This window comes from Bradyrhizobium sp. 147 (genome assembly GCF_023073935.1).
Taxonomy (GTDB): Bacteria; Pseudomonadota; Alphaproteobacteria; order Rhizobiales; family Xanthobacteraceae; genus Bradyrhizobium.
This window is the reverse complement of the sequence record NZ_JADPKL010000109.1, coordinates 56,493-112,050: the sequence shown is the minus strand read 5'-3', so window position 1 is coordinate 112,050 and position 55,558 is coordinate 56,493. Positions and strand designations below refer to the sequence as shown.

Below are 55,558 nucleotides of genomic sequence, written 5' to 3'. Positions count from 1 at the left end.
CCGCTGAAGGGTTGACGGCGCACGGGGCCGTCCCGCGCGGTGGAGTTGTTTAGGCCAGAGTTGGCACCCGAGACAAGGTCACTCCGCCGCCGCAGGCGCCGTCAGGGAATCATTGACCGGCGGCGGCTCCCGGTTGGGCGCCTCGCTACTGTCGGCCATCTTGGCCAGTTTCTCCCGCGCCGCCTCGGCCTCGCGCTGCCTGTTCCACATGCTGGCATAGAGGCCGCCCTGTGCGAGCAGCTTTGCGTGGGTGCCGCGCTCGGCGATACGGCCCTGATCCAGCACGATGATCTCGTCGGCGCCGACGATAGTCGAGAGCCGGTGCGCGATCACCAGCGAAGTGCGGTTCTTGGCCACGCGGTCAAGCGCGCCCTGGATCTCGTGCTCGGTGTGGGTGTCGAGCGCCGAGGTAGCCTCGTCGAGCACCAGGATAGGCGGCGCCTTCAACACTGTGCGCGCGATCGCGACGCGCTGTTTCTCGCCGCCGGAGAGCTTCAGGCCACGCTCGCCGACCTGGGTCTCGTAGCCCATCGGCGCCAAGCGGATGAAATGGTCGATCTGTGCCAGCCGCGCCGCCTCCTCGACCTCGACATCGCTGGCGTCCCAGCGGCCGTAGCGGATGTTGTAGCGGATGGTGTCGTTGAACAGCACGGTGTCCTGCGGCACCATGCCGATGGACGCGCGCAGCGAAGCCTGCGTGACGTCGCGGAGATCCTGGCCGTCGATCAGGATCTTTCCGCCGGAGACGTCATAGAGACGGAATAGCAGCCGCGAGATCGTCGATTTGCCCGCACCCGAGGGGCCGACGATCGCGACCGTCTTGCCGGCCGGCACCTCGAAGCTGATGCCCTTCAGGATCGGCCGCGTCGGCTCATAGGCAAAGCGCACGTCGTCGAAGCGCACCGTGCCGGCAGAGACGACCAGCGGCTGCGCATCGGGCGCGTCCTTGATCTCGGCCTCGCGGCCCAGCACACCAAACATCTTCTCAATGTCGATGATCGCCTGCTTGATCTCACGATAGACCATGCCCATGAAGTTCAGGGGCTGGTAGAGCTGGATCATCATGGCGTTGACCAGCACGAAATCGCCGACCGTGTTGGTGCCGTTGCGCACGCCGATCGCACACATCAGCATGGTCGCGGTCAGGCCGAGCGTGAAGATCACGGCCTGGCCGGTATTGAGCACCGCGAGTGAAGTATACGTGCGGACGCTCGCCTCCTCGTAACGCGCCACCGACCTGTCATAGCGCTGGGCCTCGCGCGCCTCCGCGCTGAAATATTTGACGGTCTCGTAGTTGAGCAGCGAGTCGATTGCCTTGGTGTTCGCCTCGGTGTCGGAATCATTCATCTTGCGGCGGATGCCGATCCGCCACTCGGTCGCGATGTAGGTGTAATACATGTAGAGCGCGACCGTGATCAGAGTGGCGACCACGTATCGCCAATCGAACTGCCAGAGCAGCACGGCCATCAGCAGCGAGACCTCGACGATGGTCGGGATCAGCTGCAGGATCACCATGCGCACGATGACCTCGATGCCCTCGCGGCCGCGCTCGAGCACCCGCGTCAGGCCGCCGGTCTTGCGCTCGAGATGGAAGCGCAGCGACAACTCGTGCATGTGAATGAAGGTGATGGTCGCAAGCTTGCGCACCGCATGCATGGCGACGCGGGCGAAGATGCCGTCGCGCCATTGCGTCAGCACGGCCATCAGGATGCGCATCGCGCCGTAGCTCGCGGTCAGCAGTAGCGGCGGGGCGATCACCCAGAGCTGCCAATTGTCCGCCTGCACCGGCGCCGTGTTGGCGCCGGTCAGCGCGTCCGTCGCCCATTTGAAGCTGAACGGCACCGCAAGCGTGATCAGCTTCGCGGCGAGCAGCAGCACCAGCGACCAGACCACCCGCATCTTCAGGTCGAAGCGGTCGCCCGGCCAGATATAGGGCCACAGATGCGCCAGCGTGCCCATCAGCGTGGCCCGCTCCAGCCGTTCCCCCGCGGGAGGATCAGGAACGTCGGCTCCGTCGAACGATTGAGGTTGGTCCATCAAAAAGCCTGAAAGCCCGCCGGATGCGGGCGGCGTTACGATTTTCGATTTTCGCCCGTCATATAGAGCCTTCCCGATGCCAGCGCACCCCGCCAGATGGCGAATCTTCGATTGTTTGTCGCTATTTGCCGGTAGATTTGCGGGAGTCCCGAATCACCGATTGGACTTGACGCCTCTTCGCTGCAATGCATCATGGCACCAATGAGCACAATCAAAACCGTCTGTGTCTATTGCGGCTCCGGCCCCGGAACCAATCCCAACTTTACCGAAGGTGCCAAGGCATTCGGCAAGGCGCTCGCCGAGAACAACATCCGCCTGGTCTATGGCGGCGGCTCGCTTGGCCTGATGGGCGCGGTCGCGACCTCCGTGCTGGATCACGGCGGCACCGTCACCGGCATCATCCCCGACTTCCTGCGGCTGCGCGAGAACGCGCTGACGCGAGTGCAGGAGATGATCGTCACCCCCGACATGCATGAGCGCAAGCGGCTGATGTTCGAACGCTCCGATGCCTTCGTGGCGCTGCCGGGCGGCGTCGGCACGCTGGAGGAGCTGGTCGAGCAGATGACCTGGAAGCAGCTCGGTCGTCACGCCAAGCCGGTGCTGCTCGCCAACATCGACAATTTCTGGGAGCCGCTGTTCTCGCTCTTGTCGCATATGCGCCAGACCGAGTTCATCCGCGCCGGCCTGTCGATCGACATCCTCAAAGCCGATCGCGTCGAGGATATTCTACCGAAGCTGAAGGCAGCCGCCGCCCAGGTCGCCGAGGCGGAAAAGCAGATGGCTCCGGAAGTGGCACGCCGGCTGTAAGGATTACGCGCTCGGAAACGTCACCGCCTCGATGCGATTGCCGTCGGGATCGCTCACGAACGCCGCATAATAGCGCACGCGATCGTGGGGGCGAAAGCCCGGCGCGCCATCGGAGGCACCGCCGGCGGACAGCGCGGCGGCGTGAAACGCATCGACCTCATCAGTCGTCTTCGCCCGCAGGCAGATGTGCACGCCGCTCTCCGGCGGGACGTGCGGCATGCCCTCGCGCAAGTTGATCCAGAACTCCGGATAGGCCTTGCCGAAGCCGACCGTCCGCGGCCGCGTCACGAGGCGCGTGAGGCCGAGCGCGGATAGCGCGGCCTCGTAGAATTTTGCGGCGCGATCGAGATCGCTGACGCCGACGGAAATGTGGTCAATCATTGGTCGCTCCCCCTCTCCGCTATCATTCCGGGCACGCGAAGCGTGAACCCGGAATCTCGAGATTCTCAGGTGCGCAATTGCGCACCTTAGTTCGGCCCTGCGGACCGCCCCGGAATGACTCCCTGATAGCTACGCCGGCGCCCCCGACTTCACCAGCTTGTAGATCACCGAATCCATCAGCGCCTGGAACGAAGCGTCAATGATGTTCGGAGACACGCCGACCGTAGTCCAGCTATCGCCGTTCTCGTCCTCGCTTTCGATCAGGACGCGCGTGACCGCACCGGTGCCGCCGTTCAGGATACGCACGCGATAGTCGATCAGTTTCAAGCCCTCGATGTAGGTCTGGTACTTGCCGAGATCCTTTCGCAAGGCGACGTCGAGGGCGTTGACGGGACCGTTACCCTCGGCGGCTGAAATCAGGCGCTCGCCGGCGACGTCGACCTTGACCACAGCCAAAGCGACGGTGACGCGCTCGCCATGCGAATTGTAGCGCTGCTCGACATTGACGTCGAACTGCTCGACTTCGAAATAGTGCGGCACCTTCCCGAGCGTCCGGCGCGCCAGGAGCTCGAACGAGGCGTTTGCGGATTCGTAGGCGTAGCCCGCCGCCTCGCGCGCCTTCAATTCCTCGACCAGGCGCGTCAGCTTCGGATCGCTCTTCTCGTAAGGAATGCCGGCGCGGTCGAGCTCGGCAATGACGTTGGAGCGTCCGGCCTGGTCGGAGACCAGCACCTTGCGGTGGTTGCCGACCAATTCCGGCAGGACGTGCTCGTAAGTCTGTGGATCCTTCAGCACGGCGGAGGCGTGAATGCCGGTCTTGGTGACGAAGGCGCTCTCGCCGACATAGGCCGCATGCCGGTTCGGCACGCGATTGAGCATGTCGTCGAGCGTGCGCGAGACCTTGACCAGCGTTGCCAGCTTCTCGGCTGTGACGCCGATCTCGAAGGCGTCGGCAAAGCCCTTCTTCAACCTCAGCGTCGGGATTAGCGAGCAGAGATTGGCGTTGCCGCAGCGCTCGCCAAGGCCATTCAGCGTGCCCTGGATCTGCCGTGCGCCGGCGCGCACCGCAGCGAGCGAGTTGGCCACCGCCTGCTCGGTGTCGTTATGGGCATGGATGCCGACGTGATCGCCGGGGATGTGCTTCGTCACTTCGGTGACGATGTCCTCGACCTCGTCAGGCATGGTTCCGCCATTGGTGTCGCACAGCACCACCCAGCGCGCGCCGGCCTCATAGGCGGCCTTGGCGCAGGCGAGCGCGAACGCCGCGTCTTCCTTGTAGCCGTCGAAGAAGTGCTCGCAGTCGAGCATCACCTCGCGGCCGGCGGCATTCGCGGCCGCGACGCTGTCGCGAATCGAGGCGAGGTTTTCCTCCTTCGTCGTCTCCAGCGCAACGCGCACCTGATAGGCCGATGACTTCGCCACGAAGCAGATCGCGTCGGCCTTTGCTTCCAGCAGCCCGGCCACACCAGGGTCGTTGGAGATCGAGCGCCCGGCCCGCCGCGTCATGCCGAAGGCGGTAAAGCGCGCATGATTAAGCTTGGGCTTGGTCGCAAAGAATTCGCTATCGAGCGGATTGGCGCCGGGATAGCCGCCCTCGACATAATCGATGCCGAGATCATCGAGCATCGCCGCGATGACTTGCTTGTCGGCCAGCGTGAAATCGACGCCGTTGGTCTGCGCGCCGTCGCGCAGCGTGGTGTCGAACAGATAGAGACGCTCCTTGCTCATTGCGGCGCTCCGAGCGTCTTCTTCATGGTGGTGTTGGCGAGCCACTCGTCATTGATGGCGACGCTGTTGCGCTGCTGGGCGGTGTAGCCGCGCTTGGCGAAGAAGCCCTGTGCGGTGTCGCTGGCATCGACCGAGAGGCTCGTCGCACCGCGACCGCCGGCAAGCTTCTCCAGCGCATCGACCAGCATGGTCGCAACGCCCTGCCCGCTCACTCCGGGATGCACATAGAGCATGCGGATATGATCGTTGCCGCGCAGCGAGGCGAAACCGATGGGCGAGCCTTCCAGCGTCGCGACCAGGGTCAGGTCGGCGGCGAGCCCCTTGCCGAACTCTTCGCTTTCCGCCGTCTCCATCCAGGCCTGCTGCTGCGCCTCGCTATAATCGTCGCCGGTCAGCTCCTCGATGCTGGCGGTGAAGATCGCGGCGAGCACCGGCACATCATCAGGCAGGAAGGGCCTAAGTGCGGGCTTTGGCAAAGTCTGTCCCATCGTCCTCACCACATCCCATAGAGTTTCAGCACGATCGCCACGGCCGCGCCGAGCAGTGCGATCTTCAGCGCGATGTAGTAGAGCCAGTGCCGCGGAAAAGGCGTGTCGGGCCGCTTCATCGCTTAAGCTTCCAGGTAGTCGTGCCGTCTTTGTGATCCACGAGTTCGATTCCCATCGCGGCAAGCTCATTTCGAATACGATCGGACTCCCCAAAGTCCTTACGGCGACGGGCGGCCGTCCGTTCCGCGATGAGGCGTTCGACTTCCTTCGCATCGATGCCGCTCGCCTGTTGCTTGCGGCCTTCCCATTGCGCAGCGCTCTCGGAGAGAAAACCGAGCAGCCGCAACGATCCCGCCAAGCCGTTCACGTCGCTGCCGCGCAAGCCGTGCAGCGCCGCGATCGCAAGGGACGTGTTGAGGTCGTCCAGCAGCGGCTCGACCACGGATGCTGCCGGCCTGCCGGGTTCGACGTCGGCCGCAACGCGATACCAGTCGTCGAGCGTCTTGGCGCTCTCCTCCAGCGACTTCATGGTCCAGTCGATCGGCGAGCGGTAATGCGTCTTCAGCATGTTCAGACGCAGCACCTCACCCGGCCAATCCGCCAGCAGCTCATGGATGGTGATGAAGTTGCCGAGACTCTTCGACATCTTCTCACTCTCGACCTGCAGGAAGCCGTTATGCATCCAGTAGTTCGCCATGCGCTGCTGGTGGAAGGCGCAGCAGGTCTGCGCGACCTCGTTCTCGTGATGCGGGAACACGAGATCGATACCGCCGCCATGGATGTCGAAATGCTCGCCGAGATGCTTCCAGGCCATTGCCGAGCACTCGATGTGCCAGCCCGGGCGTCCCTGCGCGGCGATGCCCGCCGGCGATGGCCATGACGGCTCGCCCGGCTTTGACGGCTTCCACAGCACGAAGTCGGTGTTGCCCTTCTTGTAGGGCGCGACATCGACGCGGGCGCCGGCGACCATCTCGTCCAGCGAGCGATTGGACAGCGCGCCGTAGCGCGGCAGGCCGGCATTGGCCGCGTTCATTGCCTGCGGCGAGAACAGCACATGATCCTCAGCGACATAGGCAAAGCCGCCGGCGACGAGCTTTTCGATGATCTCGCGCATCTCGCCGATATGCTCGGTCGCGCGCGGCTCGACGCTCGGTCGAAGCGCGCCCAGCGCATCGACGTCGGCATGAAACTGCCGGCCCGTCTCCTCAGTGACCTTGCGGATCGCCTCGTTCAGCGGCAGGCCGGGAAAATCCCGCGCGGCGCGGTCGTTGATCTTGTCGTCGACGTCGGTGATGTTGCGGACATATTTGACATGCGCCTCGCCATAGAGATGGCGCAGCAGCCGAAACAGCACGTCGAACACGATCACGGGTCGCGCATTGCCGATATGGGCGAAGTCATAGACGGTCGGTCCGCAGACATACATGCGCACGTTGTTCGCATCGAGCGGTACAAAGGTCCGCTTTTCCCGGCTCAGCGTATCGTAGAGGCGCAATTCCATATGGATACCCGTCGGCTGTTGGCCGGGCGTCCAAGGCTCTCAATGTTTTTGAGAAAAGACGGCTCCAGCCAGCGAATCGCTAGCTCGTAATCTCGCGGCAAATGGCGCAAATGGCGAGGAGACCGTTCATGCGGCCACATATGGGCTATGAGGCGGCTCCGCGTCAAGAGAGCCGCGAAAACGCCGCTTTATCTCCGCAAAGCGCGCGCCTCGCCCTGCTGGTTCATGATCCTTAACCACTTGAGCCCATTCTGGAACTGGCGGTTCCATTTTTCTCACGGGTATTTTCATGCGATCCTTGCTCGCGCTGATTTTGTGCGCCGCCACCCTTACGGCAGCCAGCGCTTACGCCGAGACGCGCGTCTTCATCATTGTCAACCAGGCGGACGGCTATGGGATCGCGCGCACCTATTGCCAGTCACGGGATTTTGCCCAGGCCTCGGCCTATCGCCGGGTCGATCCCGACGAAATTACCGGCTCCGTCCCAAATCCGGCGCAAACTGCTCCCATGGCCGTTGCGACGAATATGTCGCAATCACCTGCCAGCGCTGAATTCGCTCGGAACTGGCGGGCCTTAGGCCCAATCTTTGGCCCCTGAAACGACGTGACGATGCCGCAGGAAGCGGCTATGGGAGGGCGCGCTTCGGCCCTCAAGTCACTTCGGTTTCCCAAGTCACATTGGGCCGTGACCTCGCTAGAATGGCGGATATGCCTGAATTGTTGTCCCTGCCCCGTGCCCGCTTCCTCCTTGTCTGCACCGTGCTCTTGAGCACGGTCGTGCTCGCCACCGGCGCTTTCGCGCAGGTCGGCCCTCCGGGACCGCCGCCTCAGCCCGGCCAGAACGGGCTCGGCTCTAATCCGATGTGCGTGCGGCTGGAAGGCCAGCTCGCCGCACTCGACCGCGGCGGCGGTGGTGACCCCGCGCGCGAAGAGCAGATCCGCCGCTACCAGGATTCCCAGACCCGCCAGCAGGCCGAGCTCGATCGCGTCACCATGCAGGCCAAGCGCATGGGCTGCGATTCCTCCGGCTTCTTCTCCCTGTTCAGCGGCCAATCCGCGCAATGCGGCCCGGTCAACACCCAGATCCAGCAGATGCGCGCCAATCTGGATCAGATCACTGGCAATCTCGAGCGCCTGCGCGGCGGTGGCCCGGGAGGCTTCAGCCCCGAGCGCGACAATCAGCGCCGCTCGGTGCTGGCGGCGCTGGCGCAGAACAATTGCGGCCCGCAATATGCCAACGCGGCGCAGTCGCAAGGCGGCGGCAACTTCCTCAGCAATCTGTTTGGCGGCAATAACGCGGGCAATCCGCAAGCCGTTCCGCCCGCCGATCTCGGCCCGCAATCCGGCACCTTTCGCACCGTGTGCGTGCGCACTTGCGACGGCGCCTATTTCCCGATCTCGTTTGCGACCGTGCCGGCGCGCTTTCCCGACGACGAGAAAACCTGCAAGGCGCTGTGCCCGGCCGCGGAAGCCGTGCTCTACACCCATCGCAATCCCGGCGAAGACATGAACTCGGCGGTCTCGATCGGCGGCCAGCCCTACACGGCGCTGCCGACAGCGTTCAAGTTCCGCAGCGAGTTCAACCCATCCTGCTCCTGCAAGGCCGCAGGCCAGACCTGGGCGGACGCGTTGAAATCGGCGGACGACAAGGCCGCAGTCGAGCAGCAGGGCGACATCATCGTCACCGAAGAGAGCGCCAGGAAGATGCAGCAGCAGCGGCTCAACAAGGGCACGCCCGCGAATGCCAAGAAGGGCGCAGCTTCGGCGCCGACGACGGCCAATACGCCGGCCACGACGCCGCCGGCAGATACCCCCACCACCGCTAACTCCGAGAACAAGCCGATCCGTTCAGTCGGCCCGACCTTCCTGCCGCAGCAGCAGAAGTAGTCACAAACTCAACTGTCATGCATCCGCCTTCGCGGATGATAACAGCGTGTTATGTGGGGAGAGCGTTCGTCCATCCGGCCGAGCTAGGTTCCTACCCCTCGAACGCGTCGATAGACGCCTTGCTGCCGCGCGTCACCAGCGCCTCATCTGCCGCCGGCAACGGCTCGCCCTTGTCGCGGAATCTGTTCGTGATGGGATAACGGCGATCGCGGCCGAAATACCGGGCCGTCACCTTCACGCCGGGCGCGGCCTGGCGGCGCTTGTATTCGGCGACGTTGAGAAGATGGTCGATGCGGGTGACCGTCTCGCGGTCAAAGCCGGCTGCGATGATGTGATCAAGTGGCTCCTCGCGTTCGACCAGACGTTCCAGGACGGCATCGAGCACATCGTAGGGCGGCAGCGAGTCCTCATCACGCTGGTTCTCGCGCAATTCCGCGGTCGGCGGGCGCGTGATGATATCCGGCGGAATGACCTCCCCGGCCGGTCCGAGCGCGCCCTCCGGCTTCCAGGAATTGCGCAGTGTCGCCAGCCGAAACACCTGCGTCTTATAGATGTCCTTGATCGGATTGAAGCCGCCGTTCATGTCGCCATAGAGCGTGGCGTAGCCGACCGACATTTCCGACTTGTTGCCTGTCGTCACCACCATCAAGCCGGTTTTGTTGGAGATCGCCATCAAGAGCGTGCCGCGGGTGCGGGCCTGAAGATTTTCCTCGGTGATATCTGGCGGCAGATTCTTGAAGAGGCCGGACAGGATGGTCTCGAACCCGTTCACCGCTTCGGCGATCGGCAAAACCTCGTAGCGGATGCCGAGATGGCCCGCGAGCTCGCCGGCATCCGCAATCGAGTGTGGTGCCGTGTAGCGATAAGGCAGCATCACGCCATGCACCTGATCGGCGCCGAGCGCATCGACCGCGATCGCCGCACACAGCGCGGAATCGATGCCGCCGGAAATGCCGAGCAGCACGCCCGGAAAGCCGTTCTTGGCGACGTAATCGCGGAGGCCCAGCACGCAGGCGGCATAATCGGCCTTGTCGCCCTCGGGCTGCTCGGCGATCGGCCCGGTGCAGCGCCAGTCGTCACCATTCCTGGTGAAGCGCAGCGTGACCATGCTCTCCTCGAACGCCGGTAATTGCGCCGCAAGCGAGAGGTCGCCATTGAGCGCGAAGGACGCTCCGTCGAACACGAGCTCGTCCTGCCCGCAGATCTGATTCAGATAGACCAGCGGCAGGCCGCTTTCGGTGACGCGCGCCACGGCGACCGACAGGCGAACGTCATTCTTGTCGCGGGCGTAAGGCGAGCCGTTCGGCACCAGGATGATCTCGGCGCCAGTCTCCGCCAGCGTCTCGACCAGGTTTTCGTAGTCCTCGGACTCTTCCAGCCAGATGTCCTCGCAGATCGGCACCCCGATGCGCACGCCACGCACGGTCACGGGTCCTGCTGCGGGTCCCCGCGCAAACAGTCGCTTCTCATCGAACACGCCGTAGTTCGGCAGATTGCACTTGAAGCGTAAGCCGGAGACACGGCCGCCATCGAGCAGCGCACAGGCATTGTAAAGCCTGCCCTCCTCGACCCAGGGCGTGCCGACCAGCATCGCCGGACCACCGTCCGCGGTCTCGCGCGCGAGGCTTTCGATCGCGGCGCGGCAGGCGGCCTGGAACGCCGGCTTCTGCACCAGGTCCTCCGGAGGATAGCCGGCGATGAACAATTCCGGAAACAGCACGAGGTCGGCACCGTCGGCGGCGGCTCGCGCGCGCGCCGAGCGTGCCTTCGCAGCATTGCCCTCGATGTCGCCCACGGTCGGATTGAGCTGGGCGAGCGTGACCGCGAATGCGTTGAGACGTTCGGTCATGGACCGCCCTTGTTCGATCGTCGCTAGACGAAACCCAATCGCTCGATGAGCGCAAAGATCCAGAACGCGCCGGCCATCAGCAGCGCAACGCCGACGGCGGCCGAGCCCATGTCCTTGACCCGGCCGATCTGCTTGTCGTGGTCCATGGTCAGGCGGTCGGCGAGTTTTTCGATTGCGGTGTTGAGCAGCTCGACGACCAGCACGAAGGCGACTGCACAGACCAGCTCGACCGCGCGCATCGCGGTCGCGCCGATGAACCAGGCCAGCGGCAGCGACAGGAGGAGCACAAAGATCTCCTCGCGGACGGCCTGCTCCGAGCGGAACGCAAAGGCCAGACCGTTCCGGGAATTGATCGTCGCCTTCCAAATTCGCAGCAAGGTTCTAGAGCCCCGCTGCGGCGGGCATCGGCCTGGCTTTGCCGGCGCGTTCCTGCTTCAGCAGCTCGGCAATCAGGAAAGCCATGTCGATGGATTGCTCAGCATTGAGACGTGGATCGCAGACCGTGTGGTAGCGGTCGTTGAGATCCTCGTCGGTGATGGCGCGGGCGCCGCCGAGGCATTCGGTGACGTCCTGGCCCGTCATCTCCAGGTGCACGCCGCCGGCATGGGTGCCTTCCGCGGCGTGGACCGCAAAGAACGACTTCACCTCGGATAGGATGCGGTCGAACGGGCGGGTCTTGTAGCCCGACGTCGAGGTGATGGTGTTGCCGTGCATGGGATCGCAGGACCAGACCACCACCCTGCCCTCGCGTTGCACGGCGCGGATCATGTTGGGCAGATGCTCGCCGATCTTGTCGGAGCCGAAGCGGCCGATCAGCGTCAGCCGGCCCGGCTCGTTGTCGGGGTTGAGCACGTCGATCAGCTTCAGCAGTTCGTCGGGCTTGAGTGACGGGCCGCATTTGAGCCCGATCGGGTTCTTGATGCCGCGGAAATACTCGATATGCCCGTGATCGAGCTGGCGGGTGCGGTCACCAATCCAGATCATGTGGCCCGAGGTCGCGTACCAGTCGCCGGTGGTGGAATCGACGCGGGTCAGGGCCTGCTCGTAGCCGAGCAGCAGCGCCTCGTGGCTGGTGTAGAAATCCGTGGCGCGCAGCTCGGGATGGCTTTCGAGATCGAGGCCGCAGGCGCGCATAAAGTTGAGCGCGTCCGAGATGCGGTCGGCCAATTCCTTGTAGCGGCGGGACTGCGGGCTATCCTTGAGGAAGCCGAGCATCCATTGATGCACGCTGCCGAGATTGGCGAATCCGCCGGTGGCGAAGGCGCGGAGCAGGTTCAGCGTCGCGGCCGACTGGCGGTAGGCCATCAGCTGGCGCTGCGGGTCCGGCACGCGCGCTTCCTTGGTGAAGGCGATGTCGTTGACGATGTCGCCGCGATAGCTCGGGAGCTCGACGCCGTTCACCTTTTCCGTCGGCGACGACCGCGGCTTGGCGAACTGGCCGGCGATGCGGCCGACCTTCACCACGGGGACGGCGCCGGCGTAAGTCAGCACCACCGCCATCTGGAGCAGCACGCGGAAAAAGTCGCGGATGTTGTTGGCGCCGTGCTCGGCAAAGCTCTCAGCGCAGTCGCCGCCCTGGAGCAGGAAGGCCTCGCCGGCCGCAACCCGTGCCAACGCCTTCTTCAGATTGCGCGCTTCGCCGGCAAATACCAGCGGCGGAAAGGTCGCAAGCTGCGCCTCGACGTCGGCCAAGGCCTTGGCGTCAGGATAGTCGGGCACCTGTAGCACCGGCTTGCTGCGCCAGGACTCGGGCGTCCACCGCTCGGACATCGCAATCTCTCCGTGAAGCAAAAAGCGCAACCTGATCTGTGGGTTGCGAGGGCCGCCTTATACACAGGCTGGTCTCGTCCCGCCAGTTGTAAATCCATTCCGCATTGCAAACCCTTGCGGGCAAAGTCGAATTCGCAATTGCTAGGAAACGGTCGGCGATCAAACCGGAGGTGTTGACGGTCAAGCCATTCGACGTCGGCGCCACCGCCCCGATCACCGCGATAAGGTGTGGGGCGGCGTCGCGGACTGGACCCAGACCCAGGGGGAATGACGTCAGCGAATGATCGTCGTCAGAGACGAGTAACGCCTGTTCAGCCTGGCTTCGCCCGGCGCGAATTGCGCAAATGCGTCGCTAACACGCACCGCCGGCGGCGTATCGCTAGAAAAGCGAAATTCCTTCGGCCGCGGCGCGTAGAAACTGGTGCGGAAATAGGCGTCGTCGAAGCGTGCCTCGCCGACCCCGAACAATGCGTCGCAGAGAAGCAGGAGCGCGTACACTCCTGCCGCTGCGGCGACGATCTCCCTGAGAATAGACATGCGGATGCCCTGCCCTTTTGCCGGGGAGGATGCACGCTGGTTCCAAAGTCGAGGTTTAAAGCCGCGCGCTTCTTGTTCGCAGGGTTTGCCGCTGCTGTGCGGATTGCAGGCAATTTTATCGATCCGGAAAAGGGAGCCCGCCCGGGCAAGCGACCAGGCGGGCCCAAGCTTGGCCGCTCGGGAGGTATCGGACGGCCGGATTCCTCAGCCGTGGCTTGCCTCCTTGCGATGGCCGCTCTCGCTGAGGCGATCGACCCAGGCGATGCCGATCGCCGAGATGATGAAAGTCAGGTGGATCAGCACCTGCCACATCACGCCGCTTTCGGTGAAATTGCTGCGCGTCGTGCCGAGATTGCCCGCCTCGATGAAGGTCCTGAGCAGAGAAATCGAGGAGATGCCGATGATCGCCATCGCCAGCTTGATCTTGAGCACGCTGGCATTGACGTGACTGAGCCATTCCGGCTCGTCGGGATGCCCAGTCAGGTTCAGGCGGGAGACGAAGGTCTCGTAGCCGCCGACGATCACCATCACCAGCAGATTCGAGATCATCACGACGTCGATCAGCCCGAGCACGACCAGCATGATCTGTTGCTCGCTGGCGTCGAACGAGTGCAGGACCAGGTGCCAGAGCTCTTTGAGGAACAGCAGCACATAAACGCCCTGCGCGATGATCAGGCCGACATAGAGCGGCACTTGCAACCAGCGCGAACCAAAGATGAGCTGCGCAAACGGGCCGATCTGCGGCCCCTCCGCGGCATGCGCCGAAGCTGCTTTCGGTTCAGACGTCATTGATCACTCCGGATTGCAAATGGGAACGCGCCTCACAGACTCGCGATGACAGGCGCGAGCTCGAGCGAGCCCCGATAGATCATCTCGAAGGCGACGTAAACGATGATGGCGAGACCGACATAGGCGATCCAGCGCTGCTTCTGCAGCACGCGGCCGAGCAGGTCGGCGGCAACGCCCATCATCGCCACCGACAATAATAGGCCGAAGGCAAGGATGTAGGGGTGCTCGCGCGCGGCGCCCGCAACCGCGAGCACGTTGTCGAGCGACATCGAGACGTCGGCGGCGACGATCTGCAAGGCCGCCTGGCCGAAGGTCTTATGCGGCGCAGGTGCTCCGGCGCCGCCGCCATGCTCGAACGCGAGCTGGCGCGAATGCGCGGACTGCTCGCGCAGCTCGCGCCACATCTTCCAGCAGACCCACAGCAACAGCACGCCGCCGGCGAGCAGGAGGCCGATCACCTGCAGGAGCTGGGTCGCAACGCCGGCGAAGACGATGCGGAGCGCCGTGGCGGCGACAATGCCGACGACGATGGCGCGCCGGCGCTGTTCGGCCGGCAGTCCCGCCGCGGCAAGACCGATGACGACGGCGTTGTCTCCGGCCAGCACGAGGTCGATCAGGATGACCTGAAACAGCGCGGTCAGAGCATCGGCGGTGATGAATTCTGTCATGATCGATCGTTTTTCGGTACAGACGGATCGAGCCAGTGCGGTTTCTTGCGTTCAACCCAATCCAGGACCTTGGCGCGCGAGGAGCGCAGCAGCGGCACGTCTTCCGCCAGCAATGCAAGACCGAGCGGCAGCATCCAGACGCCGAGCACCGGCAGAAAGGAGAGCACGCCGCCGACAATGAGCAGCAGGCCCGAGGGAATCCTGATCCAGCGGCTGGACGGCTTGAGCAGATAGGTGACGGCGTCGCCCATGCGCGGCGGCAAGCGATGGACGAGCTTGTCGAGGCGCGGGTCGCCGCCGGCCAACTGGCTGGCGGGGCCCGTGGCCCCATTCGTAGGCTCGTCCGAAGCTGCGCTCATGCTCACTCCTCTGCCGCCACGGGCTGTTGAGCGCGCGCAGCACCCGATGCGACCTGCTTTGCACGCGGCAGGGCCAGCGTCAGCAGGCGCAACAGTTTGATCGCCTGCACCTCATGCGGATGCACGTCCTCGTCGGCAGCGGCGACCCGCTCCGACAACTCCATCAGATGCGACGACAGCGGCATGTCCGAGACCGGCCGCAGCGTATCGATCACGACGTTTGCAAAATCCGGCTCCTCGAGTCGCTCCGCGAGTGTGTCGAACATCGCAAATAGCCTTTCATCCTCGATATGAGGTGCCAATCCGCGATCGCGAATGAAGCGAATCACCTCGTCGCGCTCGACCGGCGAAACGCGCCGGTCGGCCACGGCGACGAGCGCGCCGGCAATGACCAGCGCCGCCGCAGCCTGCTCGTTCAGGCTGGACGGATCGGCGATCTCGATCGGATTTGAATGCTTGGCGTCAGACATCGTTGCTCCCTAAGCTTGCGAAATGGCCGCACGGAGCTGCGATGGAACGACTGGTCGGAGAGAACCGAAGAAGGCCCGACGATCGGCCGATCCATCGCATTCGCGCGGGACAGGTCATCCGACATCACGAGGTTTGCCGACATGGTCGGCGTCCTCGCCAGAGGGGCCCGGATTCTTGTTCCTCTCAGACATAAAGACGGGGCTGTCGGAATCAAGGCGATACGGCTGCGACCAGCCGCCGCATTGGGTTCCATATGGCCATGGAAGCGGGCTGGAGTCGATCTTTCGTGGCTCGCCAAGTGATGCAATGCGCTACGCGGTCACACACCTCAGGGCGACGGTGTCGGGTTGGCGCTCGTTGCATAGCGAGCCAGCATGAATGGATGCACCTGGCGAAGTGCTCTTCATCCTACCCGCTCGACGAGATGCGCACGCGAGGGCGACGGCTCGAACCTGTCACCAAAATACTGCGTTTCGTGCGCCACCAGGCCTTCGCGGAATTCCATGATACTCACGACGTAGGATGGCACCCCATCATAGCTCAGGACGAATTCGCTCACCCAGAAATCGCCTCCACCGGCAATCCGCCGGACCGTGAATCGCTTCCTGTTCGGCTGCGCGAATCGACTCTCCTGAATGTTCCTACGACCGCGGATGCGCTCGCCGGACTGCGGATAGTCGAGCACGGCATCCTCGCAGTAAATGTCATGCTCCGCCTCGAAATCGCTCGCGTCCGAAGCATCCCAATGGCGCTTGAGCGCGGCTAGCTTGGCTCGATCATTCATCTCGATCTCCATCGATTTTCTCGCATCCTAGCAACGAAGCCGGCCTTCGTCGCGCTCCCGACATCACCGGGAACCATGAGGGAGTCAGAGCTGTTGGTGCAGCTCAAGACATATCCCCGAGAGGATCCCTCATGTGCCGCTGGATCGCATACCGGGGCGAGACCACGTCCTTCGAGCCCTACGTCACCGAGCCCGAGCATTCGCTGGTCGCGCAGAGCATCCGCTCACTTCAGTCGACGGCGGGCTCGAACGGTGACGGCTTTGGCCTCGGCTGGTACGGCGAGCATCCGGAGCCAGGTCTTTATCGCGAGACGCGCCCGGCCTGGTCGGACGAGAACCTGCGCTATCTCTGCCGCCATCTGCGCTCGCATTTGTTCTTCGCGCATGTGCGCGCGGCCACCGGCACGGCCGTGACGCGGCAGAATTGCCATCCCTTCGCCTGCGGCCAATGGATGTTCATACACAATGGATTCGTCGGGAGCTGGAATCGGCTGCGGCGCAAGGTCGAGGCATTGATTCCCGATGCATATTACCCATCGCGGCTGGGCACGACCGACTCGGAAGCCGTATTCCTCGCCATGATGGGCGCGGGTCTGGATAGCGATCCGCTCGGCGCAACTCACCGCGTGCTGCAAGCTCTCGTCAGTCTCGTCAACGAAGGCCACCTGCGCGAACGGCTGCGCTTCACCAGCGCGATCGCCAACGGCCACGATCTCTACGCGTTCCGGGTTGCGGTCAACGACGCCGCGAACACGCTGTATTTCCGCGAGGCCGGCGGCCAGGTCGTCGTCGTGTCGGAGCCGTTCGACAAGGATGAGGATTGGGCCGAAGTGCCGCCGAATCACACGCTGATCGCGCGCGCGTCCGAAAGCGTGAAGATTGTTCCGTTCACTCTTGCAATTACGGGTGAGTGCGAGGCGGAACCCGTCCCGTCCAGAAGGATTGTTGCCGGCAGGTAATACCTCGGCCGGGTGGGATGATGACATTTGCTTCAGACGTTTTGAAACTGCTGCGGCTCGATCCGTCCGACGACAGGCAGCACTTCGTCATTCGCTCCGCCGGCGGAGGCGGCAAGGCGGCGGAATATTCGTTCGGCATCGAGGAGGAATATTTCCTCGCCGATCGTCGCAGCCTGGAGGTCGCGATCGAGACTCCCAACGAGCTGTTCGAATCGGCGAATTGGTCGACCGGCGGCCAGGCGATGCGGGAAATGCTGCAATCCCAACTCGAGGTCGCGACCAACATTCACGTCGAGGTCAATGACGCGCGCGAAGAGCTCCGCTTCCTGCGCCGCGAGGTCGCAAACGTCGCCGCGCAATACGGCTTCGTGATCATGGCCTGCGGCACGCATCCGACCGCGGTCTGGCGCATGTCGCAGCCAAGTCCGAAGCCACGCTACGAGGAGATGATCGAGGATTTGCGCAGCATCGGCCACCGCAACATGATGTGCGGCATGCATGTGCACGTCCAGCTGCCAGATCCCGAGAAGCGCATGGCGGTGATGCGGGCGATGCTGCCGCATCTGCCGCTGTTCATCGCGCTCTCCGCCTCGTCGCCATTCTGGAATTCGCACAAGACTGGACTAAAGGGCTACCGGCTCGCCGCCTACTCCGAGCTGCCGCGCACCGGCCTGCCCGAACTGTTCGAAAGCAAGCAGGACTTCGACGACTATGTCGGCGCGTTGCAGCGCTCTGGCGTGATTCCCGACGAGAGCCACATCTGGTGGGCGATGCGACCCGCGATGCGGCACCCGACCCTCGAGCTGCGCGCGCCCGACACCTGCACCTTCATCGACGACGCCGTCGCAATCGCCTCGCTCTATCGCTGCCTGACGCGGCACCTCTACCTGCGGCCCCACCTGTCGAAGGAGGTCACCGCGGTCGAACGCGCGATTGCGGTCGAAAACAAATGGCGCGCCCAGCGCTACGGCACCGATTGCATCTTCGCCTCCAAGGACGGGCCCGTTACGATCTCGGAGCTGCTCTCCCGCGTGATCGACGACATCGCCGGGGACGCAGCGGCACTGAACTGCGCCGCGGAGGTCGAGCACTGTCGGACCATCGTTGCGCGCGGCAGCTCCGCAGAATTCCAGCTTCGCGCCTATCGCGAACATGCCGAGGACATCGGGGCAGTCTCGCGCTGGATCGCAGCCTCGACCATCTCAGGTACGAGCGCTCCGATTGGCAGCGTTCCTGCTCCGTCATAACGCCCGCGCAAGCTTCGGCAACGAAATGTCGTCCTGAATTCGGGCATCGTGGAGGAACCTCATGAAACGCATCACGTCTTGCTCCGGCTGCGGCCATGGACTTGTCCCGATGCTTTCGGCCAAGGGCCGCGCGGAATTCAGCTGCCTCTGGTGCGAAGGCATCGACATGCGAACGATGGACATGGCGAAGTGGGCGGACAGCCCGTCCGGCAAGCCTGAGCGGGCTGCCCGTCAGTCGCTCGAATGAGCGGTCGCCCCGTTCCGGTCAGATCCTCGCCGCCACGCGTTGCGGCGGAATATTGCCGGCTCCGGGAGGCGATCAGCCGATGATTTTCGCGGCTGCCGGCGCCGCCGGAGATAGAGGCAGTTGACGAGGATCGGCTCGTCATCGCCGAGCGTTGCACGCTCCTTGACGAGCAGGCTCATGACCGAACGCATCTTGAGGATTTCCTGCGCGATGAAGCTGCAGTCCTCGTCCCGATCGACCTGCTCACGCATGATGGACTCGGCCTCGAGCATGCTGACCCGCAGCGCTCGAATGGTTCTGCGGATTTCGTTGACACGGTTGTCCATCGCTGCCTCCCTGACGGTCGCAGCATAAGAACAAAACGTGAACAGACCGTCAAGGCCTCACAGGCCGAGACCTCACAGTCGAAAGGCTACTCCGCCGCCTGGCGCACGTGGCGTGCGGTCGGCGTGCGCATGGTAACGAGCTCTTCGGCCGCGGTCGGGTGCAGCGCGATCGTCGCATCGAAATCGGCCTTGGTCGCCTTCATCTTCACAGCGATCGCGACCGCCTGGATGATCTCGGCGGCGGCATCGCCGACGATGTGGCAGCCCAGCACGCGCTCGGTCGCCCCGTCGACGACGAGCTTCATCAGCACGCGGGTGTCGCGGCCCGACATCGTCGCCTTGATGGGGCGGAACGTCGTCTTGTAGATGTCGACGTGGCTGTACTGCGCCCGTGCCTCCGTCTCGGTGAGGCCGACGGTGCCGACCTCTGGCTGCGAGAACACGGCGGTCGGGATATTGGCATGATCGACCCTGACCTCGCGCTTGCCGAACACGGTGTCGGCAAAGGCGTGGCCCTCGCGGATCGCTACCGGCGTCAGGTTGAAGCGGTGGGTAACGTCGCCGATCGCATAGATGCTGTTGACCGAGCTCTTCGAGAAACCATCCACCGCTATGCCGCCATTGTTCGGATTGATGGCGACGCCGGCGTTCTCAAGACCGAGATTGGCCACCGCAGGATGGCGGCCGATCGCGAACATGACCTGATCGGAGGCGAGGCTCGACCCGTTCGACAGATGCGTGGTGAACTCCTCGCCGTGCCGATCGACCTTGGCCACGGTGCAGCCGGTGAGGATGGTGATGCCCTGCTTCTCCATCTCGGCGCGAACGTGGGTCCGAACATCCTCGTCAAAACCGCGAAGGATGTTGTCGCCGCGATAGATCACCGTGACGTCCGAGCCGAAGCCGGCGAAGATCCCGGCGAATTCCAGCGCGATGTAGCCGCCGCCCTGAATCACGATCCGCTTCGGCAACTTTTTCAGATGGAACGCCTCGTTGGAGGAGATCACGTGCTCGATGCCGGGTATCGTCGCGCCATGGTTTGGCGCCCCGCCGGTGGCGATCAGGATGTACTTCGCCGTGATCTTGCGGTCGTTCTCGAGCAGGCGGACAGTGTGCTCATCCTCGATCACCGCCCGGCTCTTGACGATCTGCGCACCCGACTTCTCGACATTGGCCGTGTAGGCCGCCTCGAGCCGCGCAATCTCCTTGTCCTTGTTGGCGATCAGCGTCGGCCAGTCGAAGGTGGCTGGCGGGACTGTCCAGCCGAAGCCGGCGGCGTCCTCGAGCTCGTGACGAAAATGCGAGCCGATCACGAACAGCTTCTTCGGCACGCAGCCGCGGATCACGCAGGTGCCGCCCATGCGGTACTCTTCGGCGATCATCACTCGGGCGCCGTAACCAGCCGCGATGCGGGCGGCCCGCACGCCGCCCGAGCCGCCACCGATGACAAAGAGGTCGACGTCGAATTCAGCCATTGTCCACTCCGACCTCTTTCAGAGCATGTTCCGGAAAAGTGTGGAGCGGTTTTCCGAAAAGATCTTGCTCAAATAACAACCTGGAGCGCGATGACGCGCTTTAGGACTCCTATCAGATAGGTGCGCTCAGATCTCCTTGCCACGCTTGCGCATCTCGGCGCGGAAGGCTCCCATCACTGTCTCGGAGAAGTTCTGGGCCCAGGAATTCATGAAGGCCATGCTGAGGCCGATGGCGCGCGGCTCGGCCTCGATCAGCTTCTTGCCGAGCGGCGACCTGTAGAAGGTGACGAGGTCCTTGAGCTCCTGCTCGGTGAACTCGCTGGCATAGATCTGCGCCATGCCTTCGCCGATTTCGTTCTGGCGGCCGTTGAGCTGCTGGGCGACGATCGGCGCGACCTCGTTGAGGTCCTTCTGGTAGTTGAGATTCTGCTGGATCAGCGCGATCTTGGTCTTCTCGACGAGGCCGGGCACGGCGCCGCTGTACATCGCAGTCGCGTTCTTGATCTGCAAAATCTCCTTGGCCGCCGCAATCGCCGCAGGCGAGGCTTTCGGCTGGGCCGGCGCGGCGGCCTTTGGCGCAGCCTGCTGGGCCATTGCCGGGGCGCCTGAAAGGGCCAGTCCCACGGCCAGGGTCGCAGCCGGCAAGAATTTCAACACGATCTTCATTCCTAGTCTCCTTTCGGCTTGCGCCGTTCAATCACGCGGATTCCCTCGCCGCCCGCCAAAACGGCCGAGCGGGCCAAGCCGATGAACAACCCATGTTCGACCACGCCCGGAATCGCGCTCAACGCTTTGGCGAGACCGGATGGATCCATAATACGTCCGAGCTGGGCATCGACGATCCAGTGGCCGCCATCGGTGACGAAAACGTGGCCGTCTTTGGCCTTGCGGACCGCCATCTGCCCGGAAACGCCGCATTCGGAAAACGCCGTCTCGATCGCGCGACGCGTTGCCCCAAGCCCGAACGGGATGACCTCGACCGGCAGCGGAAAGCGGCCGAGCGTCGGCACCCATTTGCTCTCGTCGGCAATCACGATCATGCGATCCGACGCAGCCGCCACGATCTTCTCCCGCAGCAGCGCCCCGCCGCCGCCCTTGATGAGGTTGAGCTCGGGATCGATCTCGTCGGCGCCGTCGACGGTGATGTCGAGATGGTCGATCTCGTCGAGCGTGGTCAGCGGCACGCCGCAACGCTCGGCGTCCGAGCGCGTCGCTTCCGAGGTCGGTACGCCGATCACCTTGAGCCCGGCGGCGACGCGCTCGCCGAGCAGCTCGACGAAATGTTTTGCGGTCGAGCCGGTGCCGAGCCCGAGCTGCATGCCGTCACGCACCTCCTCGAGGGCGCGCGCGGCCGCCTGCCGCTTTAACTGGTCCATGTTCACGTTTGCGCCCGCCTTGGATCGAGAATGTGCCGCCGGGTGTGGCCGGTTGCGGCGGCCTATGTAGCCTCGTTTTTTCCCGGAGAACAGGGTCTGGGATCGGGTCTATAAGCGGATCTTATGGTCCCGCCCCTTGCTTCGGTACGACCGGGCCGGTAGCGCTTCGCTCATGACCTACCCTCACACCATCGTCTTCGATCTCGACGGCACGCTTGTGGATACGGCGCCCGACCTGATCACAGCGCTGAATCACGTCCTCGACCGCGAAGGGCTGCCGCCGGTGCCGATGGCCTCGGCCCGCAACATGATCGGCGCCGGGGCCCGCAAGCTGATCGAGCGGGGCCTCGAGGCCGAGGGGCGCACTGTCACCACCGCCGACATGGACCGAATGACGGCGGATTTCATCGCCTATTACGCCGACCATATCGCGGTGGAATCCCGCCCCTTCGAGGGACTCGAGGCCGCGCTCGACCATTTTGCCGCCCAAGGCCACCGCCTCGCGGTCTGCACCAACAAGCTGGAATGGCTGTCGAAGCGGCTTTTGGACCAGCTCGACCTCAGCCGCCGCTTCGCGGCGATCTGCGGCGCGGACACGTTCGGCGTCCAGAAGCCGGACCCGACCATTTTCCGCGAGACCGTGGCGCGCGCCGGCGGGGAGGTCAAAGCCTCCATCATGGTCGGTGATGCCGGAACCGACGTTGGCGTGGCCCGGCGGGCCGGGGTGCCCGTGATCGGGGTCAGCTTCGGCTATACGGACGTGCCGATCGCCGAACTGAAGCCGGACCGGCTGATCCATCACATGCGCGACCTGCCCGCCGCAGCGCGCAGCCTGATGACCGCCAAGGCTCCAGCAAACCAATGATTAATCTCAGTTATTCCCGATAACCCTATGTGATCGACGCGCAGTCCGCGGTTGCCTGCCCAAGCGGCACTCGTTAGGTCCGGCTGGGCGATATAGCGGTTCCATCACCGCGCCAAATCCGGGGTTTGCAGAGCTTCAGCCGGCCACTCCGCCCAAACCGGGTCCGTAAGCCGCAGCGGCCGAAGAAGCCGAAACCGGCGGCAGCCGCAGCCCGGCGGATGCCGCACGGGCCGCGTCCCCCCGAGCCAAGCGCGGGAGGCGCTGACCTATCGAACCCGATTGTCCTTTGCCTCTCCGATGCTTAGATTGCTTCAGAGCACCGCTGAAGCGTCGGTGCGCGAGTTGCCCGAAGTACAAGGCCTCCCGTATGAACGGATCTTCCGCCAGTCCCGCCGCCACAGCGAGCCCCCTCGCCGCGCTGTCGAGCCCCATGACCGATCCGTTCGGGCGGACTATCAGCTATTTGCGCGTGTCCGTGACCGACCGTTGCGATTTGCGCTGCTTCTATTGCATGTCAGAGGACATGACGTTCCTGCCCAAGGCTGACCTGCTGACGCTGGAGGAACTCGACCGGCTCTGTTCGGCCTTCATCGCCAAGGGCGTGAAGAAGCTGCGGCTCACCGGCGGCGAGCCCTTGGTCCGCCGCAACGTGATGATGCTGGTGCGCTCGTTGTCGCGGCATCTTTCCAGCGGCGCCTTGAATGAGCTGACGCTGACCACCAACGGCACCCAGCTTGCGAAGCATGCGCGGGAGCTCGCCGATTGCGGCGTCCGCCGCATCAACGTCTCGCTCGACACGCTCGATCCCCGGAAGTTTCGCGAGATCACCCGTTGGGGCGAGATCGACAAGGTTCTGGAAGGCATCGAAGCCGCCCGCGCCGCAGGGCTCAGCGTGAAGATCAACGCGGTGGCCCTGAAGAACCTCAACGAGGACGAGCTCCCCGATCTGATGCGCTGGGCCCATGGCAAGGGCATGGGCCTGACGCTGATCGAGGTCATGCCGATGGGCGAGATCGGCTCGGGCCGGATCGACCAATATCTGCCGCTGTCCCTGGTGCGCGCGCGTCTCGCCCAGCAATTCACACTGACAGACCTAGCCGAGAGCACGGGCGGACCCGCGCGCTATGTCAGCGTCGCCGAGACCGGCGGCAAGCTCGGCTTCATCACACCAATGACCCATAATTTCTGCGAATCCTGCAACCGGGTGCGCATCACCTGCACCGGAACGCTGCACACCTGCCTCGGCCACGAGGATGCTTCCGATTTGCGCAAACCTCTGCGTGCATCGAACGAGGATGTGCTGCTTGCGGATGCGATCGATCGTGCCATCGGGCTCAAGCCCAAGGGCCACGATTTCATCATCGACCGTCGCCACAACCGTCCCAGTGTCTCCAGGCATATGAGCGTCACCGGCGGGTAGTCCTTAACCTGCCGCGGGTGTTATTCCCCTTAACTATCAACAAACTTCCAATTGACTGGCGGCACGCCCGCTGGTTTGGTGCGGCTGCCTCATGCCTGCGCGGCGAGACAAGCCACGCGCCAACTCGGCGCAGTCAAGACGGCCGGGGCACAATCGGGGGAGGACCTATCGTTGCAAGCGCTCCTAAAGTTGAGCAGCAGGATTGACGCGTTCACGCGCTGGACGGGCAAGCGCCTGGCATGGCTGATCGTGCTCGCCGTCATCATCTCGGCGGTCAACGCCGTCATCCGCAAGACCTTCGATACGTCCTCCAATTCGTGGCTCGAGCTGCAATGGGTGCTGTTCAGCATCGTCTTCCTGCTCTGCTCGTCATGGACGCTGCTCGACAACGAGCACATCCGCATCGATATCGTGAACAACGCATTGCCGAAGACGGCCCGCAACGTGATCGACGTGATCGGTCACTTGTTCTTCCTCATTCCGCTGTGCATCGTGATGATCATCACCGGCGTGCCGTTCTTCCAGCGCTCCTTCCACATCAACGAGCAATCCGGCAATGCCGGCGGCCTGCCGCAATGGCCCGCCAAAGCCCTGATCATGATCGGGTTCGCTCTCCTGCTCGTGCAAGGCATCTCCGAGCTGATCAAGCGGATTGCGGTGATGCGCGGACTGATGCCCGATCCGCATGAATCCCAGGTGTCGGCGCTCGAGGCGGAAGTCGAGCATCTCGTCGAAGCGATCGAGAAGAAGTAGCCGTTGGCGACGGTTTAGGGGGAATCATGACCGCGTTTATCATCGCCAATATGGCGCCTATCATGTTCGCGTCGCTGGTCGTCGTGCTGCTGCTCGGCTATCCCGCGGCATTCTCGCTCGGCGCCGTCGGCCTGTTCTACGCCATTATCGGCGTGCAGCTCGGCCAATTCCACCCCGACTTCCTCCAGGCCCTGCCGGAGCGGGTCTACGGCGTGATGAACAACGACACGCTGCTCGCCATTCCGTTCTTCACCTTCATGGGCCTGGTGCTGGAGCGGTCGGGCATGGCCGAGGACCTGCTCGACACCATCGGCCAATTGTTCGGCACCATCCGCGGCGGACTTGCCTACGCGGTGGTATTCGTCGGCGCGCTTTTGGCCGCGACGACCGGCGTGGTCGCCGCCTCGGTGATTTCGATGGGGCTGATTTCGCTGCCGATCATGCTGCGCTACGGCTATGACCGCCGGGTAGCGACCGGCGTCATCGCCGCGTCAGGCACGCTCGCCCAGATCATTCCGCCCTCGCTCGTCCTGATCGTGATGGCCGACCAGCTCGGCAAGTCCGTCGGCGACATGTACGAAGGCGCCTTCATCCCGGGCCTCGTGCTCGCCGCTCTCTACGCCGGTTATGCCTTCCTCGTCAGCATGATCTTCCCGAAGGCCGTGCCGGGCCTGCCGAAGGAGGCCATCGGCTTCCGCGAGGAGGACGGCAGCCGCGGCCTGGTCTCGCTCGGCATGCTGTTCCTCGCGAGCTGTGTGTTCGGATGGTTCATGATGCGCAATTCGAGCACGCATGGCGCCGACTACGTCGTGCTGAGCATGTTCTACGGTATCATCTTCGCCTTCGCCGTCGCCGTGCTGAACTGGGTCATCGACAAGCTCACCGGCTTCCGTTTCCTCTCGAAGATGGCGCAGCAGACCACCTTCGTCATGGTGCCGCCCCTGTTCCTAATCTTCCTGGTGCTGGGTACGATCTTCATCGGCATCGCGACGCCGACCGAAGGCGGCGCGATGGGTGCCGCCGGCGCCCTCATCCTCGGTGCCGCAAAGCGGCGGCTGAGCTGGGACCTGATCCGGCAGGCCACGGAATCGACCGCCAAGCTGTCGGCCTTTGTTGTGTTCATCCTGGTCGGCGCCCGCGTGTTCTCGCTCACCTTCTACGGCGTCAACGGGCATGTCTGGGTCGAGCACCTGCTCACCTCCCTGCCCGGCGGCCAGGTCGGCTTCCTGATCTTCGTCAACGCGTTCGTGTTCGTGCTGGCCTTCTTCCTCGACTTCTTCGAGCTCGCTTTCATCGTGATCCCGCTGCTCGGACCTGCGGCCGAGCATCTGGGCATCGACCTGATCTGGTTCGGCGTCATCCTCGGCGTCAACATGCAGACCTCGTTCATGCATCCGCCGTTCGGCTTTGCGCTGTTCTATCTGCGATCGGTCGCGCCGAAGGATCGATATACTGATCGCGTGACCGGCAAGCGAATGGAGCCTGTCACCACGGGCCAGATCTATTGGGGGGCGGTGCCATTCGTCGTGATTCAGATGATCATGGTGGGTCTGGTGATCGCGTTCCCCTCGATGGTGATGCACTACAAGGGCGTGCAATCGAACATCGACCCCAGCACGATCAAGATCGAAGTGCCGCAGATCGACTTGCCGCCGCTCGATCTCGGTCCGCCGCAAAAGTAGCGCAGGAGGGCGCGACTGCCCTCCTACCCTCCTCTAAAGGGACTCTAAAGGGGCGAGCGAAGCGTCAGCTCACTTGCCCGCCAACCTGAATCGTAGCGTGAACTCCGCGCCGCCGCCGGGAAGGTTCTCCACCGCGACGGTCGCGGCGTGATCGTCCGCGACGCCGCGCACGATCGAGAGCCCCAGGCCTGCACCGTCGCTGCGCTGGCGGTCACGGCGCCAGAAGCGCTGGAAGATCAGCTCGCGCTCGGCCTCCGCGATGCCGGGACCGCGATCGCGCACCCGCACTGAGCCGTCCTCGCCCACCTCGACCTCGACGGCGGTGTCCCTCGCCGTGAACTTGATGGCGTTTTCGGCGAGGTTGAAGATTGCACGCTGAAGCATCTCCGAATTGCCGTGGATCATGACCGGTGCGTCGCTGCCCCGCAGGGCGATGTCCTTGTGCTGCGCGATCGCGAACGGGGCGATCGAACCGACCACCTCGGCACAGACGGCGCGCAAGTCAGCGGTCTCGCCGGGGTCGAGCACCAGCGTGTCGAGCTCGGCGATCTCCAGCAGCTGGGCGACGATGCGGCTCATGGCTTCGATGTCGGCATGCAGCGCCTCACGTGCCGCGCCGTCACCAAGCGTCTCGATCCGCGCGCGCAGGATCGTGAGCGGCGTACGCAGTTGGTGAGCCGCGTCGGCCGTGAACTGCCGCTGTACCCGAAAGCCGTCCTCGAGGCGGTCGAGCGCCTGGTTCACTGCCGTGACGAGCGGCATGATCTCGCGCGGGATCTGCTTCGTCGGCAGGCGGATGTCGGTGCGCGCCGGGCCGATATTGCTGGCCTCCTCCGATGCCTTCCACAACGGCGCGATCGCACGGCGGAAGATGATGATGTCGGTTGCGAGCAGGACCAGAAGGACCGGGATGGTGATCCACCCGACCCGTCGGAAGAAGTTCGAGACGATGTCGTCGATGATGACGTCGCGATGCGCGAGATCCTCGGCGACCTGGATGCGCAGCGTCTTGCCGTCGATCACCCGGGTGACGCCGGCGCCGGAAATCGTCTCGGGTGGCCGAGGAGCCGCCGCTGCGGCCCGCCGATGCGAGGAAAACAACAGCCGGCCTTCGCCATCGCGAATGTCGTACTGATAGCGGCCGTAGGCGTCCGAATAGAGCCCGCGCAGACTGTCGGGCAGGTTGAACGTCAGCGAACCGTCCGGCTGGGCGACGATGCGCTCCGCCAGCACCTCGGCCTGGGCGCGCATGCCGTCGTGGTGCAACTGGTCGATCTCGGAATTGAGCAGCCAGAACAGCACCAGCGGCAGGACGATCGCGACCATCGCGACCGCCACGATGTGCAGGAAGACGATCCGCCAGATCAGCGATTTGAACGTGAGCGATCTGACGTGCCCTTCGGCAGCCACCTATTTTTCCTCGGCCATGAGATAGCCGACGCCGCGGATGGTGTGGATCACCACCTTGGCGCCGTGTTCGCTGAGCTGCTTGCGCAGCCTGGAGACATAGACCTCGACCGCGTTGGAGGCGACCTCGCCTTCGAGCCCGAAGATGTGATCTTCGACGTTCTTCTTCGGCACCACCCGGCCCTGCCGGCGCAACAGGATCTCCAACACGGACGTCTCGCGCGCGGAGATGATCCGCGGCTGGTCGTCGACGAAGATCTGGCGGCTCTCGGTGTCGTAGACCAGATTGGCAAGACGCAGCGAGCGGCCGAGCAGCTGGCCCGGCCGGCGCAGGATTGCCTCCAGCCGCGCCACCAGCTCCTCCATCGCGAATGGTTTTGTGAGATAGTCGTCGGCGCCACTGCGCAGGCCCGTGACGCGGTCTTGCACGCCGCCGCGCGCGGTCAACACCAGGACCGGCAGCGGCTCCATCTTGAGGCGCAGCTCGCGCAGCACCGCCAGGCCGTCGCCGTCTGGCAGGCCGAGATCGAGGATCATCGCGGCATAGCTGACGCTGCTCACAGCCTCGCGCGCCTCGGCTGCGCTGCCGACGATGTCGCTCTCATACCCGGCAGCCGCCAGCCCGCCGGCCACGAGCCGCGACAGCTCGGCATTGTCCTCGACGATCAGAAGGCGCATCAAATTCCCGCCGAATGTTCCGGTGTCACCGCACGGCTCGCGCCGCATCTGCGTTCTTTTCCAGCATTCGCGGCGCTGCGGCCAGCGAAAAAGCACCGGGGCGGCGGGTCGGCCTTCTGTCAGGTTCGCGTAAGCTTCGATGACCGGTCCTTTCTCTCAGACCAAAGGATGAACTTCTTGAGCAGGCCTATGAAAACCGAAAGCGAACTCATCGCCATGGCGAATCCCGAGTTGAAGGTTCATGCCGACTGTCCCGATGGAATGACCATTTCGATCTCGGCGATGGCAGTCCAGAGCCGGCCGGTCCAGGTCGCCAGGACAACGCCGGCAAGTCTCGCCAGCACATGAGGGCCTTCAACGACGAAGTTCAGATCCCGCAATTGGGCCTGCGGCCGGTATGTTTATTGAGCGGTCCTTTGCGCGGCCTTCTCAATCCTTCTGGAAGAGAACAATCATCCTGGGGACCATCGTGTCCCGAGGCCCCGGGCGGCGCCTTCTGCGCGACGATCGGCGGACGTGGTTGCTGCAGCGCATCCTCGTTCACTGTGCTGAGTGAACGGCTTTTCTCGCGCAAGCCGCCGGCGAACAGGCTCCTTGCCCAAGAGACTATTCCTGCGAAGGACGTGTATTTTGGCCAACCCTCCATGATCAGCACGCGCAATCGTCTTCAGGCAGCGGTCTGCTTCCGCGCGGCCTCCATTCTTCGGAATAGCTCCAGCCACCGCTGCTCTTTCGGGGAGAGCGGTAGCTCGGAATGTCGCCAAGCCGGCTTGCCATCCAGCGGAAGCTGAGCATCCAAAAGTTCGAATTCGGTCGTCTCCTCAGGGGTAAGGCCTGCAAGGACCCGGCGACGCTTCTTATCGAGCGTGTACAAGCGCGAGGTCAGCACGATCTCTCCGCTTGGCGCAAACGTCGACGGAGAAACTATTGGCGTGTTCCCTTTCACTGCAGCACCATCATCGTTCATCTCGCGGGCAACAAGCTTGGCCAGCAAAATGGCGCACTCGCGCAGGTCAGTTGCGAAGGGAGGCTGGCCGCAGCCTCCCCTCACCGAGCATTCACGCTGTCACACGTGGATGACCCTGATGCAGTTGCCAGACTCGGAGAGCCGCAACAGCGGCGACGAGGATTCCGGCGATGACGTGGAGCGGTGCCACCGTTGCCTTGGCCGAGAAGTGCAGCACCCAGGGTGACACGGCGACCCAAACGCCGGCGGCCAGAGCTATCCACTCCTGCCATTCGGCGAACATCGCCAGCGCCGCCACGGCCAGCGCAGCGATCAAGATGCCGCTCAACCAAGCATTCCAGTTAGTGGGACTTTCAGCGGCGAACCCGAAGGCCCACGGCGAGATGAACAAGCCGAGGCCGATCACAAGGTTGACCCCATCGGCGATCATGTCCTTTTTCCAGATGGTGTTCATGTTGCAACTCCTTACATTGGCTCCTTTCCCTCACTCTCTTTGCACAGGCCAGTCCGGCGACGTGCGAAAGCGAACTCCCGCCCGTCCCGCGGTTACTTGCCGTTGATGGCGATCCGTTTCACCTTTTGCTGCGCGGTTGGTAACTTCGGCAGCGTCACGGCGAGCACGCCATTCTTGAAAGACGCCTCGATCTTGTCCTGATCGACATCGTCGACCGGGACGGAGCGCTCGAAGCGTCCGTAGTAGCGTTCGCTGAAGCGGCGCTCCTTGTCTTCGGTCTCGCTCCTTTTTTCGCCGCTGATGGTCAACAGACCGCCCCTCAGTTCGACGTTGACGTCCTTCTCCTCGAGACCGGGAAGCTCGGCGAGGACCTTGACTTCCTTCTCCGTCTCATTGACTTCGATGTTCGGCCATCCGGTCGCTTGGGAGCCAAACGGAGTGACGTCGAACGTGCGGAACGCATCATCGAACAGCCGATTCATCTCGCGATGAAGCGCGAGGAACGGATTGGCTTCGCTGCGGTGCGGACTCAGATCGCGAGAGCCGCTATTCCGGGGAATGAGATCACGTAGTGGCATAGCTTTCCTCCTTCGTGTTTTCTTCATGCTCACTTGACAAAATTCGGCCGCGCGCGGCCACGCCGCGCAGGCGGTTTCGACGGCCCGAACGGAACTCCGTCAGGCGGTCTGCTTTCCTTCGATTTGCTGGTTGTCGTTGCCGGCGACTTCGATCGCGATACGACGTGGCTTCATCGCCTCCGGGATTTCCCGAACCAGAGCGATCTTCAGCATGCCGTTTTCGAACGTCGCATCCTTGACCTGGACATAGTCCGCCAGGTTGAAAACGCGGCGGAACGGCCGCAGGGAGATTCCCTGGTACAGGTAGTCTTGATCACCTTTGCTGGGCTTGCGCCCCTCAACCGTAAGCGTCGATTGCTCGGCGGTGATGGTGATCTCCTCGGGACTGAAGCCTGCCAGTGCCAGCGTGATCCGGTACTGGTTCTCACCGATACGCGCGATGTCGTACGGCGGATAATCGTCGTCCGCATTCGTCGCGTTATTGACGAGGTCGAACAGACGATCGAAGCCGACGCTCGAGCGCCAGAACGGGGGCATTTCGTAAGTTCTCATAACCACATCCTCCTTGGAGCAACATGGATAGGAGCAACGCCGGTTTTCCGACGGCCTTGACCGGACCCTGAGGGCGTCCGGCGCCACACATGTGGCAACCAAGAGCTAGAACGGCGCCGATCGTTTTCAAGAGCGCCATGCGCCCTCGAATTGTATTTTTGCCGTCCCGACCTCGGCTTCGGTAGATTGTTGTATTCGCATCAGCCGCCGCTGCAGATGGCCACCTTCGCGCTTGCGCCACCAGCCCCATGCTTGGCCGGCCCACACCTTTGGAGTCGGCACGGGAGCTCCGTAAATCGAGGCCGTTAAGGCCATTGTCGGATTCACCGCCTGCATTTCCCTGCTCACACGGGCCCGGCGCGGCTGTTATTTCTCGAAGGAACAATTCGGAAGATACGACATTTTGTGAGCGCCGCCGGCATGGCGCGCCTGGGCGCCGCTTCTGGGCCCAGGCGCATGCTGGGGGAGCTCACCCGCTTTGCTCCGAGGAGGAATTGGAAAATGAGCACCCTGTCAGTCCGATCGAGTCTGCCCGCCACCTGCTCCGGAGCAGGTCGAATATCACCGACAAAAAAGTAGCCTCGCGCGAGGTCGTCGAGATGAACGGCTGGATACGGGGTGATACTTCGCTCAACCTGCCCACGACGCGGGAGCACGGGGCCGAGCAAATCGAGGACTGGCTGATCGATCCGGCGCCCGACCCGAAGAGGCTGCTGTCGGAGGCGGAGGATCGTAGCGGGGTAAGAAGCGCACCGGAGGACGCGCTCGCTCTCCTTGACCTCGGTGAGCGCCATATCGTCGGGGCGCGATTCCTGGCCGAACAGCCGAAGACCCTGGCGGAGCTTGCCGGCACTTTCGGCGTATCGCGCGAGCGGGTCCGCTCGCACTGCAAAAGGTCAGGAGCGCGATGCGCTCCCGTTTGGATGATCTGCGCGCCGTCCCGATCGGGGCTGGCGCAGCGGTTAATCGCGGAGGGAAGAAGATGAAGATTGCGCAGATTGCCCCGCTGTTCGAGAGCGTCCCGCCCCGGCTTTATGGGGGAACGGAGCGGGTGGTTTCGTGGCTGACCGAGGAGCTGGTGCGACAGGGTCACCAAGTGACGCTGTTTGCGAGTCAGGACTCCATTACCTCGGCCGAGCTCGTTCCCTGCACCACTCGTGCGCTGCGCCTCGATCCCGACGTGCAAGATGCTATTCCCCATCAGATGGTCATGCTCGACAAGGTGCGCGAGCGCGCGGATGAGTTCGACATCCTGCACTTCCACACCGACTATCTGCATTTTCCGCTGTTCCGGTCCGAACGCGGCCGGACGCTGACAACGTTGCACGGCCGGCAGGATCTGCTGGACCATATGCCGTTCTACCGCCGATTTTCCGACATGCCGCTGGTTTCGATTTCGAACGCGCAACGGGCGCCGCTCTCAGGCGCGAACTTCGTGGCGACGGTGTACCACGGCCTTCCGCTCGATCTGCACACCCCCAGCTTCAGCCCGAAAGGCGGCTATCTCGCGTTTCTCGGCCGCATCTCACCGGAGAAACGTCCCGACCGCGCTATTGCAGTTGCGCGGGCGGCGGGGCTTCCGCTCAAGATAGCTGCCAAGGTCGACAAGGCCGATGAAGCCTATTTTCGCGGTGTCATCGCGCCGATGCTGAACGAGTCGGGAATCGAGTTCATCGGCGAGATCAATGAGAGCGCCAAAAGCGAATTTCTCGGCAATGCGGCAGCGCTGCTCTTCCCGATCGACTGGCCGGAGCCTTTCGGTCTGGTCATGATCGAAGCCATGGCCTGCGCCACGCCGGTGCTCGCCTTCCGTTGCGGATCGGTCCCGGAAATCGTCGACGACGGACTGACCGGCCGTATCGTGTCCGACGTCGATGAGGCGGTGCGGGCCATTCCCGGATTGCTGGCACTCGACCGCAAAGCCATCCGCGCCCGGTTCGAGGGACGTTTCTCGTCCGCCCGCATGGCGACGGAGTATACCAGGATCTACCAGAGGATGCTTCGCAGCCTTACCGCCAACTCCGGCTATCGGCACTCGCTGCGCGTTCGGCCGACCTCCACGGACACCGCTCCGGGAGCGCCGCCCACGGCCGCGTAAAAGGATAATTGAAGGGGCGGACCTGCGGCACTGCGGAAAGCCGGCAAGGGCGCCGCTCCGTCCCGCCGTGCACGGCAAGTCGTCGCCGGCGGTGTCGAAAAATTTTCGTAGCCCCTCTTGACCTCATCTTTGCCGCGCCTACGTCGATTTTGCCGGACGGCCGGTTGCGGCCCCCGGTTCTTATGACATCGCTGAATTGTAGGGGAGGATGTGCATGCATTTCCGTCCATTGCATGATCGCGTGCTGGTGCGACGCATCGATGCCGAGGAGAGGACCGCCGGCGGCATCATCATTCCGGACACGGCGAAGGAAAAGCCGCAGGAGGGCGAGGTGATCGCCGCCGGGCCGGGTGGCCGCAACGAACAGGGCCAGTTGGTGCCGCTCGACGTGAAGGTCGGCGACCGGGTGCTGTTCGGCAAATGGTCCGGCACGGAGGTGAAGATCGACGGCAAAGAACTTCTCATCATGAAGGAAAGCGATCTACTGGGCGTGATCGAGAAGGCCGCCGCGACGAAGAAGGCCGCGTGAAGCGCTGACACTCATTGAACGGCAAAGGAGAGAACGTCATGGCTGCCAAGGACGTCAAATTCTCGACGGAAGCCCGCGACCGCATGCTGCGCGGCGTCGATACGCTGGCAAACGCTGTCAAGGTGACGCTCGGACCGAAAGGCCGCAACGTGGTGCTGGAGAAATCGTTCGGGGCGCCGCGCATCACCAAGGACGGTGTCACCGTGGCCAAGGAGATCGAGCTCGAAGACAAGTTCGAGAACATGGGCGCGCAGATGGTGCGCGAGGTGGCGTCGAAGACCAGCGACGTCGCCGGCGACGGTACGACGACTGCGACCGTGCTGGCGCAATCGATCGTCAAGGAAGGCGCCAAGTCGGTTGCAGCGGGTATGAACCCGATGGACCTCAAGCGCGGCATCGACCTCGCAGTCGAGGCGATCGTCAAGGACCTCCAATCGCACGCCAAGAAGGTCACGGCGAACGACGAGATCGCCCAGGTCGCGACGATCTCCGCGAATGGCGACACTGAGATCGGCCGCTTCCTCGCCGAGGCCATGAAGAAGGTCGGCAACGAAGGCGTCATCACCGTGGAGGAGGCAAAGAGCCTCAACACGGAGTTGGAGGTGGTAGAGGGCATGCAGTTCGATCGCGGCTATGTGTCGCCCTATTTCGTCACCAATGCCGAAAAGATGCGGGCGGAGCTCGAAGACCCGTACATCCTGATCCACGAGAAGAAGCTGTCCGCACTGCAATCGATGCTGCCGCTGCTCGAGTCGGTGGCGCAGTCGGGCAAGCCGCTGCTGATCATCGCCGAAGACATCGAAGGCGAGGCGCTGGCGACGCTGGTCGTGAACAAGCTGCGCGGCGGGCTCAAGATCGCAGCCGTCAAGGCGCCGGGCTTCGGCGATCGCCGCAAGGCAATGCTGGAGGACATCGCGATCCTCACCGGCGGCACGATGATCGCCGAAGATCTCGGCATCAAGCTCGAGAACGTCACGCTGAACATGCTCGGCCGGGCCAAGAAGGTGGTAATTGACAAGGAGAACACGACCATCGTCAATGGCGCCGGCGCCAAGAAGGACATCGAGGCGCGCGTTGCCCAGATCAAGCTGCAGATCGAGGAGACCACCTCGGACTACGATCGCGAGAAGTTGCAGGAGCGGCTTGCCAAGCTCGCGGGCGGCGTGGCCGTAATCCGGGTCGGCGGTGCCACTGAAGTCGAGGTCAAGGAGCGCAAGGATCGCGTCGACGACGCGATGCATGCGACGCGCGCTGCGGTGGAAGAAGGCATCCTGCCGGGCGGCGGAGTGGCGCTGTTGCGGGCGCTCAAGGCGCTTGAACGCGTCAAGACCGCCAACGCCGACCAAAAGGCCGGCGTCGACATCGTGCGCCGGGCGATCCAGATGCCAGCCCGCCAGATCGTCGAGAATGCTGGCGAGGACGGTTCGCTGGTGGTCGGCAGGCTGATCGAAAACGGCGACTACAATTGGGGCTTTAACGCCGCGACTGGCGAGTACCAGGATCTGGTGCGGGCCGGCGTGATCGACCCGGCCAAGGTGGTTCGCACAGCCCTGCAGGATGCCGCGTCTATCGCCGCCCTTCTGATCACCACCGAAGCGCTCGTCGCCGAGAAACCAAAGAAGGTGGAAGCCCCAGCCGCGCCGCAGATGGACTTCTAACTTAGCAAGTAACGGACCCACGTCTCGACCAGGAAAGGAGACATCGACGTACGAGGAGCGGTCAGATGAGCAGAGATCGTCAGCAAAGGCTGCGTAGAAACGGAGCGGCGGCCGTGCACTGGTTGATGTTCACCCTCAGCTGCGCCACGATCGCCTGGATCAGTCTTTTTCGAACGATAGGAGGATGAGATGATCAGCGATCACATCATTATCTCCGCTCGGGCGGAGAAATCCCGCGTAGTGCTCGCGCAACGCCTGGCCCGCCGGATACTCACGGCGTCGATCGCTGCGATCCTCCTGCTGCCGTCGCTGGCGGCTTGGGGAATGGATCGTATGCCGGGCAAACCCCTTCCGGCCGACGCGTTCGAAAGGAAGATCGCGCTCCCACCGATTCCTCATCTTGAGTCGATGCCATGGATGAAGTGGAACGCTGGCGTGAATACCAGGGTCGATAGCTTGATGACGGCGGATACGCCTTCATCCTGGTTCATGCTGGCGCCGCGCGAGCTTCCGGCACCGTCGTTCGGCTCTTGAACCCGAACATCCCCGGCGTCGGTGAACTCCGCGCCTGAGATCGCTTGCAGCCTCGATGCTTAGATCGGTGGCTGCAGCGGCGTGAAACTCCGCCTCGCGGGAGGGAGCCTCGTGCTTGCCTTGGGCCCCCGAGAACCCTCCGCGGTATTGTCGCCTTATCCTCGAAGCCGGCGTTCTCGGGCTCGATTGGCTCATGCCCAGCGCAGAGGACGCGGCAGGCGTTGTTCGCTAAGGCATTGAACCCTTGCCTCGCTTGGCATGATGTTCCTGAAATGCTGTTCTGAGTTCCGCTAGTTCGTCGTTTGTTGCACCAAGCTCCGCTTCCGCACGACTTGCCAACAAATCCAGGTAAACGATCGGCCGATCGAACTGGCTCGCCGTGAAGTCGTACCTCACGCCTTCGATCCGGTTGTAAAAATGGTCCGCGGCAGGCAGCGGTGTCCTCAGCAACTGGCCGCCGAACAGTTCATGAATGAGCAGCGCAGTGACATTGCATTGCCCGGCCGCCGGATTGTCCGCGGTCCATTGGCTGGCTGTCGATGACGACCATGCCTTTCGCAGTGCGTCTTGAACTTCATCGGGATCAAAGCTCATGGCCATTCCCCCCAGATCGGCGCGAACCCAAATTTCGGATTATACGATTTTCGCTTTTTGCCACTGTTTTGCCCGACGAGTCAAGCGGGCTCCGTAATTCACAGAATCGGAACAGCAAAACGAATCCGTCGCTCGGCATCCCTAGCGCTAGTTTCGCGCCCAAAATCGCGGCGCGGACGCCAGCTGCCCGCCGATCGTCTCATCCCGCTAATTAGCTCGACATATCAGCCTATTGGCAGCACCGACAGGCAATCCCGCTATCACCCCTCGTCTACTGTGCATGGGGTTGTTTTCGCTGTTTTTGTTTTGGACGTGCTTCGGAACGCCGCAACAACAACGCCCCGGAGCCTTCCGCTCCGGGGCGTTGCAGGCAACACGTGGCGTGATCAGCTCTGGGAGCGCCGGGCCATGAAGATGTCGTAGCCGACCTCGGCGACCTGGAACCAGGCGTAGCCGTCGCTCGTGAACTTGGCGAGGGAATCGTGGACCTTCTTGAAGTTGGCGTTGGTGACGCCGACCTCGGCGTGCAGCTCCTTGGCGGCCTTATGGCAGGCGTCCATGATCGGCGGCGAGAAGGCGTGCAGCTTGGCTCCGCCGGCGAGCAGCTTCTTCAGCGCCAGCGGATTGGCGGTGTCGTAGCGCGCCATCATGTAGTTGTTGGCGTAGTGGCCGGCCTGCTCCAGCACGCTCTGGTAATATTTCGGCAGCGCGTTCCACTTGTCGAGATTGACGAAGGCCAGCAGCATCGGTCCGCCTTCCCACCAGCCGGGATAGTAGTAATGCGGCGCGATCTTGTAGAAGCCGAGCTTCTCGTCGTCATAGGGGCCGACCCATTCGGCGCCGTCGATGGTGCCCTTCTCCAGCGCGGGATAGATGTCGCCGCCGGCGAGCTGCTGCGGCACCACGCCGAGCTTCTGGAGCACGCGTCCGGCAAAGCCGCCAATGCGGAATTTCATGCCCTTGAGATCGTCGGGCGTGTTGACCTCTTTCCTGAACCAGCCGCCCATCTGGCAGCCGGTGTTGCCCGCGAGCAGCGAGATGACGTTGTAGTTCTTGTAGAACTCGTTGAGGACGTCGCGCCCGCCGCCCTGCATGTACCAGGCCTGGTTGATGCGCATGTTGGGACCGAACGGCACGGCTGAGCCGAAGGTGAAGGTCGGATCCTTGCCGAAATAGTAGTAGGACGCGGTGTGGCCGATCTCGCAGGTGCCGTTCTGCACGGCATCGAGCACCTGGAGACCCGGCACGATCTCGCCGGCGGCGAAGATCTGGATCTGGAATTTGTTGTCGGTCGCTTCAGCGACCATCTTGCACATCATCTCGGCGCCGCCAAACAGCGTGTCGAGCGATTTCGGCCAGCTCGTCGGCATGCGCCATTTGATTTCCGGCATCGACTGCGCGATCGCAGGCGCGGCGAGCGTGGCGGCACCGGCCGCACTAAGTCCCGTGACCTTGATGAAGTCTCTTCTCTTCATGATTTCCTACCCTGATGGATCTGATTGTGGGCCTTCTTGTCGAGGCTTGGGGACAGCATGGAACATCGCCGGGCCGAATGCCATCCCGATCGCACTGCGGCAAAGAAAAAGCCCGGCCTCGCGAGCGAGGCCGGGCGATCCGTCTTACGACTTAAGCCGTAGATCAGCCGCGCGTGCGGGAGCGGATCATGAAGCTGTCGTAGGTATATTCGGCGACCTGCCACCACAGATATTCGTCGGAGCGATAGGCCTGCATGGCGTCGATCGACTTCTTGAAGTCGGGGTTCTTGGCCGAGACTTCCGCCCAAAGCTCGTTGGTCGCCTTGAGGCAGGCTTCCAGCACCTCGTTGGTGAAGGGACGAAGCTGGGTGCCGCCGGCGACGAGACGCTTCAGCGCCGATGGGTTCTGCATGTCGTAACGCGCGGCCATCCAGGTGTTGGCATTGGCCGTCGCGTTGGTGAGGATCGCCTGATAGTTCTTCGGCAGCGCATTCCACTTTTCCAGGTTGGCGAAGGCGTGGACGGTCGGACCACCTTCCCAGAAACCCGGATAATAGTAGTACTTGGCGACCTTGGCGAAGCCGAGCTTCTCGTCATCGTAGGGACCGACCCACTCGGCCGCGTCGATGGTGCCCTTCTCCAATGCCGGGTAGATGTCGCCGCCAGCGAGCTGCTGCGGCACCACGCCGACCTTCTGGAGCACCTGCCCGGCAATGCCGCCGATGCGCATCTTCAGGCCGGAGAGGTCGGCAACCGTCTTGATCTCCTTGCGGAACCAGCCGCCCATTTGGGTGCCGGTGTTGCCGCAGGGGAAGCCGACCACGTTCGACTTCTTGAAGAACTCGTTGGCGAGTTCGTTGCCGCCGCCCTGATAGAGCCACGAATTCTGTTGGCGCGCATTGAGGCCGAACGGCACCGAGGCGAAGATCGCGAAGGTCGGATCCTTGCCGACATAGTAGTAGGACACGGTATGGCACATCTCCACCGTGCCGCTGGAGGTCGCATCGAGCGCCTGCAGGCCGGGGACGAGCTCGCCGGCCGCAAACACCTGGATCTGGAATTTGTTGTCGGTCATCTCGGCGACATACTTTGCCACCTGCTCGGCGCCGCCATAGATGGTGTCGAGCGACTTCGGGAAGCTCGAAGTCAGGCGCCACTTCACCTCAGGCGAGGATTGCGCGATCGCCGGCGAGGCCACCGCGGTTGCCGCCGCGCCCGCTGCCGACACTTTAAGAAATTCACGACGCTTCATCTTCATCTCTCTCCTTGCTGGGGCGCTTCCCCTCAACTTCTCTTTTGCCGCCGCTCATTCCGGCGACGCGTGAAGGCCGCGTCGAACCGAAGGGGCTTGACTGCCGTGGGCGTTTAACACGGAAGCCCCGCTTGCGGAACGCGACAATGGCATGACGGGACTCTACGAAAGTCGCATGTCCCCGGAGCTTGCCGTGGCGACCGGTTCAGGCCGCGGCGATCACACCCTTGAGCTGGTCCCGGACCTGGCCTGCAATGGCGCGGTAGATCGCCGCATGAGGTCCGTCCGGCTCGCTGTCGACGACGGGATTGCCGGCATCCGAGGTGGCGCGAATCGCCATGTGCAGGGGGATCTCGCCCAGGAACGGTACTCCGAGCTTCTCCGCCTCGTGCCGCGCCCCGCCATGGCCGAATATATCCGACTTGGTGCCGCAATGCGGGCACTGGAAGTAGCTCATGTTCTCGACGATGCCGAGCACGGGCACGTTGACCTTCTTGAACATGGCAAGCCCCCGCCGTGCATCGATCAGAGACAGGTCCTGCGGGGTCGAGACGATCACGGCGCCCTTCAGCGGCACGTTCTGAGCCAGCGTGAGCTGGGCGTCGCCGGTGCCAGGCGGCATGTCGACCACCAGCACGTCGAGCTTGCCCCATTCGACGTCGCGCAGCATCTGCGTCACCGCCGACATCACCATGGGGCCGCGCCAGATCATCGCGGTCTCCTCCTCCACCAAAAAGCCGATCGACATGATGGCGAGGCCGAAGCGCCGGAGCGGAATCATCTTGCGCTCGTCGTTCAGCTCCGGCTTGTCGCGCAGGCCGGTCAGCCGCGGCACCGAGGGGCCGTAGATGTCGGCGTCGAGCAGCCCGACCTTGAGGCCGAGGTCGCGCAGGCCGAGCGCCAGATTGAGCGCGGTGGTCGATTTTCCCACCCCGCCCTTGCCGGAGGCCACCGCGATCACGGCGGCAACGCCCGGGATCTCAGACTGCCGCGCCATCGGCGATTGGCCGGCCTGCGGCGGCTTATGGGCGTGGGCCGGCTGCACGCCGGGCGTGCCGCGGCTCGGCTGCGGTGGTGGCGGCGGCGCGGAGCCCGGCTTGCGCTCCGCGGTCAGCGCCACCATCACGGTGGTGACGCCGGGAATGGCGCGCACAGCGGCTTCCGCTTCGGCCCGGATGGACTCCCAGGCTCGCGCCTCGGCGGCATCGACATTGATCGAGAAGAACACCTTGCCGTCGGAGGCGCTGATTGCGCTCAGCACATTGGCGTTGGTGAGCGCGACCCCGCGCGGCGACTTGATCCGGCCAAGGCTGTCGAGAACCTGTTGCTGCGTCACGCTCAAAGCGCATCTCCTGATTTCAAGATGCCCCATTAGAGCGGAAACGCCCAAAAGGCTACTGCCTGCCGATATCGTCGGCCATCTCCGCGGGCGCGGCTCCCTGCTCCCGGGCCGCCTCGTAGTTCAGCTCGATCATGACCCCGTTGGGATCGTGGACGAAGATCTGCCAGAGGTCGCCGCCGGGCACCTGGCGGGACTCGAACTTCATCCCCTTGGATGCGAGCCGCTGCTTCATGGCGTCGAAGCCGCGGCTGACGAAGGCGACATGGTGGACAACGCCGGAATCCGCCTTTTGTGGCTCGGCGGTCGGAGAAATATCGACGAGGTGCACCACCGGCTTGCCCTCGCTGTACATCCAGGCGCCCGGAAAGGCGAAATTCGGCCGGGCACCATTTTCCAGGCCCAGCACGTCTTCGTAGAAGCGGACCGTCTCCGCCAGTTTCCGGGTTCGGATGTTGAAATGATCGAGCACGCCCACGCTCACGCCGCCCAAACCCATGTCCATGCCTTCGCTCCCTTTTTTGAAGTCCTTGAGGTCGGCCATCCTAGCACAGGGGACCGCCAAACGAAGCCGTTGCCCTCTGGCCTCAAGGGTTTATGGTGCGCCCCAATCCGCCCTCACGGCGGAACCAGGCGCCCTGCTCGCCCGGCAAGAACCGTAAAACCCAAACTACGGACAAGGTCCCATACATGGCAAAAGTCGCTTTCCTCGGTCTTGGAGTCATGGGCTTCCCCATGGCCGGACACCTCGTGAAAAAAGGGGGCCATGAGGTCACCGTCTATAACCGCACCGCGGCGAAGGCGAAGGAGTGGGCGGACAAGTTCGGCGGCAAGACCGCAGCGACGCCCAAGGCCGCCGCTGAAGGCCAGGATTTCGTGATGTGCTGCGTCGGCAACGACAACGATCTGCGCGCGGTCACAATCGGCCCCGACGGCGCGTTTGCCGGCATCAAGAAGGGTGCGACCTTCGTCGACCACACCACCGCCTCGGCGGAAGTCGCGCGCGAACTCGATGCGGCCGCGACCAAGGCCGGTTTCAGGTTCATCGATGCACCGGTCTCCGGCGGCCAGGCGGGCGCCGAGAATGGCGTGCTGACGGTGATGTGCGGCGGCGCGGAGGACGCCTATGCCGGCGCCGAGCCGATCATCACGGGGGCCTATGCGCGGATGTGCAAACTGCTCGGGCCCGCCGGTTCCGGCCAACTGACCAAGATGGTCAACCAGATCTGTATCGCCGGCCTGGTGCAGGGTCTTTCCGAGGGTATCCATTTCGCCAAGAAGAGTGGTCTCGACGTCGCCGCAGTGATCGAGACCATCTCGAAAGGGGCTGCGCAGTCCTGGCAGATGGAAAATCGCTACAAGACCATGAACGAGGGCAAGTACGATTTCGGCTTCGCGGTGGAATGGATGCGCAAGGACCTCTCGATCTCGCTGGCGGAAGCCCGCCGCAACGGCGCCACTTTGCCGGTGACCGCACTCGTGGACCAGTTTTACGCCGAAGTCGAGAAGATGGGCGGCAAGCGCTGGGACACATCGAGCCTGCTCGCGCGCCTGCAACGCTGAGGAGCGCGAGGCGGTCGCGGCCGGGCAGCTGCGGCCGTCACCCGCCTTGACGCGGCGCCATGCCGCATCAAAGCCTGACAAGCGCATTGGGTGAAAGAACTAATCTCCGGGGGGACTGACTTGCTGAGCGTGATAGCCGCCGTTTTCATCGTTGCATATGCTGCGATCGCGCTCGAACACCCGCTCGGCATCAACAAGAGCGCTTCGGCTCTTCTGGGAGCGGGCCTGCTCTGGACCATCTACGCGCTGTCCGTGGGCGACGCATCCCTTGTCAACCACCAGCTCGACGAATCCGTCTCCTCGACCGCCCAGATCGTCTTCTTCCTGATCGGCGCCATGACGATCGTCGAGGTGATCGACGCCCACAATGGCTTCGAGGTCATCACGTCCGTGATCCGCACCACGAAGCAGATCACGTTGATGTGGATCATCGGCTTCGTGACGTTCTTCCTGAGCGCGATCCTCGACAATCTCACGACAACCATCGTGATGATCTCACTGATCCAAAAGCTGATCGGCAACAAGAACGACCGCCTGCTCTTCGCCTCTCTCATCGTCATCGCGGCCAATGCGGGCGGTGCCTGGACCGTGATCGGCGACGTCACGACCACGATGCTCTGGATTGGAGGGCAGATCACGCCTGTCAGCATCATGAGAGCGGTGTTCCTGCCGTCCCTGCTCGATCTGCTGATCCCGCTGCTCATCATTGGCTACTCCGTCAAGGGGAAGGACATCGTCCCGCCGCCGCAGCGGCAAGCGCAGGCTCTCAAGGTCGAGGTGTTCGAGCGCAATCTGATGTTCTATCTCGGCCTCGGTACGCTGGTCGCCGTTCCTGTGTTCAAGGCCGTGACGCACCTCGCCCCCTTCATGGGGATCCTGTTCGGGCTGGGCATCCTCTGGCTGGTGGGCGAGATCGTTCACCGCCACAAGGACGAGGATGCGCGTCGCCCCCTCACCCTCGTCCATGCGCTGACGCGCATCGACATGAGCTCCATTGTGTTCTTCGTCGGCATTCTCATAGCCGTCGCGTGCCTGGAGCACGCCCACATCCTGGAGCTGCTGGCTAAATGGCTCGACACAACTGTCGGCCGTCTCGACATCATCGTCATCCTGCTCGGCCTGTTGAGCGCCATCATCGACAACGTGCCGCTCGTCGCGGCGACGATGGGCATGTACAATCTGGCGCAATATCCGCCCGACAGCTTCATCTGGGAATTCATCGCCTATTGTGCCGGCACCGGCGGCTCGATCCTGATCATCGGCTCGGCCGCAGGCGTCGCCGCGATGGGGCTCGAGAAGATCGAGTTCTTCTGGTACGCCCGCCGCATCGCGGGTCCCGCGCTCGTGGGCTACCTCGCGGGTGCACTGGTCTACATCGCGCAGCACTCGCTGCTGCATTGATCTGCCCGTCGTGACGCCCTCGCCAGTGCCGGTTCCCATCACGGAAGGCGTTTCTTAATCAGGCGTTAACGTAATTCTTTAGCTCCTTAAGGCACCTCTTAAGGATTTCTTGCCAGAGATAGACAATGCAGAAGGCCCGCGTCCGGCGTGGGCAGGAATCGTGTTGCTTGATGAGTAACCCCGCTGAAAAGCCTGAGGTTGTGCAGCTTCCGGCCGAGCCGGTGAGCGCTCCATCGGCGAGCAGCCGCAGGGCTGCGGCGCAGCGGGTACGCGAGGCCCGCGACAAGTTAACGTCGACCAGCGGAACCCGGCCGGCGTTCGACGCCGAGATGTTGCGTCAATATGCCCAGACGCGGCTGTCGGCTTCCTATGTGGTGATGCTGCTGGTGGTCGCCACCGGCGTGCTGTTCGGGCTCTGGTTGCAGCCGATCCCGGCGGCGGCCTGGACCGCGGGCATGCTCTGCATCCACAGTGCGATGATCCGCAGTTGCCGGCGGTTCCTGACAGAGCCCACCTCTCCGGCCGCGACGCGCGCATGGCGAACGCGTTTCGTCGTGCTCGACCTGCTCTATGGCCTGTGCTGGATGGCGATCTTGATCCACCCGGTGCTCGACATGGTCACGGAATCGCTGATGATGTTCCTGATGCTGCTGGTGATCGCAGTATCGAGCATGCTGGCCGCCAATCTGCCGATCGCTGCCCTTGCCGCCACCGCGCCGGTCGCTGTCGCAATGGCGCTGAGCTTCGTGATGACCGGCTCCCTGGACAACTACGTCCTGGCGGCACTCGCGCTGGCGGCCGAAGGCTATTTCGTCCTGCTGGCTCACCGCCTGCACTCCTCGACCTTCGCCACGCTCGAGGCGCGCGCCGAGAAGGACGCGCTGATCGGCGAACTCGAACAGGCCAAGGCCATCTCAGACGAAGCGCGCCACCGCGCCGAATCCGCCAACGTCGCCAAGTCGCGCTTCCTTGCGCAGATGAGTCACGAACTGCGCACGCCCCTGAACGCCATCCTCGGCTTCTCCGAGGTGATGAAGAGTGAGATTTTTGGCGCACACGCGGTGCCCGTCTACAAGGAGTACTCGGCGGACATCCATAATTCCGGCGTGCACCTGCTCAACCTCATCAACGAGATCCTCGATTTGTCGCGGATCGAAGCCGGCCGCTACGAGCTCAACGAGGAAGCCGTGTCGTTGGTCGGCATCGTCGCCGACTGCCATCATTTGATGAAGCTGCGCGCCTCGAGCCGTGGCATCACGATCCACGAAGTGTTCGAGCAGGCCATGCCGCGGCTCTGGGCCGACGAGCGCGCGATCCGCCAAGTCGTGCTCAACCTGCTCTCCAACTCGATCAAGTTTACGCCGCAGGGTGGCGAGATCTGGCTCAAGGCGGGGTGGACCGCTTCGGGCGGACAATATCTCTCGGTGAGGGATTCCGGCTCCGGAATCCCCGAGGACGAGATCCCGGTCGTGCTCGCCTCGTTCGGCCAGGGCTCCAACTCGATCAAGTCGGCCGAACAGGGCGCAGGCCTCGGCCTGCCCATCGCCAAGAATCTGATTGACCTGCATGGCGGCACGTTCACTCTGAAATCGAAGCTGCGCATCGGCACCGAGGTGATCGTCACCTTCCCTCCGGAGCGCGTGATGAGCGCGCTGGCGCCGCTGTCGGATGATTCTCCGCCGCTTCAGCCCGAGAGTTCGCTCATTCCGGACGAGAAGCGCCGGCCGCGCCACAAGCCGATCATGAGCGCAGGCACGGGCTCTTAACGAGATGCTTGCAGAAATGCCCGACGATCCCTCACAATATCCGCATGAGCAAAGAAACGCCGTGCGTCGCCGTCTGCATAATCGATCCCAAGACCAAGCTTTGCTTCGGCTGCGGCCGGACCTTGCCGGAGATCGCGCGCTGGCACGCCATGCACAGCGCGGAACGGCTGGCGGTCATGGCGCTGTTGCCGGCGCGCATGAATCAGGCAGGACTCGCGCCGATCGCAGTATTGCCGAAGCGTACCTGATCGGCACGAACGCCTCTGGAGGCGCGCAATGATCCGCGTCCTGCTCGTTCTCCTCATGCTCGCCGGCACCGCAGGCGCCGTCGTCGCCTATGGCGATCCCGATCAGATCGTGCGTGCCAGTCACAAGGTTTCCCACATCTTCCGGGCGCAGACCGCCGCCCCGGCCCCCGCCGTGCATATCCCGCGCGGCCAGGGTGGCGAATTTGCGCTGCGTGCGAAGATCAACGGCGTCACTGCGCCGATGGTCATCGATACAGGTGCAACTTCCGTGGTGCTGACCTGGGAAACCGCGAAAGCGATCGGGCTGCCGCTCGAGATGCTCGAATACGATGTCGACCTGGAGACCGCGGGCGGCCACACCAAGGCGGCACGGCTCACGCTAGACCGTCTCGCCGTCGGCAAGCTGGTCGAGAAGTCGGTGCCGGCCCTGGTCGTGCAACGCGGCCAGATGAAGACCAATCTGCTCGGCATGAGCTTCCTCGACCGCCTGGAAAGCTGGGGCGTGCGCGCGGACACGCTGATGCTGACAGGTTATCCGGAGCTCCAGAGCAGCCCCCGCCGCTCGCGGATCGCGGCCGACTAGACAACTCTACGCCGCCTCCGCTGGCACGCGTGCACCGACATGCGCGATCGCCTCGCGCAGCACGTCGAGACCGGCGCCCGGCTTCACCCCCTGCTCGGCAAGATGGCGGCGGAAGGCGCGCGCGCCGGGCACGGCGTGGAACGCGCCGACGAAATGTCGCGTAATCGCGTGCAGCCGGGTGCCGCGCGCGAGCTGCTCTTCGATATAGGGCATCATCGCCTCGAGCGCGTCCTGCATCGACGCGTGCGGCGCCGCGTCGCCGAAGATGTCGGTATCGACGCTGAGCAGCCGCCACGGCTCCTGATAGGCGGCGCGGCCGAGCATCGCACCGTCGACGTGGGCAAGATGCGCCTTGGCCTCCTCGATGCCTGGGATGCCGCCATTGATGATGACAGGCACAGCAGGCATCGCGCGCTTGAGCCGATAGACGCGATCATAATTGAGCGGCGGGATGTCGCGGTTCTCCTTTGGCGACAGGCCAGTGAGCCAGGCTTTGCGGGCATGCACGATCAGCGCATCGCAGCCGGACGCCGCCACCGCACGCGCGATCGTATCGAGCGCCACTTCAGGGTCCTGGTCGTCGATCCCGATACGGCACTTCACCGTGACGGGAACGGCGACCGCGCGCTTCATGGCCTCAACGCACCGCGCCACCAGTTCCGGCTCCGCCATCAGGCAGGCGCCGAAACGGCCGTCCTTGACGCGATCGGACGGGCAGCCGACATTGAGATTGATCTCGTCATAACCAAATCCTTCGCCGATCCGCGCGGCCAGCGCGAGGTCGTGCGGATCCGACCCGCCAAGCTGAAGCGCCACCGGATGCTCGCACGCGTCGTACCCAAGCAACCGCTCCCGGTTGCCATGGATAATGGCGCCGGTGGTCAGCATCTCCGTATAAAGCAGCGCCCGCCGCGTCAGATGACGGTGGAACACCCGGCAATGCCGGTCAGTCCAATCCATCATTGGCGCGACGGAGAAGCGAAAATCGTAGAACTTCGTAGTTTTTTCGGCCATTTCAGTCACTTAGGGACATTCTTGAATTTCTTGTTGTAGCTCGTTTTTTAGCCATTTTCCTCCATTTTGGTACCCTCAGTACTGCCGCGCAGTACCGAAGACGTCCATGCAGTACCGAAAATGGAGCCTCCACGATGGGGACAGTCGTACCACGCAAGCGAAGCGATGGCTCTACGGGCTACCAAGCCCAGCTTCTCATCAAGCGAGCCGGTAAAATCGTTCATCGAGAAAATCGGACCTTTGACCGGCGGCAAGCTGCCTCTGCCTGGCTCGAAAAACGGGAGAAGGAACTTGCCAAGCCCGGCGCGCTCGAACGTCTCGAAGCGCCGGACCCTACGCTAACTGCTGTTATCGACCGCTACACAGATGAATCAATAAGGAAGATTGGACGCACGAAGGCGCAGGTTCTGCGAGCGATCAAGAACTACGACATCGCGAACAAGAGATGCTCCGAAATCACAAGCACCGACGTCGTGGCGTTTGCCAATGAACTGATAGTCAATGTCGCTCCATCAACAGTCGGCAACTATCTTTCACATTTGGGCGCTGTCTTTGCCGTGGCAAAGCCGGCATGGGCATATCCACTCGATCAAACCGCAATGAAGGATGCTTTTGTAGTCGCGAAGCGTCTCGGTATTGCGAGCAAGAGTCGTGAGCGTGATCGGCGTCCGACGCTCGAAGAGCTCGACAAAATCCTCGAATACTTCGGAGAGCGGCTGAAGCGCCGACCCTCCTCCATTCCGATGCAGAAGATCATTGGCTTTGCAATGTTTTCAACGCGCCGCCTAGAGGAGATTACGCGGATCTCTTGGAAGGATCTTGATGCGGAAGGAAGTCGTGTTTTGGTCCGGGATATGAAGAACCCCGGTGAGAAGTTCGGGAATGACGTATGGTGCGATCTTCCGCCCGAAGCGCTTCGGATCATTCTCTCAATGCCGAAAAGGCGCGAAGAAATCTTTCCGTATTGCGGCGACACCATTGGAATTAATTTCACGCGCGCGTGCCGATTCCTGGAAATCATTGACTTGCATCTGCATGATCTTCGTCACGATGGTATTTCTAGACTATTCGAAATCGGCCGGAATATTCCGCAGGTAGCTGCGGTGTCGGGTCATCGTTCTTGGTCAAGTCTCAAGCGCTACACACACTTGCGTCAAACCGGTGACAAATATGCGGGGTGGAAGTGGTTCTCAGTGCTGACAAGCTCAACCAATGCTGTCCGCGCTTCACCGAAGCACGTCTCTACCGAGGATTTCGCAACCAGGTGGTTGGATCCGACTGCGGGGTGACGGGCGATGGCGCACCTTCCAGTGAGCGGTAGACCGAGTTGGAGTAGGTGAAGCGGCTCCGACGGAGATATTTCTGACGACTTTTCTTTGTAATTCCATGCGACGGCGGGCTAATTCTCTTGTTGGACGTTTTGTTGGACGCTTCTTCGCGGTTAAAATTTGGCCCGGTACCGCTCGAAAGCCGTTTCTGCCCCTACGGAAACCCATGAAGTATTGGCGGTAGCGCCTGGATTAGTAAAACAGCGCTTCCGCCCAACACGCTGGCTCCCACGACCAGCAAGGGCAGGACGCGCTCCCGAAGTATCCCGTTGCTCTCGATGTCGTTCGAATCTTGCATCCGTGCACCCGCTTTTTTCGTGCGACGAAGGCGTCATAGACTGAGTCGGGGAATCGGCAAGCGCCGAAATTTGCCGGAAAATTAACTCGTGATTCACCGACTCGACTACCCTGCGCCTAACTATTGTTTCTTCAGGTCGCAGTTGGCCCAGACGTTTGCGTTTGATCTTGAGAGCTTTGGCCGGTGCGGGGGCCCTTCTGCGTCGAGGTCGGTTCGAAGAACACTTTCGCCCTTCGATGATTTCGCAAAGCGGCGGGCCTGTACGGACCGAAACTCGTGTAGTTGCGCACCGACTTCATCGCGAGCCGATCATAGACCGACTCGTGAAGTTGCGCGGTGTCTGTCACAGCGCGGACCGCTTTCGACCAATGGAGCGCAGTCCCGCCAATCCCAACCATGCGTTCGTCGTGCATCATTCCATCGGCCGATGGATAAAGCCGCAGCAGGCTCTTGTCGACGATCACGCGACCAGCCTCAGGAATCTTATCGGCGATGAATTCCACCATCCACTCGAGCGTGATGTCTGACAGCCGAGACTCGTTCTCAGGATAGCTTCCACCGATGTCCGCGTGGTTACCTGCGAACCAAATTTGATCGAACTGTTCCGGCTCGTCCTGCCTGTCGGGCCACTTGACGGTCCCGCTCCCTCCCCATGGCACCCGCTTAAAGTCCTTTCGGCCTTCATCGATCGATTGCAAATGACGCGCGTACTGGACGTCCGAGGTGAAATGCCGGTCATAGGCCCAGTCGGGGAAGAAGCGCTGCCAGCCAATCGCAGCGACAGCATCCCAGATCCCGATGAAATAGGGGGAAGCACCGGCCCAGAGTCCGACTTCCGATTTGTAGGCAGACCGAAACTGCTCCGCTCTCTTGTCCACTTCCTCCCGGCTCCGTGGCATTCCGAGCCGACAAACGCAAGAGACCGCCTCCTTGGCAACCCGCCGCAACGATTTGGGATCGAGGCTGATGGATTCGCCATTCCGCTCATTCCGCGGAACGCCGCAGAGCTCAAGCACGTGCGCGAGACATCTGGCCGTGTAGGCACCGCGGCTGAAGCCGAACAGATAGATGCGGTCTCCCGCCTCCCACACGCCGATGATCGCCACGTAGCAATCGATAATCTTCCCCGTGATTCCGAACGCGAACATCTGCTGAACCGTCTCCTTGAGACGGTCCCAGCCGTTGTCGTGCCTCGGCGCCGGCGTCCCGATACCTGGGACGTATAGTGCGAGCTGCTTCTTGGGGTCGATGATTGAGTCAGGGCCCGTCCTCGTCGCCCGGTACAGCTTATAGACGTTGGTGCGGCTCTCGTCCGGCAAGAGGCCGCCCTCGTTTCCTGTGCCGTCGGCGAAGACCAGGATGTTCTTAGGCATACCGGCCTCCTTCAAATGATAATTTCTGCCGGCGCAAACTACTCGGCGACGGTGAAGCTCCTGGTAGCATGGTTCGGTCTATCCGAGCGCGGTCGGGCCATGGGCCTGCTGACGATGTAGATGATGACTTCCGGCTGCACCTTCGGACTGCGCAAGGTGCGCACGGAGGCCAGCGGGGATGGCAGCGCGTTTGACATAATAATCAGTTTATACTAATCATAAGTGGTGACTGCTGATAGCACACAGTTGACCGCTCTGGGTGACCCGACCCGCCGCACGATCTTCGAGCTGATCGCGGAGCGTCCGCGCTCGGTCGCCGAGATCACCCGGCACGTTCCGGTCTCGCAGTCAGCCGTTTCCCAGCATCTGAAAGTGCTGCGCGACTCACGCCTAGTCCGCGCGGAGCCAAAAGGCGCGAGCAACGTCTATCACATCGATCCGCACGGGCTTGGTCAGATGCGTGCTTGGCTTGACCGGTTCTGGAGCAAAACGCTGGCGGCCTACAAGGTCGCCGTCGAGCAACCGCCAAGGGAGTCAAAATGAACACGCATGTATCACCCGCGCCCGTGAAGCAGTCTGTCGTGGTCGAGGCGCCGATTGAGCACGCTTTCAAGGTCTTCACCGAGCAATTCGGTAGTTTCAAGCCCAGCGAGCACAACTTACTCTCCGTCCCGATTGCCGAGACGGTTTTCGAGCCCCGCGTCGGTGGCCACGTGTATGACCGCGGGGTCGACGGCAGCGAGTGCCGCTGGGCACGCGTCCTGGCCTACGAGCCGCCCAACCGGGTACTGCTGAGTTGGGACATCAGCCCACGATGGCAGATCGAGACCGATCCGGAAAAGACCAGTGAATGGGAAGTCCGGTTCACCGCCGAGACGCCACATCGGACCCGCGTCGAGCTTGAGCATCGGGAGCTGGACCGCCATGGCGATGGCTGGCAACGCGTGCGCGACGGGGTTGGCGGCGACCAGGGTTGGCCGCTGTATCTGCAACGCTATGCCGACCTGTTCGGACGCGCAGCCTGACAGACGCACATTGGATCTGTCGGACAGAGGCAAGCACTTTCCGGGATCGCCCTGTCCGATTGACATCGCGATCCATGCAGAATGACGGAGATCAGCATGGAAGCCTACACTCTGAGCATCATTGGAGTGCTCGCGCTGTGCCTTCTGTCCATCCTTTTGGCGATCTATTCGGGATCGTCCAAAGGACGTGCTGGGGCACTCTCCGGTCCAGTGCTACCGGCCGATGATGGAAACCTCCTCTATCGCATCGACCGTGTACACATGAATTCTGTGGAGGCGCTTGCCCCCTTCGTCGTGCCGGCCGTACTGGCGATGATTGTAGGTGTCGGGCCGACCACATTGGCGGCACTGGTATGGGGCTATGTCGTAATCCGCCTGATTCATCTGGTGATCTATTTGCGCGGCGGCAACGCGGCGAAAGGCGGCAGCGTAAGAACCATTCTCTATGTCTCAGGCGCGTTGGTCACGGTGATCCTTATTGTCGTAACCGGCGGGGTAGCCGTCTACTGAGGCATCGCGAGCCCAATCCACCGGTTGCGTCTCCCTGCAGGCGAAACCTGAGCCTCGTCGAAAATTGGTGAGGTCAAATTCGAGTCTCTCAAACGCGATGCATGTTCATTGAGAGATCGCCCTGCGCGTACCCGCTCTCGGGCGCGAATAAAAGATGACCGCGAGCGTTCGAGATCAATCGCTGTCGATCGAAGGAGCGAACTACGCCAGAGTACTCTATGGTATTCTAGGTTATCCGCCGCAACGCCACTGTCGCGCCCATTCAATCATTTCGAAGGACGTTTCGTGGTTTTGCAAGCACAACTTTCTAGCTCTGACGGACAAATGCCGACGGTATACACCGCCGCATTTTTCTGCTCTTGAATTCACAGAAACATTTGCACCTCATGAAGCACTGGCAATTCCGCGATCAATCGGAGTCTATCGACCGGGTGGCCCGCTGCGTGCGTGACTAAGACTGACATTGCCTCGCACTGGCACAGAGCCTCGGATATCGTCAGAGATCAGGAAAGCGCCTTGGCCCCGCGCGCCGTCCACTCCCACCACTGTGTGTCGGGCATAGTCCGCTTCGCATTAAAAGCGGCCCGCTCCGTCAGTTCGGTTCGTGGCCCCATAGTCGACACGTAGAAGCGGTCCCTTGTTGACACAGTTGAAGACCCAACAGCGGGCTTTCACTCCTCGCCCCGTCGCGTTGAGGGCCCTACGGCGACGATTTGGTGCGTAACCACGTCCCTGCTCGTGGCAATGACGCTAGAAACAGAACGACACAGACGCATAGCAAGACAATATCCTTGAACAGGAACTCTCCTGCCAGATTCCAGGCCATCGGATCGGTCGAAAGGCTCCACTTCACGACGCCTGGCGTCGTAAAGAAAAAAGACCATGTAATCGCGAACGTAATGATGCCAAGAAGTGAACCCATGGCTGAAAGAAGTGCGTTGAACGCACCTCCGATCAAGAGAGCCGCGATGACGAACTCCGCAACTCCCAAGAAGTATGCCTCGCCCCTCAAGCCGAGCACCGAGAGCCAAGAAATGAAGGGGCTATTGGTTATGAACTGCGCGATTCCTTGTGCCGATTGCGGCGTAAACTTCTGCATTCCGAACGACACGAATATGATGACCATGACCCACCGCAAGATGGCCAGGAATCGATAAGATCCCGCGCCGCTCTCGGCTATATTGAACATTTCCTTCATCAGATCCCCTCACAGCCAGTTGGCACGCTGCGATCTACCGCGTCACAGCTACACTCTGTACGCGGGCTCCGCCGACTCGTTACGCGTGGCGCCGCTGATGAAGGGTCACGATTTTGTGCAGGTTATGTTGGGAATATTACATCGACAAGCCATACGACGGCGTTTAGCGCAGATCGCGGCGTCTTAGCCAGCGCGGCTAATTCCCCGTCTTAGAGAACCCCTGTTTGTTTCTCTTCGTTGCAGCGTGCTGAGTTGACCGTGCCTTACTGGGGGATCTCTAGCAACTTCGCGGCACTTCGATAAACATCCGTAAGATCGTCGAGCATGTGAAGGACCCCTGTGAATTGCCTGAAATTGTAATCCGGCCGAAGATCGCTGATGCTTCGACGCTCTGCGCTCGCTTCGTCTAGTCGTCCGGCTGCCGCAAGTGTCAGCGCCGACACTGCATGCGCATGAACATGATCGCCGGCATTTAGCCCAACAAGCTTGGCACATTGAGCTGCCTCTTGAACTTTGCCGAGACGAAGCAGCGCGAACGTCCGCACCCTATAGGTTCCAAACATCATCGGATCGAACGGGCTGAGACGAGCCGCGATATCCGCAGCAGCGATTGCGCTCTCGGGAGAGCCCGTCTGGCATTGCACAAATGCAAGAGAGTAGTGAGCGAAAGCGTAGTTTGGACTTAAATCGATGGATCGATTGAGGCCGTCGACGGCGCCCTCGTGGGAATACGCGAGCCATTTTGCCCGACCACCGGCGCAATGTGCCGCCGGGTCGCTGGGATCTGCCTGGAGCGCTTGCTCGGCAGTCTCCAATGCCAAAGCTATCTCGCGTTTTGATTCACGCACGTTCAGATGAAAGGCGTTATGAAAATGCGTGAAAGACAATCCCGCATAGCTTCTCGAGAAAGTTGGATCGCGGGCTATCGCTCTGTTGAAAAAGTGCTGAGCCTCGAGGTTACCGTCCCTCGTGAAGCGAGACATGCTGGCCAGGCCTCGATGGTATGCCTGCCATGCATCGAGCGAAGCTGGCGGCATGAGCAGCGCGCGGTTTCGTTCAATGACATGAATCTCCGCGTCAAGACCCGTTATGATGCGCGCGGCCAGCAAGGGAGGTACGGCGTAGGAGTCATCGGCATTGCAACTGAACTCGTCAACCCAGAAGATGCGATCGCTCTTGGGGTCGATCAATTCTACCGAAACAACATAGCCTTTTCCATCCCGTCGCAAATGGCCGGACGCCACGTATTCCGCATTCACCAGGGCGGCTGCCGTTCCTGGAGGCAAGCTGCGCAGTGAAAAAGCCGTTCCTCGGGCAATAACGCTGAAGCTTCGCAATTTCGCAAAACCAAAAATGATGTCGCTGGTGATGCTGTCAGAGACTTCTGCATCCGCAGCGTGACAGATTGGGCATCGACATCGAGCGAACCTATATCGATCCAAACCTGCTTGCGGTCGGCAACAATCCGCTTCTTCGTCGGCCGGTCCAGGAGGGAGCGTAGCTTGGAAAGGCACCAGCGCAACTCGCTGCGTGGGTCGTCCGCAACGTCCCAAAACAACTCGCACAGCTTTTCGCGGGTGACAGGGCGCGGCGACATTGCGAGATACCCAAGAAGGGCCCGGACTTTACGCGAAGGCGGCTGGTTCGAAGGGACACCATTGTGGATGACCTGAAGCGGTCCCAGCAACAGCACCCGATCCGTCAACTGACTCACCATTTCCATGATCACTCCAACGCTGGCTCCAACGAGGACCGCGTACAGCGGGGAGTAGGATATCTTCTGGCTGCCGAGCAATTTAACACACGCCAGCGATGCCAAGAAGAAGAAAGTTCCACGAGATCAGGCGCATGGCTCCAAAAGCATTCTTGGCCGGATACTCGGGCAAGCGGCTAACCTGCCGTGATCAAGTGTCCAGGATGCGCGGCGATGGCGAATAGAGAGACAGCCACGCCGGATAGGATGAACACCTTTTCCGATGGGGTATTCGCCGTGATCATCACGATTCTGGTGCTTGAACTACACCCTCCAAGGGAGGCCAGCTTTGGAGCATTGTTGAAACTATGGCCAACCGCAATCAGCTACACGATAAGCTACCTATTCATCGCAATCGTTTGGGTAAACCACCATCACCTATTGCGATTTCCCGATGCTGCAACACAACGCTTAATTTGGGGAAACTTTGCGCATCTGTTCGCCGTCTCGTTGATCCCGTTCGCCACCGCATGGATCGCGACCACTCGATTGAGCGCCGCCGCCGTCGCGTTCTATGCGGGCGATTTCTTCCTGGTCAATTTAACGTATCTGCTGCTGTGCCTCGAGGCCGTCGACAGGTCCGCGCCTCACAAGGTTGAGCCGGGAGTCCGATCGATGATGCGTATGCGCTCGTTTGCGACGCTGGCGGTGTTCGCCGCCGCAGGAATCGCAGCGCTTCGCTATCCGATCGCAGGCATGGTGCTGATCTGCCTTTGTCTATTCGTTTACCTGAGTCCAGCGCGAATAATAGGAGCGGCTGATGAGTCCGGTCAGATACAAGACAGTCGAAGTTAGCGGCATCAGGATTTTCTACCGCGAAGCGCGGAATGCGGGCGCGCCGAAGCTGCTTCTCTTGCACGGTTTTCCGACCGCAAGCCATATGTTCCGCGATCTGCTCCCGCTTGTTGCCGAAAGGTTCGACGTGATCGCGCCGGACCTTCCCGGCTTCGGCCAATCTGAGATGCCAGCGCGAGAGA

59 protein-coding genes and 3 pseudogenes (2 of these 62 only partly in view) are annotated in these 55,558 nt (G+C 62.5%); 26 read left to right on the top strand and 36 right to left on the bottom strand.

All coding sequences use genetic code 11. The annotated features are described in order from the left end of the window. Nucleotides 1-6, bottom strand: a pseudogene (locus IVA87_RS27430) (phosphatidylserine decarboxylase); its annotated part reaches 708 nt to the left of the window's first position; the annotation flags it as partial. 72 nt (nt 7-78) lie between these two features. Continuing rightward, nucleotides 79-2,037, bottom strand: coding sequence for an ABC transporter ATP-binding protein/permease (locus IVA87_RS27425; protein ID WP_247295698.1), 1,959 nt, complete (start codon nt 2,035-2,037; stop codon nt 79-81). Nucleotides 2,038-2,238: 201 nt separating this feature from the next. Here IVA87_RS27425 and IVA87_RS27420 point away from each other — a divergent pair, with 201 nt between their 5' ends. Then, nucleotides 2,239-2,844 (top strand): TIGR00730 family Rossman fold protein, encoded by a 606-nt coding sequence (locus tag IVA87_RS27420; RefSeq protein ID WP_247276820.1) that lies wholly within the window; start codon nt 2,239-2,241, stop codon nt 2,842-2,844. A gap of 3 nt (nt 2,845-2,847) precedes the next feature. Here the strand turns inward: IVA87_RS27420 and IVA87_RS27415 are convergent, their stop codons facing one another. From IVA87_RS27415 to cysS, 4 genes are all read right to left on the bottom strand, one after another. Further along, nucleotides 2,848-3,225: a VOC family protein gene (locus IVA87_RS27415; protein ID WP_247295701.1), complete on the bottom strand. Its 378-nt coding sequence runs from the start codon at nt 3,223-3,225 to the stop codon at nt 2,848-2,850. Between the two features lie 129 nt (nt 3,226-3,354). Further along, nucleotides 3,355-4,953 carry a citramalate synthase gene (gene cimA, locus IVA87_RS27410; protein ID WP_247295704.1) on the bottom strand — a complete coding sequence of 533 codons (1,599 nt, stop codon included), beginning with the start codon at nt 4,951-4,953 and terminating at the stop codon, nt 3,355-3,357. Further along, nucleotides 4,950-5,441, bottom strand: coding sequence for a GNAT family N-acetyltransferase (locus IVA87_RS27405; RefSeq protein WP_247295707.1), 492 nt, complete (start codon nt 5,439-5,441; stop codon nt 4,950-4,952). The genes cimA and IVA87_RS27405 overlap by 4 nt, the downstream gene beginning before the upstream one ends. A gap of 115 nt (nt 5,442-5,556) precedes the next feature. After that, nucleotides 5,557-6,942, bottom strand: a complete 1,386-nt coding sequence (gene cysS / locus IVA87_RS27400; protein WP_247335974.1) for a cysteine--tRNA ligase — start codon at nt 6,940-6,942, stop codon at nt 5,557-5,559. Between the two features lie 289 nt (nt 6,943-7,231). Here cysS and IVA87_RS27395 point away from each other — a divergent pair. Next, nucleotides 7,232-7,494, top strand: a pseudogene (locus tag IVA87_RS27395) (hypothetical protein). 147 nt (nt 7,495-7,641) lie between these two features. Continuing rightward, nucleotides 7,642-8,829: a DUF2865 domain-containing protein gene (locus tag IVA87_RS27390; protein ID WP_247295711.1), complete on the top strand. Its 1,188-nt coding sequence runs from the start codon at nt 7,642-7,644 to the stop codon at nt 8,827-8,829. A 91-nt stretch (nt 8,830-8,920) separates the two neighbouring features. Here the strand turns inward: IVA87_RS27390 and IVA87_RS27385 are convergent, their stop codons facing one another. From IVA87_RS27385 to IVA87_RS27345, 9 genes are all read right to left on the bottom strand, one after another. After that, entirely contained in the window at nt 8,921-10,678 is a 1,758-nt protein-coding gene (locus IVA87_RS27385; RefSeq protein WP_247295712.1) for an NAD+ synthase, read from the bottom strand. A gap of 23 nt (nt 10,679-10,701) precedes the next feature. Next, on the bottom strand, nt 10,702-11,055 hold the full coding sequence (locus IVA87_RS27380) for a diacylglycerol kinase (protein ID WP_247276807.1): 354 nt from the start codon (nt 11,053-11,055) through the stop codon (nt 10,702-10,704). Nucleotides 11,056-11,059: 4 nt separating this feature from the next. Further along, complete coding sequence (locus tag IVA87_RS27375) at nt 11,060-12,448, bottom strand: 3-deoxy-7-phosphoheptulonate synthase class II (RefSeq protein WP_247276806.1); 1,389 nt, start codon at nt 12,446-12,448, stop codon at nt 11,060-11,062. Between the two features lie 273 nt (nt 12,449-12,721). Then, the gene (locus tag IVA87_RS27370; protein ID WP_247295715.1) at nt 12,722-12,985 is read right to left on the bottom strand and encodes a hypothetical protein; all 264 of its coding nucleotides are present in this window, start codon (nt 12,983-12,985) and stop codon (nt 12,722-12,724) included. Nucleotides 12,986-13,189: 204 nt separating this feature from the next. Then, nucleotides 13,190-13,774, bottom strand: coding sequence for a TIGR00645 family protein (locus IVA87_RS27365; RefSeq protein WP_247295717.1), 585 nt, complete (start codon nt 13,772-13,774; stop codon nt 13,190-13,192). 32 nt (nt 13,775-13,806) lie between these two features. Next, nucleotides 13,807-14,442 (bottom strand): TerC family protein, encoded by a 636-nt coding sequence (locus IVA87_RS27360; protein ID WP_247295719.1) that lies wholly within the window; start codon nt 14,440-14,442, stop codon nt 13,807-13,809. Beyond that, on the bottom strand, nt 14,439-14,801 hold the full coding sequence (locus tag IVA87_RS27355) for a hypothetical protein (protein WP_247295721.1): 363 nt from the start codon (nt 14,799-14,801) through the stop codon (nt 14,439-14,441). The genes IVA87_RS27360 and IVA87_RS27355 overlap by 4 nt, the downstream gene beginning before the upstream one ends. Before the next feature lie 2 nt (nt 14,802-14,803). Next, nucleotides 14,804-15,271 (bottom strand): TerB family tellurite resistance protein, encoded by a 468-nt coding sequence (locus IVA87_RS27350; protein WP_247335972.1) that lies wholly within the window; start codon nt 15,269-15,271, stop codon nt 14,804-14,806. A gap of 404 nt (nt 15,272-15,675) precedes the next feature. Continuing rightward, nucleotides 15,676-16,056 carry a nuclear transport factor 2 family protein gene (locus tag IVA87_RS27345; RefSeq protein WP_247295813.1) on the bottom strand — a complete coding sequence of 127 codons (381 nt, stop codon included), beginning with the start codon at nt 16,054-16,056 and terminating at the stop codon, nt 15,676-15,678. A gap of 131 nt (nt 16,057-16,187) precedes the next feature. Here IVA87_RS27345 and IVA87_RS27340 point away from each other — a divergent pair, with 131 nt between their 5' ends. The 3 genes from IVA87_RS27340 to IVA87_RS27330 all read left to right on the top strand — a co-directional run bounded on the left by IVA87_RS27340 (nt 16,188) and on the right by IVA87_RS27330 (nt 18,509). Continuing rightward, nucleotides 16,188-17,015: a class II glutamine amidotransferase gene (locus tag IVA87_RS27340; protein WP_247335970.1), complete on the top strand. Its 828-nt coding sequence runs from the start codon at nt 16,188-16,190 to the stop codon at nt 17,013-17,015. A gap of 20 nt (nt 17,016-17,035) precedes the next feature. Beyond that, nucleotides 17,036-18,262 carry a carboxylate-amine ligase gene (locus IVA87_RS27335; protein ID WP_247295728.1) on the top strand — a complete coding sequence of 409 codons (1,227 nt, stop codon included), beginning with the start codon at nt 17,036-17,038 and terminating at the stop codon, nt 18,260-18,262. A 61-nt stretch (nt 18,263-18,323) separates the two neighbouring features. Beyond that, nucleotides 18,324-18,509, top strand: coding sequence for a hypothetical protein (locus IVA87_RS27330; protein ID WP_247335967.1), 186 nt, complete (start codon nt 18,324-18,326; stop codon nt 18,507-18,509). On the opposite strand, the gene IVA87_RS27325 is transcribed toward IVA87_RS27330, so the two are convergent. The 4 genes from IVA87_RS27325 to rpiA form a co-directional block, all read right to left on the bottom strand. Beyond that, entirely contained in the window at nt 18,494-18,835 is a 342-nt protein-coding gene (locus IVA87_RS27325; RefSeq protein WP_247295731.1) for a hypothetical protein, read from the bottom strand. The two genes, IVA87_RS27330 and IVA87_RS27325, sit on opposite strands and share 16 nt — an antisense overlap. An 86-nt stretch (nt 18,836-18,921) precedes the next feature. Continuing rightward, nucleotides 18,922-20,310 carry a glutathione-disulfide reductase gene (gene gor, locus IVA87_RS27320; protein WP_247295733.1) on the bottom strand — a complete coding sequence of 463 codons (1,389 nt, stop codon included), beginning with the start codon at nt 20,308-20,310 and terminating at the stop codon, nt 18,922-18,924. Nucleotides 20,311-20,436: 126 nt separating this feature from the next. Beyond that, on the bottom strand, nt 20,437-20,976 hold the full coding sequence (locus IVA87_RS27315; protein ID WP_247295735.1) for a DUF2059 domain-containing protein: 540 nt from the start codon (nt 20,974-20,976) through the stop codon (nt 20,437-20,439). A 2-nt stretch (nt 20,977-20,978) separates the two neighbouring features. Beyond that, entirely contained in the window at nt 20,979-21,692 is a 714-nt protein-coding gene (rpiA, locus tag IVA87_RS27310) for a ribose-5-phosphate isomerase RpiA (RefSeq protein ID WP_247335964.1), read from the bottom strand. Nucleotides 21,693-21,858: 166 nt separating this feature from the next. On the opposite strand from rpiA, the gene IVA87_RS27305 reads away from it, so the two are divergent. From IVA87_RS27305 to IVA87_RS27290, 4 genes are all read left to right on the top strand, one after another. After that, on the top strand, nt 21,859-22,551 hold the full coding sequence (locus tag IVA87_RS27305; protein WP_247295814.1) for an HAD-IA family hydrolase: 693 nt from the start codon (nt 21,859-21,861) through the stop codon (nt 22,549-22,551). A 367-nt stretch (nt 22,552-22,918) separates the two neighbouring features. Then, the gene (gene moaA, locus IVA87_RS27300) at nt 22,919-23,971 is read left to right on the top strand and encodes a GTP 3',8-cyclase MoaA (RefSeq protein WP_247295739.1); all 1,053 of its coding nucleotides are present in this window, start codon (nt 22,919-22,921) and stop codon (nt 23,969-23,971) included. A gap of 171 nt (nt 23,972-24,142) precedes the next feature. After that, a complete protein-coding gene (locus IVA87_RS27295; protein ID WP_247295741.1) occupies nt 24,143-24,724 on the top strand; it encodes a TRAP transporter small permease subunit in 582 nt (193 codons plus the stop codon). 26 nt (nt 24,725-24,750) lie between these two features. After that, entirely contained in the window at nt 24,751-26,406 is a 1,656-nt protein-coding gene (locus IVA87_RS27290) for a TRAP transporter large permease subunit (protein ID WP_247295743.1), read from the top strand. Between the two features lie 69 nt (nt 26,407-26,475). Here the strand turns inward: IVA87_RS27290 and IVA87_RS27285 are convergent, their stop codons facing one another. From IVA87_RS27285 to IVA87_RS27255, 7 genes are all read right to left on the bottom strand, one after another. After that, a complete protein-coding gene (locus IVA87_RS27285) occupies nt 26,476-27,816 on the bottom strand; it encodes an ATP-binding protein (protein ID WP_247295744.1) in 1,341 nt (446 codons plus the stop codon). Further along, nucleotides 27,817-28,491: a response regulator transcription factor gene (locus IVA87_RS27280; protein ID WP_247295747.1), complete on the bottom strand. Its 675-nt coding sequence runs from the start codon at nt 28,489-28,491 to the stop codon at nt 27,817-27,819. 239 nt (nt 28,492-28,730) lie between these two features. Further along, nucleotides 28,731-28,871 carry a hypothetical protein gene (locus IVA87_RS27275; RefSeq protein ID WP_247295825.1) on the bottom strand — a complete coding sequence of 47 codons (141 nt, stop codon included), beginning with the start codon at nt 28,869-28,871 and terminating at the stop codon, nt 28,731-28,733. A 287-nt stretch (nt 28,872-29,158) separates the two neighbouring features. Beyond that, nucleotides 29,159-29,485, bottom strand: coding sequence for a hypothetical protein (locus IVA87_RS27270; RefSeq protein ID WP_247295749.1), 327 nt, complete (start codon nt 29,483-29,485; stop codon nt 29,159-29,161). A gap of 64 nt (nt 29,486-29,549) precedes the next feature. Next, the gene (locus IVA87_RS27265; RefSeq protein WP_247295750.1) at nt 29,550-29,912 is read right to left on the bottom strand and encodes an SPW repeat protein; all 363 of its coding nucleotides are present in this window, start codon (nt 29,910-29,912) and stop codon (nt 29,550-29,552) included. 92 nt (nt 29,913-30,004) lie between these two features. Then, entirely contained in the window at nt 30,005-30,490 is a 486-nt protein-coding gene (locus IVA87_RS27260; protein ID WP_247295752.1) for an Hsp20/alpha crystallin family protein, read from the bottom strand. A gap of 99 nt (nt 30,491-30,589) precedes the next feature. Beyond that, nucleotides 30,590-31,042, bottom strand: coding sequence for an Hsp20 family protein (locus IVA87_RS27255; RefSeq protein ID WP_247295754.1), 453 nt, complete (start codon nt 31,040-31,042; stop codon nt 30,590-30,592). 494 nt (nt 31,043-31,536) lie between these two features. Between IVA87_RS27255 and IVA87_RS27250 the strand changes: the two genes are divergently transcribed. From IVA87_RS27250 to IVA87_RS27230, 5 genes are all read left to right on the top strand, one after another. Then, complete coding sequence (locus tag IVA87_RS27250; protein ID WP_247335960.1) at nt 31,537-32,028, top strand: sigma factor-like helix-turn-helix DNA-binding protein; 492 nt, start codon at nt 31,537-31,539, stop codon at nt 32,026-32,028. Continuing rightward, nucleotides 32,025-33,140 (top strand): glycosyltransferase family 4 protein, encoded by a 1,116-nt coding sequence (locus IVA87_RS27245; RefSeq protein ID WP_247295758.1) that lies wholly within the window; start codon nt 32,025-32,027, stop codon nt 33,138-33,140. Before IVA87_RS27250 ends, IVA87_RS27245 begins: the two co-directional genes overlap by 4 nt. Before the next feature lie 214 nt (nt 33,141-33,354). Then, nucleotides 33,355-33,669 (top strand): co-chaperone GroES, encoded by a 315-nt coding sequence (gene groES, locus IVA87_RS27240; RefSeq protein WP_247295761.1) that lies wholly within the window; start codon nt 33,355-33,357, stop codon nt 33,667-33,669. A gap of 38 nt (nt 33,670-33,707) precedes the next feature. Next, nucleotides 33,708-35,327 carry a chaperonin GroEL gene (groL, locus tag IVA87_RS27235; RefSeq protein ID WP_247295763.1) on the top strand — a complete coding sequence of 540 codons (1,620 nt, stop codon included), beginning with the start codon at nt 33,708-33,710 and terminating at the stop codon, nt 35,325-35,327. Nucleotides 35,328-35,516: 189 nt separating this feature from the next. Further along, entirely contained in the window at nt 35,517-35,861 is a 345-nt protein-coding gene (locus IVA87_RS27230) for a hypothetical protein (protein ID WP_247295766.1), read from the top strand. A gap of 228 nt (nt 35,862-36,089) precedes the next feature. Here the strand turns inward: IVA87_RS27230 and IVA87_RS27225 are convergent, their stop codons facing one another. The 5 genes from IVA87_RS27225 to IVA87_RS27205 all read right to left on the bottom strand — a co-directional run bounded on the left by IVA87_RS27225 (nt 36,090) and on the right by IVA87_RS27205 (nt 41,014). Next, nucleotides 36,090-36,455, bottom strand: coding sequence for a hypothetical protein (locus IVA87_RS27225; protein ID WP_247295769.1), 366 nt, complete (start codon nt 36,453-36,455; stop codon nt 36,090-36,092). 386 nt (nt 36,456-36,841) lie between these two features. Next, nucleotides 36,842-37,930, bottom strand: coding sequence for a TRAP transporter substrate-binding protein (locus tag IVA87_RS27220; RefSeq protein WP_247295771.1), 1,089 nt, complete (start codon nt 37,928-37,930; stop codon nt 36,842-36,844). Between the two features lie 163 nt (nt 37,931-38,093). Continuing rightward, the gene (locus IVA87_RS27215; RefSeq protein WP_247295773.1) at nt 38,094-39,182 is read right to left on the bottom strand and encodes a TRAP transporter substrate-binding protein; all 1,089 of its coding nucleotides are present in this window, start codon (nt 39,180-39,182) and stop codon (nt 38,094-38,096) included. A gap of 205 nt (nt 39,183-39,387) precedes the next feature. Continuing rightward, nucleotides 39,388-40,524: an Mrp/NBP35 family ATP-binding protein gene (locus IVA87_RS27210; RefSeq protein ID WP_247281409.1), complete on the bottom strand. Its 1,137-nt coding sequence runs from the start codon at nt 40,522-40,524 to the stop codon at nt 39,388-39,390. 52 nt (nt 40,525-40,576) lie between these two features. Then, the gene (locus tag IVA87_RS27205; RefSeq protein ID WP_247335993.1) at nt 40,577-41,014 is read right to left on the bottom strand and encodes a VOC family protein; all 438 of its coding nucleotides are present in this window, start codon (nt 41,012-41,014) and stop codon (nt 40,577-40,579) included. Between the two features lie 197 nt (nt 41,015-41,211). Here IVA87_RS27205 and IVA87_RS27200 point away from each other — a divergent pair, with 197 nt between their 5' ends. The 5 genes from IVA87_RS27200 (at nt 41,212) to IVA87_RS27180 (ending at nt 46,082) form a co-directional block, all read left to right on the top strand. Continuing rightward, nucleotides 41,212-42,084: an NAD(P)-dependent oxidoreductase gene (locus tag IVA87_RS27200; RefSeq protein WP_247335957.1), complete on the top strand. Its 873-nt coding sequence runs from the start codon at nt 41,212-41,214 to the stop codon at nt 42,082-42,084. Nucleotides 42,085-42,204: 120 nt separating this feature from the next. Next, nucleotides 42,205-43,485 (top strand): sodium:proton antiporter NhaD, encoded by a 1,281-nt coding sequence (gene nhaD, locus IVA87_RS27195; protein ID WP_247295777.1) that lies wholly within the window; start codon nt 42,205-42,207, stop codon nt 43,483-43,485. 170 nt (nt 43,486-43,655) lie between these two features. Continuing rightward, on the top strand, nt 43,656-45,251 hold the full coding sequence (locus tag IVA87_RS27190) for an ATP-binding protein (RefSeq protein ID WP_247295779.1): 1,596 nt from the start codon (nt 43,656-43,658) through the stop codon (nt 45,249-45,251). A 44-nt stretch (nt 45,252-45,295) separates the two neighbouring features. Further along, nucleotides 45,296-45,499 (top strand): DUF1289 domain-containing protein, encoded by a 204-nt coding sequence (locus tag IVA87_RS27185; RefSeq protein WP_247295781.1) that lies wholly within the window; start codon nt 45,296-45,298, stop codon nt 45,497-45,499. A gap of 28 nt (nt 45,500-45,527) precedes the next feature. Then, the gene (locus tag IVA87_RS27180) at nt 45,528-46,082 is read left to right on the top strand and encodes a TIGR02281 family clan AA aspartic protease (RefSeq protein ID WP_247295783.1); all 555 of its coding nucleotides are present in this window, start codon (nt 45,528-45,530) and stop codon (nt 46,080-46,082) included. Between the two features lie 6 nt (nt 46,083-46,088). Here the strand turns inward: IVA87_RS27180 and dusA are convergent, their stop codons facing one another. Beyond that, on the bottom strand, nt 46,089-47,096 hold the full coding sequence (gene dusA / locus IVA87_RS27175; RefSeq protein ID WP_256466506.1) for a tRNA dihydrouridine(20/20a) synthase DusA: 1,008 nt from the start codon (nt 47,094-47,096) through the stop codon (nt 46,089-46,091). A gap of 134 nt (nt 47,097-47,230) precedes the next feature. Between dusA and IVA87_RS27170 the strand changes: the two genes are divergently transcribed. Next, nucleotides 47,231-48,385 carry a tyrosine-type recombinase/integrase gene (locus IVA87_RS27170; protein ID WP_247335952.1) on the top strand — a complete coding sequence of 385 codons (1,155 nt, stop codon included), beginning with the start codon at nt 47,231-47,233 and terminating at the stop codon, nt 48,383-48,385. Nucleotides 48,386-48,853: 468 nt separating this feature from the next. Here IVA87_RS27170 and IVA87_RS27165 read toward each other — a convergent pair whose 3' ends face one another. Continuing rightward, entirely contained in the window at nt 48,854-50,095 is a 1,242-nt protein-coding gene (locus IVA87_RS27165) for a DUF2235 domain-containing protein (RefSeq protein WP_247335949.1), read from the bottom strand. 225 nt (nt 50,096-50,320) lie between these two features. Here IVA87_RS27165 and IVA87_RS27160 point away from each other — a divergent pair, with 225 nt between their 5' ends. The 3 genes from IVA87_RS27160 to IVA87_RS27150 all read left to right on the top strand — a co-directional run bounded on the left by IVA87_RS27160 (nt 50,321) and on the right by IVA87_RS27150 (nt 51,630). Then, complete coding sequence (locus IVA87_RS27160; protein WP_247335947.1) at nt 50,321-50,638, top strand: metalloregulator ArsR/SmtB family transcription factor; 318 nt, start codon at nt 50,321-50,323, stop codon at nt 50,636-50,638. Then, nucleotides 50,635-51,120 carry an SRPBCC family protein gene (locus tag IVA87_RS27155; protein ID WP_247335945.1) on the top strand — a complete coding sequence of 162 codons (486 nt, stop codon included), beginning with the start codon at nt 50,635-50,637 and terminating at the stop codon, nt 51,118-51,120. Before IVA87_RS27160 ends, IVA87_RS27155 begins: the two co-directional genes overlap by 4 nt. A 96-nt stretch (nt 51,121-51,216) precedes the next feature. Then, complete coding sequence (locus IVA87_RS27150; RefSeq protein WP_247335943.1) at nt 51,217-51,630, top strand: MAPEG family protein; 414 nt, start codon at nt 51,217-51,219, stop codon at nt 51,628-51,630. 700 nt (nt 51,631-52,330) lie between these two features. Here the strand turns inward: IVA87_RS27150 and IVA87_RS27145 are convergent. From IVA87_RS27145 to IVA87_RS27135, 3 genes are all read right to left on the bottom strand, one after another. Beyond that, nucleotides 52,331-52,828, bottom strand: a complete 498-nt coding sequence (locus IVA87_RS27145) for a DUF417 family protein (protein ID WP_247335941.1) — start codon at nt 52,826-52,828, stop codon at nt 52,331-52,333. A 263-nt stretch (nt 52,829-53,091) separates the two neighbouring features. Continuing rightward, the gene (locus IVA87_RS27140) at nt 53,092-54,087 is read right to left on the bottom strand and encodes a hypothetical protein (protein WP_247335939.1); all 996 of its coding nucleotides are present in this window, start codon (nt 54,085-54,087) and stop codon (nt 53,092-53,094) included. After that, nucleotides 54,084-54,551: a hypothetical protein gene (locus tag IVA87_RS27135; protein WP_247335937.1), complete on the bottom strand. Its 468-nt coding sequence runs from the start codon at nt 54,549-54,551 to the stop codon at nt 54,084-54,086. The genes IVA87_RS27140 and IVA87_RS27135 overlap by 4 nt, the downstream gene beginning before the upstream one ends. A 237-nt stretch (nt 54,552-54,788) precedes the next feature. On the opposite strand from IVA87_RS27135, the gene IVA87_RS27130 reads away from it, so the two are divergent. Continuing rightward, nucleotides 54,789-55,376: a TMEM175 family protein gene (locus IVA87_RS27130; RefSeq protein WP_247335934.1), complete on the top strand. Its 588-nt coding sequence runs from the start codon at nt 54,789-54,791 to the stop codon at nt 55,374-55,376. Continuing rightward, a pseudogene (locus IVA87_RS27125) lies at nt 55,342-55,558 on the top strand (alpha/beta hydrolase) (it continues 677 nt past the right edge of the window). The gene IVA87_RS27130 and the pseudogene IVA87_RS27125 overlap by 35 nt, the downstream one beginning before the upstream one ends.

Coding starts and splice junctions, on each gene's coding strand:
- IVA87_RS27425 (WP_247295698.1), bottom strand. CDS start 2,037: ATGGACCAACCTCAATCGTTCGACGGAGCCGACGTTCCTGATCCTCCC.
- IVA87_RS27420 (WP_247276820.1), top strand. CDS start 2,239: ATGAGCACAATCAAAACCGTCTGTGTCTATTGCGGCTCCGGCCCCGGA.
- IVA87_RS27415 (WP_247295701.1), bottom strand. CDS start 3,225: ATGATTGACCACATTTCCGTCGGCGTCAGCGATCTCGATCGCGCCGCA.
- cimA (WP_247295704.1), bottom strand. CDS start 4,953: ATGAGCAAGGAGCGTCTCTATCTGTTCGACACCACGCTGCGCGACGGC.
- IVA87_RS27405 (WP_247295707.1), bottom strand. CDS start 5,441: ATGGGACAGACTTTGCCAAAGCCCGCACTTAGGCCCTTCCTGCCTGAT.
- cysS (WP_247335974.1), bottom strand. CDS start 6,942: ATGGAATTGCGCCTCTACGATACGCTGAGCCGGGAAAAGCGGACCTTT.
- IVA87_RS27390 (WP_247295711.1), top strand. CDS start 7,642: ATGGCGGATATGCCTGAATTGTTGTCCCTGCCCCGTGCCCGCTTCCTC.
- IVA87_RS27385 (WP_247295712.1), bottom strand. CDS start 10,678: ATGACCGAACGTCTCAACGCATTCGCGGTCACGCTCGCCCAGCTCAAT.
- IVA87_RS27375 (WP_247276806.1), bottom strand. CDS start 12,448: ATGTCCGAGCGGTGGACGCCCGAGTCCTGGCGCAGCAAGCCGGTGCTA.
- IVA87_RS27370 (WP_247295715.1), bottom strand. CDS start 12,985: ATGTCTATTCTCAGGGAGATCGTCGCCGCAGCGGCAGGAGTGTACGCG.
- IVA87_RS27365 (WP_247295717.1), bottom strand. CDS start 13,774: ATGACGTCTGAACCGAAAGCAGCTTCGGCGCATGCCGCGGAGGGGCCG.
- IVA87_RS27360 (WP_247295719.1), bottom strand. CDS start 14,442: ATGACAGAATTCATCACCGCCGATGCTCTGACCGCGCTGTTTCAGGTC.
- IVA87_RS27355 (WP_247295721.1), bottom strand. CDS start 14,801: ATGAGCGCAGCTTCGGACGAGCCTACGAATGGGGCCACGGGCCCCGCC.
- IVA87_RS27350 (WP_247335972.1), bottom strand. CDS start 15,271: ATGTCTGACGCCAAGCATTCAAATCCGATCGAGATCGCCGATCCGTCC.
- IVA87_RS27345 (WP_247295813.1), bottom strand. CDS start 16,056: ATGAATGATCGAGCCAAGCTAGCCGCGCTCAAGCGCCATTGGGATGCT.
- IVA87_RS27340 (WP_247335970.1), top strand. CDS start 16,188: ATGTGCCGCTGGATCGCATACCGGGGCGAGACCACGTCCTTCGAGCCC.
- IVA87_RS27335 (WP_247295728.1), top strand. CDS start 17,036: ATGACATTTGCTTCAGACGTTTTGAAACTGCTGCGGCTCGATCCGTCC.
- IVA87_RS27330 (WP_247335967.1), top strand. CDS start 18,324: ATGAAACGCATCACGTCTTGCTCCGGCTGCGGCCATGGACTTGTCCCG.
- IVA87_RS27325 (WP_247295731.1), bottom strand. CDS start 18,835: ATGGACAACCGTGTCAACGAAATCCGCAGAACCATTCGAGCGCTGCGG.
- gor (WP_247295733.1), bottom strand. CDS start 20,310: ATGGCTGAATTCGACGTCGACCTCTTTGTCATCGGTGGCGGCTCGGGC.
- IVA87_RS27315 (WP_247295735.1), bottom strand. CDS start 20,976: ATGAAGATCGTGTTGAAATTCTTGCCGGCTGCGACCCTGGCCGTGGGA.
- IVA87_RS27305 (WP_247295814.1), top strand. CDS start 21,859: ATGACCTACCCTCACACCATCGTCTTCGATCTCGACGGCACGCTTGTG.
- moaA (WP_247295739.1), top strand. CDS start 22,919: ATGAACGGATCTTCCGCCAGTCCCGCCGCCACAGCGAGCCCCCTCGCC.
- IVA87_RS27290 (WP_247295743.1), top strand. CDS start 24,751: ATGACCGCGTTTATCATCGCCAATATGGCGCCTATCATGTTCGCGTCG.
- IVA87_RS27280 (WP_247295747.1), bottom strand. CDS start 28,491: ATGCGCCTTCTGATCGTCGAGGACAATGCCGAGCTGTCGCGGCTCGTG.
- IVA87_RS27265 (WP_247295750.1), bottom strand. CDS start 29,912: ATGAACACCATCTGGAAAAAGGACATGATCGCCGATGGGGTCAACCTT.
- IVA87_RS27260 (WP_247295752.1), bottom strand. CDS start 30,490: ATGCCACTACGTGATCTCATTCCCCGGAATAGCGGCTCTCGCGATCTG.
- IVA87_RS27255 (WP_247295754.1), bottom strand. CDS start 31,042: ATGAGAACTTACGAAATGCCCCCGTTCTGGCGCTCGAGCGTCGGCTTC.
- IVA87_RS27245 (WP_247295758.1), top strand. CDS start 32,025: ATGAAGATTGCGCAGATTGCCCCGCTGTTCGAGAGCGTCCCGCCCCGG.
- groES (WP_247295761.1), top strand. CDS start 33,355: ATGCATTTCCGTCCATTGCATGATCGCGTGCTGGTGCGACGCATCGAT.
- groL (WP_247295763.1), top strand. CDS start 33,708: ATGGCTGCCAAGGACGTCAAATTCTCGACGGAAGCCCGCGACCGCATG.
- IVA87_RS27230 (WP_247295766.1), top strand. CDS start 35,517: ATGATCAGCGATCACATCATTATCTCCGCTCGGGCGGAGAAATCCCGC.
- IVA87_RS27225 (WP_247295769.1), bottom strand. CDS start 36,455: ATGAGCTTTGATCCCGATGAAGTTCAAGACGCACTGCGAAAGGCATGG.
- IVA87_RS27220 (WP_247295771.1), bottom strand. CDS start 37,930: ATGAAGAGAAGAGACTTCATCAAGGTCACGGGACTTAGTGCGGCCGGT.
- IVA87_RS27215 (WP_247295773.1), bottom strand. CDS start 39,182: ATGAAGCGTCGTGAATTTCTTAAAGTGTCGGCAGCGGGCGCGGCGGCA.
- IVA87_RS27200 (WP_247335957.1), top strand. CDS start 41,212: ATGGCAAAAGTCGCTTTCCTCGGTCTTGGAGTCATGGGCTTCCCCATG.
- IVA87_RS27190 (WP_247295779.1), top strand. CDS start 43,656: ATGAGTAACCCCGCTGAAAAGCCTGAGGTTGTGCAGCTTCCGGCCGAG.
- IVA87_RS27185 (WP_247295781.1), top strand. CDS start 45,296: ATGAGCAAAGAAACGCCGTGCGTCGCCGTCTGCATAATCGATCCCAAG.
- IVA87_RS27180 (WP_247295783.1), top strand. CDS start 45,528: ATGATCCGCGTCCTGCTCGTTCTCCTCATGCTCGCCGGCACCGCAGGC.
- dusA (WP_256466506.1), bottom strand. CDS start 47,096: ATGGCCGAAAAAACTACGAAGTTCTACGATTTTCGCTTCTCCGTCGCG.
- IVA87_RS27170 (WP_247335952.1), top strand. CDS start 47,231: ATGGGGACAGTCGTACCACGCAAGCGAAGCGATGGCTCTACGGGCTAC.
- IVA87_RS27165 (WP_247335949.1), bottom strand. CDS start 50,095: ATGCCTAAGAACATCCTGGTCTTCGCCGACGGCACAGGAAACGAGGGC.
- IVA87_RS27155 (WP_247335945.1), top strand. CDS start 50,635: ATGAACACGCATGTATCACCCGCGCCCGTGAAGCAGTCTGTCGTGGTC.
- IVA87_RS27150 (WP_247335943.1), top strand. CDS start 51,217: ATGGAAGCCTACACTCTGAGCATCATTGGAGTGCTCGCGCTGTGCCTT.
- IVA87_RS27145 (WP_247335941.1), bottom strand. CDS start 52,828: ATGAAGGAAATGTTCAATATAGCCGAGAGCGGCGCGGGATCTTATCGA.
- IVA87_RS27135 (WP_247335937.1), bottom strand. CDS start 54,551: ATGGAAATGGTGAGTCAGTTGACGGATCGGGTGCTGTTGCTGGGACCG.
- IVA87_RS27130 (WP_247335934.1), top strand. CDS start 54,789: ATGAACACCTTTTCCGATGGGGTATTCGCCGTGATCATCACGATTCTG.